Here is a 57,671-nt window from a genome sequence, read left to right on the forward strand (position 1 = left end):
GTGGTTGAGAAATCAGAAATTATCGATGGCAGCAAAGTTGCCGATGGCGATGTCCTGATTGCACTGGGCTCCAGCGGCCCGCACTCTAACGGTTACTCTCTGGTACGTAAGATTATCGAAGTCAGCGGTTGCGACCCACTGACAACAGAGCTTGATGGCAAACCACTTGCCGACCACCTGCTGGCCCCGACCCGTATCTATGTGAAAAACATTCTGGAGCTTATCGAGAATGTGGATGTTCACGCTATCGCGCACCTGACTGGCGGCGGTTTCTGGGAAAACATTCCACGCGTCCTGCCGGATAATACCCAGGCGGTGATCGACGAGTCCTCCTGGCAGTGGCCGTCCGTGTTCAACTGGCTGCAAACAGCGGGTAACGTCAGCGATCACGAGATGTATCGCACCTTCAACTGTGGCGTAGGCATGCTTATCGCATTGCCAGCCAGTGAAGCAGAAAAAGCTATCAGCCTGATGAATGCAAAAGGTGAAAACGCGTGGAAAATCGGTATCATCAAAGCATCTGATTCCGAACAGCGCGTGGTCATTGAATGAAAAACATCGTGGTGCTGATTTCCGGCAACGGTAGCAATTTGCAGGCCATCATTGATGCCTGCGAACAGAAGCGGATCAGTAGCACTATACGCGCTGTTTTCAGTAACAAGGCCGACGCGTTCGGCCTTGAACGTGCGCGTGAAGCGAATATCCCTGCGCACGTGCTGGAGGCCAGTCAGTTCTCAGGCCGTGAGGCATTTGACCGCGAACTGGTGCAAGAGATTGATGCCTATGCTCCCGACGTCGTGGTATTAGCAGGATACATGCGTATTCTGAGTCCGACGTTTGTGGCGCATTACTCCGGTCGTCTGCTTAATATCCACCCTTCCCTGCTTCCTAAATATCCAGGCCTGCACACACACCGTCAGGTGCTGGAAAATGGCGACGAAGTCCACGGTACGTCTGTGCACTTTGTTACCGACGAGTTAGACGGTGGGCCGGTCATTCTGCAAGCTAAAGTCCCGGTTTTCGATGGTGACAACGAAGAGGATGTGACTGCGCGTGTTCAGGCACAAGAACATGCCATCTATCCTTTGGTCGTTGACTGGTTCCTTAGTGGTCGGCTTGAGATGCGCGACAATGCCGCCTGGCTGGACGGCGTTAAGCTGCCACCGCAAGGACATGCTTCAGACGAGTAGTTTATCAAGCCGGCGATAGCCGGCTTTTTAATGCCTGCAAAAGACAAAAACTGTAAAAAATCAGCCTGTTTAGGGCTGATTACCTGTTGTATAGTCGGTTTACTGTCATACTTTTCTGGCACTGTTGGACATATCGTGGAAATGCTCGCCATAATAAGGACGAGACGGATTTACCACGTCCTGTGATTGAACTGGAGTGTGAGCTGTAATGGGTCAGGAAAAGTTATACATCGAGAAAGAGCTAAGCTGGTTAGCATTCAACGAACGTGTGCTTCAGGAAGCGGCTGATAAAAGTAACCCGCTGATTGAGCGTATGCGTTTTTTGGGTATTTATTCCAATAACCTGGATGAATTCTACAAGGTTCGCTTTGCGGAACTGAAGCGGCGAATCATCATCAGCGAAGAGCAGGGCTTAAATTCGCACTCGCGTCATTTGCTTGGAAAAATTCAGGCTCGCGTATTGAAAGCCGATCAGGAATTTGACGGTCTGTACAACGAACTGCTGCTGGAAATGGCACGCAACCAGATCTTCCTGATCAACGAACGCCAACTTTCCGTCAACCAACAAAACTGGCTACGCCACTACTTCAAACAGTATCTGCGTCAGCACATTACCCCTATTCTGATTAACCGCGAAACCGACCTGGTGCAGTTCCTGAAGGATGACTACACCTACCTTGCAGTGGAGATTATTCGCGGCGACACCATTCGCTACGCGCTGCTGGAGATCCCATCCGATAAGGTTCCGCGCTTCGTGAATCTGCCACCAGAAACGCCACGCAGACGCAAACCAATGATTCTGCTGGATAACATTCTGCGCTATTGTCTGGATGACATCTTCAAAGGCTTCTTCGATTACGATGCGTTAAACGCTTATTCCATGAAGATGACCCGTGACGCCGAATATGACCTGGTGCACGAGATGGAAGCCAGTCTGATGGAGCTGATGTCGTCCAGCCTGAAACAGCGTCTGACTGCTGAGCCGGTTCGCTTTGTTTATCAGCGCGATATGCCAGATGCCATGGTGGAAATGCTGCGCGAGAAACTGACGATCTCCCGGTATGATTCCATTGTTCCCGGCGGCCGTTATCATAACTTTAAAGACTTTATTGGTTTCCCAAATGTCGGCAAAGCCAATCTGGTGAATAAACCGCTGCCGCGCCTGCGCCATATCTGGTTTGATAAATTCCGCAATGGGTTCGATGCCATCCGCGAACGCGATGTATTGCTCTATTATCCGTATCATACTTTTGAGCATGTGCTGGAGTTGTTGCGCCAGGCGTCGTTCGATCCGAACGTGTTGGCGATTAAGATCAACATTTACCGTGTAGCAAAAGATTCGCGCATTATCGACGCCATGATCCATGCCGCGCACAACGGCAAGAAAGTCACCGTGGTGGTCGAACTGCAGGCGCGATTTGACGAAGAAGCGAATATCCATTGGGCCAGACGTCTAACGGAAGCTGGCGTACACGTTATCTTCTCTGCCCCTGGATTGAAGATCCACGCCAAACTGTTCCTGGTCTCCCGTAAAGAAGGTGAGGACGTGGTGCGTTATGCCCATATCGGTACAGGTAACTTTAACGAGAAAACGGCACGGATTTACACCGACTACTCGTTACTGACCGCCGATGCTCGTATTACCAATGAAGTTCGCCGGGTCTTCAACTTTATCGAAAATCCATACCGCCCAGTAAGCTTTGACTACCTGCTGGTTTCTCCGCAAAACTCACGTCGTCTGCTGTACGAGATGATCGACAAAGAGATCGCCAATGCGCAAAAAGGCTTATCGTCCGGCATTACGCTGAAGCTTAATAACCTTGTCGATAAAGGTCTGGTGGATCGCCTGTATGCAGCATCCAGCTCAGGCGTACCGGTTAATCTGCTTATCCGCGGCATGTGCTCATTGATCCCGGAACTGGAAGGCATCAGTGATAATATCCGCGTGATCAGCATTGTTGATCGCTATCTGGAACACGACCGGATATATGTTTTCGACAATGCTGGCGATAAGCAGGTTTATCTTTCTTCTGCGGACTGGATGACACGCAATATTGATTACAGAATAGAAGTGGCAACGCCACTGCTTGATCCGCGACTGAAGCAGCAAATTCTCGATATTATCGAGCTCCAGCTAAGCGATACGGTGAAAGCGCGCTATATCGACAAAGAACTGAGTAACCGCTATGTACCGCGTGGCAATCGCCGCAAAGTGCGGTCACAACTGGCGATTTACGACTACATCAAATCACTCGAGCAACCTGATTAACCTATGCCGATAAATGATAATACTCCACGACCGCAGGAGTTCGCTGCGGTTGACCTCGGTTCTAACAGCTTCCACATGGTCATCGCCCGTGAGGTAGATGGGGCGATGCAAATCATCGGCCGTCTGAAACAGCGTGTGCATCTGGCCGATGGTCTTGATGAACGCAGCATGCTTAGCGAAGAAGCGATGGAGCGAGGCCTGAATTGCCTGTCACTTTTTGCTGAACGTCTGCAGGGATTTTCGCCCTCCAGCGTGTGTATTGTCGGAACACATACGCTGCGCCAGGCACTGAATGCGCCTGAGTTTCTCAAACGCGCGGAAAAAGTGATCCCCTACCCGATTGAGATCATCTCAGGTAACGAAGAAGCACGTCTGATTTTTATGGGCGTGGAACATACTCAGCCGGAGAAAGGCCGCAAGCTGGTTATTGATATCGGCGGTGGGTCGACAGAACTGGTCATTGGTGAAGATTTCGAACCTCGCCTGGTCGAGAGCCGCAGAATGGGGTGCGTCAGCTTCGCACAGATGTATTTCCCAGGCGGAACCATCACTCGTGAAAACTTCCAGCGTGCACGTATGGCTGCGGTACAAAAGCTGGAATCCCTTGCCTGGCAGTATCGCATTCAGGGCTGGAACGTCGCACTCGGCGCGTCTGGCAGCATTAAGGCCGCGCATGAAGTGTTGCTGGCGATGGGTGAAAAAGATGGCTTTATTACCCCAGAACGACTGCAAATGCTAACCGAAGAGGTGCTCAAACATAAGAGCTTTGACGCTTTGAGCCTGCCCGGTCTGTCCGATGAACGTAAAGCGGTGTTTGTACCGGGTCTTGCCATCCTCTGCGGCGTATTTGATTCACTGGCGATCCGTGAATTGCGCCTTTCTGATGGGGCACTGCGTGAAGGTGTACTGTATGAAATGGAAGGCCGTTTCCGCCATCAGGATATTCGCAGCCGTACCGCACAAAGTTTGGCAAATCAGTACAATATCGACCGTGAACAGGCCAAACGCGTACTGGAAACAACGACTCACATGTACGAGCAGTGGCAAGAGCAGAATCCTAAGCTCGCGCATCCGCAACTGGAAGCTCTGCTAAAATGGGCAACCATGCTGCACGAAGTCGGGCTGAATATTAACCACAGCGGGATGCATCGCCATTCGGCATATATTCTGCAAAACAGCGACTTACCCGGCTTCAACCAGGAACAGCAAACCATGATGGCGACGCTGGTACGCTATCACCGTAAAGCCATCAAGCTCGATGACCTGCCGCGCTTCACGCTGTTTAAGAAAAAACAGTTCCTGCCGCTGATTCAACTGCTGCGTCTGGGTGTTTTGCTGAATAACCAGCGTCAGGCCACGACGACGCCACCGACGTTAAAACTGAAGACCGATGATCATCACTGGACACTGAGTTTCCCGCATGACTGGTTTAGCCAGAATGCGCTGGTACTGCTGGATCTGGAAAAAGAGCAACAGTACTGGGAAGCCGTCACTGGGTGGCTGTTAAAAATTGAAGAGGAAAGTGCGCCCGACGTCGCGGCGTAACGGCTCAGGCGTCTGTCCGGGACGCCTCTGCCTCAATTAACGTTTCAAGCGCGACTGGTTTTCCAATCAAATAGCCCTGAACATAATCGATACCCAGCGCGTGCACCGCGCTGCGTATCTCTTCATTTTCAACGTATTCAGCCACCACCAGCATTTTCTTCATACGTGCCAAATGACAGATTGAGGCCACTATCTGATAATCCAGGCTGTTATCAACAATGTTGCGGATAAAACTGCCATCTATTTTCAGGATATCGGCATCAACACTTTTCAACCGGGCATAGCTCGCATAGCCCGTACCAAAATCATCAATCGCGATTCGACAACCCATCTGATGCAACTGCTTAAGGATCTCGCTAGCAAGCCCTGAATTACCGAAACTACTGCTTTCTGTGATCTCAAAAATGAGTTGCCAGGCTTCAACACCGTATTGCCGCAACAAGCGGCTGACCTCCAGCGGCAGCTGTGAGCGACAGGCCGTTGAAGGAGAAAGGTTGATGGCGAAACGCTGACCGGGCAAGCTCTCACGGTGCGCAGATAAAAACTGCAACGTATGTTCCAGCACCCATAAATCAATGCGTGACGAAAGACCAAACTCTTGTGCCACTGGCAGGAAATAATCGGGTGAGATCAATTCACCATTTTCACCCGGCATACGCAGCAACACTTCATGATAATGGTCTCCACGAATGCCGCGTATCGGTTGTGCCATCAGGGAAAATGCGTTCTGTTCCAGCACGTATTTTAGGCGATTCATCATCGCTATTTTATCTTTCAGGTTGCGCTGCAAATGAATAGCGCCACGTTGCTGCAAACTTTCCGGCTTATGTGTAGACAGAGAGAGATCCGCAATAACACTTAATTCCCCCAACAGTAAATAGAGGTGAGTTACCGGTGAACGAACACAGCAGTAGCTCACTCCCACCTGAGGCTGAAGTGGCATACCATCCCAGATTAAACGAAACTGCATGATATGCGCATTCAGACCTTCAATGCGCGACGGATGTGATTCACTATTCAGGCGCACAGCAAGATCATGCCCGGTGAGATTAAAAACACCTTCACCCGGCTGAAGCATGTTATTTATCCACGCAGCCAGCTGCTGTTTATATTGGATGCGAAGCAACATGCCATAGTTGCGCCCCAGCACTTCCAGCTCCGGGATACGTAATAAACACAGTGCTGACCACGGATTTTTTGCCAGCACGCGAGAAAGTGCGCGCAAGTTCGGCATGTGTACCACAGGATCAAGAAACGCCAGCTTGCGCGCACGAAAACTGACAGTTCTCTGGCGCGTCGCCAGCATCGCCATGTAGATAACAACAAAAGAAAAAACCAGATAGCTGGATGAGGTGATCGCAAGCTGAATATCATAGCCCTGATATACGGGGATATAGCGATAGTAATAATGAATAGATATGACCAGAACAGGTGTCCAGACCAGCGACATCAACCGATAGCCAAAGCGCATCGATCCCCAGAGCATCACGGGCATCAGCAGCGACAGCGTATAGTTTGTGCTAAAAATTGTACTATCATCATGCATCGGCAACAGCAGTAATACCAATAAGCCGACCAATACCGCGCCCCAGACCAGCAACTCAATTACACCAACATTTTTATCCACCTGCGCAACGCTCTGAGAAATAAGTCCTTTAGCATAACGAGGATGGCGAATTAAGCGGATAAGCACATAGCAGAAGGGGATACCGGTGAGACACCCGACCAATAAGCCTTGATAGTTGATCAAGGTTCGTATGCTCATCGGGTTTTGCCCCATCAGGCTTTGTCTGCTCTCATAAACGCCCAGATACAGGGCAAACTGAAACAGTAGCAAAAAGAGTGTCGCCGGAAAAAAAACCTGCCAAAACAGGCGTTGTGCCATTAGCCGCACATCACCATAGGGAACCATGTTTCGTCTGGGGGCAAACACGCGATACCCACCCCAACTTAGCGTCAGCGGAATAATAAAATGAGCAATAATACCTATCGTTTCGTAAAGATCTAACGAGGGGAAGTAACGTATAAACAGCGCCAGGCTGATGCCCGGAAACGCCGCAATTTCGTAGAATAACGTCAGCGTCAATAACACTGCCAGTGGTGTGTAATAAAGAACAACCCTGTCACTGCCAATTTGAGTGAAGGTATTCGCATAGCTCAGAAGGGGCAAAAGAATCAGCGGTAACACCAGTGGCAGAGCCCACCAGCGATCTTTATTATTGCTCAGGAAAGTCAGAATATTCATAGGTGCTCAGTCGAACCCCGATTATCCAACGGGTAAATATAGACAGGCATCCGACCTGACGTTGTCGTCACTCAAGCCCACAACACGGCCCGGCTAATGGAGGAGAGATTTTAGTTGTCAGGGACTCGCAGCAATTGACTTAAATCAAACTAATTAAATCGAATAATTATTTCTTATTCTTTTTTTCCATCTTTTTCCCATTTTATCAATTAAATAAATAATTAAATCACTTTATATAACATTACTTAATGTATGCATTGACGGAATTTTACACCCCTATAATTGACCCTTTCTTCCCACTGTGCCTTAATAGCCTCATCGCCCGTAATGGGTATGCCCAGGAAAACAACAGTGAGTCAGGCCACTCGTATGCATAAACGACATCGATTTAACACTCGGATGACCCGCATCATACTGCTTATCAGTTTCCTCTTTTTCTTTGGCCGCTTTGTTTATTCTTCGGTTGGAGCCTGGTATCACCACCAGGATAAAATACAGTCTCAGCAATCAAGCTTGTCCACCGATCGCTAACGAACTGGATTATTTTGCAGCATCCGAATGACCCCGGAGATCCCTCTACTGAGGATCTTGTCCTGACGCATCACTATCGCCAGTCGGCGATGTAATACCGGTGTTAAAGAACGCACGCTTAGACCCTCCCGCTCTGCCGCGTGTCCAACAGCCATTCGCGGTACGATGCTGAAACCCAAACCCGCGCGAACCATCCGTTTAATCGCCTCAATACTACCAAGTTGCATAACGGGCGCTATCGACAATCCGCAGGCTTGAAACCAGCTGTCAATCAGTGCGCGAGTTCCACTTCCAGACTCAAACGCAATCAGCGGTTTTGAGTGCAACACTTCAGGTGTCAATGGTTCCGACATTCCCTGACATTCCTGTGAGGAAATCAGGACAAACTCTTCGTCCATTACCGGCATCACGTCCAGCGCCTTTCCGCTTACCGGCATCGTCACCAGCCCCATATCAAGACGACTTTCTTCAATCGCCCGAACTATATCGAGTGTATTTCCAGTCGTCACCCCTACTCTCAGCAACGGGAAATCTTTGCGTAATTGCTGTAACAACGGTGGCAAAAGATGGATGCAGGCCGTGGCTCCCGTACCTAACGTCACCGTACCACTAACCTCGTGGTGGCACTCATGTACTGAACGTAGCGTTTCTGCAACGGCTTGTTCTATACGCTCACCGTGCGTCAGTAATGCCAGCCCAGACTCCGTGGCTTTGATACCACGACCTGTACGTTCGATTAAACGCACCTGAATAAATTGCTCAAGCTGGCGTATTTGCAGGCTGACAGCAGGTTGCGAGATCCCGAGCACATCTGCTGCAGCTGAAAAGCTTCCACGTTGTACCACCAGGCGGAAAGTTGCCAGATGTCCCAGATTCAGTGTCGTCATTCAAAGTTTCTCTTATGCAGGTCATAAGGTTACGGCTCTGCCAGCACAATACCGCGCCCAGTATGCTAAGGACAACTGCATTAACGGAATGAAAAACAATGGAAATACCTGCTATTCCCAGACAACTTCCTCTCACCGCTGGCTGTAATCAGTTGATCAACTGGGGGATCTCTTTTTACATGCCGGGTACATTTGCACAGGCGATTTCGACCGATCGGGCATGGTCATCGACGCAAATCTATCTCGGTTTGACCCTTGCCATGCTGGTCATGGCAGTGGTGTCCCCTTTTGTCGCCAGATTACTGGCTCACTTTGGAGGACAAAATGTTGTAATGAGCGGAACATTGCTGATTGCAGCAAGCTGCGCGATCATGGCGTTTGCCCCCACCCTGCCTGGCTGGTACTGCGCCTGGCTACTCACCGGGATAGGGATGCGCCTGTCGTTGTATGATGCGTTGTTCGCCTCGCTGGTGAATCTGTATGGGCAACAGGCGCGGCAAACCATTTCCCGCGTGACGCTGGCTGGAGGTCTGGCATCCGCGGTCTTTTGGCCGCTAGGAGATGCACTGTTGAAGATAATGAGCTGGCAACATGCGTTGCTGATTTATGCATTATTCGGTGTCCTCAGCGCGGTACTGATTTATCCCCTTCCCAATCAAACACTGGCAATGACGGTAAAGCCGGATACGTCCCATCAGGAAAAGAACCGCCGCAACAGTATCCTCTATGCCGCATTTATCGCACTGATCACTTTTGTCTCTAATGGCACATCCACACACTTACCTGAACTTATCACGAGCACCGGTTTACCCGTTGCGATCGGTATGCTTTGGGGATTCGGTCAGACCGGTGCTCGATTAATGGAAGTGCTGGCAGGTTCCAGACTGACGCCCCTCAAACTGACGCTACTGACAGCCCTGGCCATGCCACTCTGTTTTTTACTGGGCGTGGCTGGAACCACATTTATCTGGCCCATCGTCGGGTTTGTGCTGGGCTACGGCGCAATCAACGGGCTGGTGACGATAGTGAAAGCCACATTGCCTTTGCAGCTTTTCTCAACACAGGATTATGCAAAGCAAACGGGCTTACTGCTGATCCCTGCACAACTGATGGCTGCCGCATCTCCATTTGCCTATGCCTGGCTGAACCGGGAACTGGGGATTGCAGGCGCGCTGTGGGTATCGTGGGGGCTAGCGACAGTGATTGCAGGGCTTGCAGTGGGGATTGTGGTCAGTCAAAAGACAAATAAAAAACCCTCTGAACAAGCAGAGGGTTTTGTTTAGCAATTATGACGGGATCATTCCCACTCAATCGTCGCTGGTGGTTTACCACTGATGTCATACACCACACGGGAAATACCGTTCACCTCATTGATGATACGGTTAGATACGCGGCCTAAGAAGTCATACGGCAGGTGCGCCCAATGTGCGGTCATAAAGTCGATGGTTTCGACCGCGCGCAGGGAAACGACCCAGTCGTATTTGCGGCCATCGCCCATTACGCCTACGGAGCGAACCGGCAGGAACACGGTGAACGCCTGGCTCACTTTGTTGTACAGGTCAGCTTTGTGCAGTTCTTCGATGAAGATAGCGTCCGCGCGACGCAGGAGATCGCAATACTCTTTCTTCACTTCGCCCAGTACACGTACGCCCAGACCAGGCCCCGGGAACGGGTGACGGTAGAGCATATCGTACGGCAGACCCAGTTCCAGACCGATCTTACGCACTTCATCTTTGAACAGCTCACGGAGCGGTTCAACCAGACCCATTTTCATCTCTTTCGGCAGGCCGCCCACGTTGTGGTGAGATTTAATGACGTGTGCTTTACCGGTCGCAGATGCGGCTGATTCGATGACATCAGGGTAGATCGTGCCCTGAGCCAGCCACTTCACATCTTCCAGACGCAGTGCTTGCTCATCGAACACTTCGACGAACACACGGCCAATGATTTTACGTTTTGCTTCCGGGTCGTTTTCGCCAGCCAGCGCATCAAGGAAACGCTTCTCGCCTTCCACGTGAACAATGTTCAGACCGAAGTGGTCGCCAAACATGTCCATAACCTGCTGGGCTTCGTTCAGACGCAGCAGACCGTTGTCCACGAATACGCAGGTCAGGTTTTTGCCAATCGCACGGTGCAGCAGCATTGCCGTCACAGAGGAGTCAACACCACCGGACAGACCAAGGATCACTTTGTCATCACCAACCTGCTGGCGGATACGCTCAACAGCGTCGTCGATGATTTTAGCCGGAGTCCACAGGGCTTCACACTGGCAGATGTCACGCACAAAACGCTCCAGCATGCGCATACCCTGACGGGTGTGAGTCACTTCCGGGTGGAACTGCACGCCGTAGAAACGTTTTTCTTCGTTCGCCATAATCGCGAACGGGCAGCTTTCGGTGCTGGCAACAGTCACGAAGCCGGCTGGAATAGCGGTAACTTTGTCGCCGTGGCTCATCCACACATCCAGCAGCGGTTTGCCTTCTGCGGTCAGTGAGTCCTCAATACCGCGCACCAGCGCGCTATCAGTAACCACTTCAACCTGCGCGTAGCCAAACTCACGCTCGTTAGAACCTTCAACATGGCCGCCCAACTGCATGGCCATGGTCTGCATGCCGTAGCACACACCAAACACCGGAACGCCGGCTTCGAACACATACTGCGGTGCGCGTGGGCTGTTTTCTTCAGTGGTACTTTCCGGACCACCGGAAAGAATGATGCCGCTTGGATTGAATTCGCGAATCTGTGCTTCCGTGACATCCCACGCCCACAGTTCGCAGTAAACGCCCAGTTCACGTACGCGACGCGCAACCAGTTGAGTGTACTGAGAACCAAAGTCGAGGATGAGAATGCGATGTTTATGAATGTTTTCCGTCATTGACGCTAATTCCGAGGCAAGTGAAACAAAAACAGAGCGCCCGATTTACTCGTCGTCTTTCAGGCTGCAGGTGCGTTAGCTGCGTTCATTCACCCCGGCTACATAGTTTCACTATGCTCCAGGGGTCTCATGGACTTGCCGCCTTCCTGCACCCCGAAATCCATAGAGTATCTGGATCGGGCGCGGAAACTTATCAGGAGCCCAGACGGTAGTTCGGGGACTCTTTGGTGATGGTCACATCGTGAACATGACTTTCCTGAATACCCGCACCGCTGATGCGTACAAATTCCGCTTTAGTACGCAGCAGATCGATAGTACCACAGCCGGTCAGACCCATACAGGAGCGCAGGCCGCCCATCTGCTGGTGAATGATCTCTTTCAGGCGACCTTTATAAGCAACGCGACCTTCGATACCTTCTGGTACGAGTTTGTCAGCGGCGTTATCGCTCTGGAAGTAACGGTCAGAAGAGCCTTTGGACATCGCACCCAGAGAACCCATACCACGGTAAGATTTATATGAACGCCCCTGGTAGAGTTCAATTTCACCTGGGGACTCTTCAGTCCCTGCCAGCATGGATCCAACCATGACCGCCGCAGCACCCGCTGCAATGGCTTTGGCAATATCACCAGAGAAACGAATACCCCCATCAGCGATAACCGGAACACCCGTTCCTTCCAGCGCTTCTACGGCATCAGATACTGCAGTGATCTGTGGAACACCCACACCAGTAACGATACGGGTAGTACAGATAGAGCCAGGACCGATACCCACTTTCACTGCGCTACAACCCGCTTCAGCCAGAGCACGAGCCCCTGCGCCGGTTGCAACGTTGCCACCAATGATTTGCAAATCAGGATATTTCGCACGAGTCTCGCGAATACGTTGCAGAACACCTTCGGAATGGCCATGAGAGGAGTCGATCAACAGTACGTCAACGCCTGCAGCAACCAGCGCGTCAACGCGCTCTTCATTGCCAGCACCCGCGCCAACCGCAGCACCTACACGCAGACGGCCATGCTCATCTTTACAGGCGTTAGGTTTACGCTCTGCTTTCTGGAAATCTTTAACGGTTATCATGCCGCGAAGATGGAAGTTGCTATCAACTACCAGCGCTTTTTCTACGCGTTTTTCGTGCATTTTCGCCAACACGACATCGCGGGTTTCGCCTTCACGAACGGTCACAAGACGCTCTTTCGGGGTCATATAAACGCTGACAGGCTGGTTCAGATCGGTCACGAAGCGAACGTCACGACCAGTGATGATACCGACCAGTTCGTTGTCTTCGGTCACAACCGGGTAGCCTGCGAAGCCGTTGCGCTCGGTCAGCGCTTTCACTTCGTGCAGGGTGGTGGTTGGCAGAACAGTCTGTGGGTCGGAAACGATACCGGATTCATGTTTCTTCACGCGGCGAACTTCTTCAGCCTGACGCTCGATAGACATGTTTTTGTGAATAAAGCCAATGCCACCTTCCTGTGCCAGAGCGATAGCCAGGCGCGCTTCAGTCACGGTGTCCATTGCCGCAGAGAGCATAGGAATGTTCAGGCGAATGGTTTTGGTTAACTGCGTGCTGAGATCGGCAGTATTCGGCAGAACGGTGGAATGAGCGGGAACGAGGAGGACGTCGTCAAACGTCAGTGCTTCTTTAGCAATACGTAGCATGGGCAATATCTCTGACCTGGGTGGTTAAATATTGCCGTGGCATTATACAGAGCGTAACCGATTGCATCCACACTTTTTTATAAAAAATGCTTGCGCTCCCCTCTCAGCAGGTTACTATCGACTGAATAACTTGCTGATTTAGAATTTGATCCCGCTCACATGTTATCCTCTCAATCCCCCTCAATTTTTACTGTTAGCCGCCTTAATCAAACGGTTCGTTTACTGCTTGAGCAGGAAATGGGACAGGTCTGGATCAGCGGTGAGATTTCTAATTTCACGCAACCGTCATCCGGTCACTGGTATTTTACGTTGAAAGATGACACCGCCCAGGTACGCTGCGCAATGTTCCGCAACAGCAACCGCCGGGTGACATTCCGCCCTCAGCACGGCCAGCAAGTTCTGGTTCGCGCCAATATCACACTGTATGAGCCGCGCGGTGATTATCAAATCATCGTCGAAAGCATGCAGCCTGCGGGCGAAGGGTTACTGCAGCAAAAATATGAACAGCTAAAAACAAAACTCTCGGAAGAGGGATTGTTCGACCAGCAGTTCAAGAAACCGCTACCCTCTCCAGCCCACTGTGTCGGGGTCATTACCTCGAAAACCGGTGCTGCACTGCATGATATTCTGCACGTTCTCAAACGCCGCGATCCTTCCCTGCCCGTCATTATCTACCCTACCGCCGTTCAGGGTGATGACGCACCAGGTCAGATTGTCCGCGCCATTGAACTGGCTAACTTGCGTCAGGAGTGCGACGTCTTAATCGTCGGGCGTGGCGGCGGTTCACTGGAAGATCTCTGGAGCTTTAACGACGAACGTGTAGTACGTGCCATCTTTGCCAGCCAAATCCCCGTAGTCAGCGCCGTCGGGCATGAAACAGACGTGACCATTGCCGATTTTGTTGCGGATTTACGCGCCCCCACACCATCAGCGGCGGCTGAAGTAGTGAGTCGTAATCAGCTGGAACTGCTGCGACAGATTCAAAACGGGCAACAGCGTCTGGAAATGGCGATGGATTACTATCTTGCGAACCGGACTCGCCGCTTCACGCAGCTCCATCATCGCCTGCAACAGCAGCACCCGCAGCTGCGTCTCGCGCGTCAGCAAACCGTGCTGGAGCGTTTGCGCCAGCGCATGAACTTCGCGCTGGATAACCAGCTTAAACGTGGTATATCGCGCCAGCAGCGCATCACCCAGCGTCTGAACCAGCAAAATCCACAGCCGAAGATTTATCGCGCGCAAGCGCGCATCCGGCAGCTTGAGTATCGTCTTGCGGAGAGTGCGCACGCCCGTCTGAGCAATACCCGCGAACGTTTTGGCAATGCAGTCACCCATCTGGAAGCTGTCAGCCCACTTTCCACACTGGCTCGTGGTTATAGCGTGACGACAGTGACGGACGGCAAGGTGTTGAAACAAACGAAACAGGTGAAGGCTGGCGACGTGCTCACTACCCGCCTGGCCGATGGCTGGATAGAGAGCGAAGTCAAAGGCATTACCGCCGCGAAAAAAACGCGCAAGAAAAAGCCGGATTAAACTGGCTTAAATTCCACGCGCTTTTTAGAGATCAACCCGTGGCCATTCTGGCAAAAATAATCCACCGCACCACACGCTTTTAACACCTGGAGTGGCTGATGACACTCCGGGCAACACGCTTCCAGTTGAATATCCTTATGACAATGCGCGCAGTGCGCCACTCCATTTTGCGGCTCCAGTTCTGCGTGGCAATCGGGGCAAATGACTGACATTGAAACTCCTTATCTTTTCTCTCAACGCTATGTCTATTTTAACACGATACGCTTAATGCGGGCCACGCAGCGTCTGTTGCAATTGCAGCAGTAACGCAACTTCATCCAGCCGACGACGGGTTGTGAGACTGACCTCTTCCGGAGCGCGTGCAAACAGACTTTGCTTACCCAGGATATGTTCAACCAGGCAGTGCTCGTAAATAGCACCCGGAACATGCCATCGATGGACAGCATTACCTTCCGTGCTTTCCAGTACATCCTCGCCCCCTCGACGATCGTAGTTAATGACTCGTCCGTCACGTAAATACATCCGCAAACCTTTTTGCCCGCCAGAGGGACCCGCATATTTGTTGAGCCAGATATCCACCGGAATGCGACTGATCTCTCCCTGGAGATGCGCCTCACCTTCTGCCGTGCTTAAATCCCCTTTCACGATATCTCGCCCCAGCCGATCTTTGGCAGTAACCACCCGTAACGCCATATCATCACTGCCGCCCAGATAACGCACCGTTTCACGCAGCATCGCCAGCACATGCGTACCAACATCCAGAATCACACCATCAGGGTGGAGAAGCGTTCGCGTGTCAGGTTGACCGGTCGCGAAGTTGAGCGCAATGGGCTCTCCTGCCGTGTTAAATCCGCTCGGCTCCTGCAAGAAACCCTCCATTCTGACAATGTCGGAAATGGAACTGACCAATTTCTGTTTCACCGTTTCAATGCGCGCCATCCAGTGATCGAGCGCCAGTACCCGAGGCGCTGCACCAGGCATTGCCAGCAGCATTTTCAGTTTTTCGATTTGGGGAAGTGTGGCAACGATGGGTTTTTCGACCACTATACGCGGAATGGATGAGGCCAGAGCCTGCTCAAGCACCTCAAGGTGGCGCAAAGATGCAGTGGTAATAAACAGAGTATCCAGAGGCTGAGCAAGAAGTTCAGCCAGTGATGCGCAGTGTGTTATACCTTCAGATTGTTTTGTGGGTTGAACATCAAATCCGAGACAATGTAGCGAGTCTCCAAAGTGGTTTCGTAATGCGGGTGAATACGCTGTTTCAACCACTGCCCCAAGACCAACAAAGCCTAACAACATATACCCACCTCGAATGTTTAATTGCCGGGGCATAACGCATGCCCCGGCCAGGTCGAGGTGCTATCAGGCGTTAGTTACCGGTTTCGTCTGCGCATTTTCCAGCATGCGACGCACCGGAACAATGAGGGCGATCAGCACCGCCGCACATATCAGCAGCGCAATCGAACAACGTGCGAAGAGATCTGGCAACATATCAAGCTGGTCAGCTTTCACATGCCCACCAATCAGACCTGCAGCCAGGTTACCGAGAGCACTGGCACAGAACCACAGTCCCATCATCTGACCACGCATTCTTTCCGGAGCCAGCAGCGTCATAGTCGCCAGGCCAATCGGGCTCAGGCACAACTCGCCAAGTGTCAGCATCAAAATACTGCCAACCAGCCAAAACGGCGATACACCCGCTCCGCCATTACTCAGAACGTTCTGCGCTGCCAGCATCATCAGACCAAAGCCTGCAGCTGCGCACAGAATACCAATCACGAATTTCGAAATACTGCTCGGACGGATATTCTTGCTTGCCAGTTTCGGCCACGCCCAGCTAAACACCGGGGCGAGGATAATGATGAACAAGGCATTGATCGACTGGAACCACACGGCCGGGATTTCAAAATCGCCGATCATACGGTTGGTATAGTCGTTAGCAAACAGGTTAAATGACGTTGGCTTTTGCTCAAATGCGGACCAGAAGAATGCCGCAGACACCAGCAGGATAAAACAGACCAACAATCTGGCGCGTTCTTTGCGGTTCAGGCCAGCAAACACAAACAACCAGATAAAGTAGAGAGCAACCGATGCCGCAATGACGTACACCAGCACACTGGCTACCGCGACCGGGTTAATCACAATCACGCCCTGCGCTATCAGTGTAACGATTACCACGACGCCCACCGCCAGTGCCAGCAACCAACTGCCTACACCATTTTTCTTCGCTACCGGGCTGTTCCACGTGGAATCCAGACCGACTTCACTGTCGTAGCGTTGCATGGCCGGAACAGCAAAGACGCGGAAAATCACCAGCGCCACCAGCATCCCGATGCCACCAATACCAAAGCCCCAGTGCCAGCCATGAGTTTTAATCAACCAACCGGAGATCAGAGGTGCGATGAACGACCCCATATTGATGCCCATGTAAAAAAGCGAAAAACCGCCGTCACGACGCGCATCGCCTTTTTTATACAGTGTCCCCACCATAACCGAGATACAGGTCTTAAACAGCCCGGAGCCAAGCACGATAAACATCAGACCAATAAAGAACAGGTTGTCGCCCATCACTGCGGAAAGTGCAATCGATAAATGCCCAAGCGCAATCAGAATTGAACCATACCAGACCGCTTTCTGCTGGCCGAGCCAGTTATCTGCAAGCCAGCCACCCGGCAGTGCCGCCAGATACATCGTCCCGGCGAAGATCCCAACAATCGCCGAAGCGTTTTCGCGTGCCAGCCCCATACCACCGTCATAAACAGTAGCGGCCATGAACAGAATCAGTAACGGACGAATGCCGTAAAACGAGAAACGCTCCCACATTTCGGTGAAGAACAGTGAGCCAAGCGGATAAGGATGGCCAAAGAACGTTCGGCTTTCTTTTTGATTAACAGAGGATTGCATAATTCTCCCGAGAAGGTATGTCGTCGTGCTTGTAAACACCGCAATGCACGCCGACCAGTTATATATCTGGCCGATTTTCTACATGCGGTGAAGAGTTATTTAACTATTTGATAACCTGATGCTAGTTTTGTCTAGTACCAGACCAGAGACTTTAAGATGAAAATTCGACGATTGTCTACTTTCCTAGATTTAAACTTGGCATAAAACGAATAGTGATTGACATCACACAAAGCAACATACGCTATAAATCGACGAAAAAAAACCCGCAGCAAGTGCGGGTTTTCTTATGATTAGCAACGATTATTTGCTTTTCTTGATGTGCTTAATCAAACGCTTACGCTTACGCATCTGGTTTGGCGTCAGAGTGTTACGCTTGTTAGCAAACGGGTTTTCCCCTTCCTTGAACTGAATACGGATAGGCGTACCCATTACATCCAGTGATTTACGGAAGTAGTTCATCAGATAACGTTTGTAGGAATCCGGCAGGTCTTTTACCTGGTTGCCGTGAATCACCACGATTGGCGGGTTATAACCACCAGCATGCGCATATTTCAGCTTCACGCGACGACCACGCACCAATGGCGGCTGATGGTCTTCTGCGGCCATGTTCATGATACGGGTCAGCATCGCGGTGCTCTGGCGACGTGTCGAGCTGTCATAAGCTTCACGCACGGAATCGAACAGGTTGCCGACGCCACTGCCATGAAGTGCAGAGATGAAGTGTACGCGCGCGAAGTCGATAAAACCCAGACGGAAGTCCAGGGTCTCTTTAACCTGCTCTCTCACTTCGTTGCTCAGGCCATCCCATTTGTTGACGACAATAACCAGTGAGCGCCCACTATTCAGGATGAAGCCCAGGAGTGACAGGTCCTGATCGGAGATCCCTTCCCGCGCATCGATAACCAGCAGTACTACGTTGGCATCTTCAATCGCCTGCAACGTTTTAATAACGGAGAATTTTTCCACTACATCGGTGATTTTCCCACGCTTACGCACACCTGCTGTGTCGATAAGCACATACTCGCGCTCGTCACGTTGCATTGGAATGTAGATGCTGTCGCGGGTTGTACCTGGCATGTCGTAAACCACAACACGTTCTTCACCGAGAATACGGTTAGTAAGTGTAGACTTACCTACGTTAGGACGGCCCACAATTGCCAGCTTGATCGGCAGATCCTGTGGGTTGAAATCGTCCTCAGGCTCCTCTTCAGCGCCCTCTTCACCTTCTTCGAATTGCGCCCAGTATTCGGCATCTTCGTCGACGTCTTCCGGCGGATTAACTTCATCAACCCATGGCAGCAAAACGGTTTCCAGCAGGCTGGTCACACCGCGACCATGTGACGCCGCGATAGGATAGATTTCGCCCAGCCCTAAAGACCAGAAGTCAGCGACAGCCTGATCGGCATCAATGCCGTCAGTTTTGTTAGCGACGAGGAACGTCGGCTTTTCACGCGAGCGCAAATGCTTAGCAATGGCAGAATCCGCTGGCATAAGGCCTGCACGGGCATCGACCATAAACAGAACCACGTCTGCTTCTTCGATTGCCAGCAGAGACTGCTCGGCCATACGGGTTTCTACACCGTCCTCTGTGCCATCAATACCACCGGTATCGATACAGATGAACTCACGTCCTTCCACCTCTGCACGACCGTACTTACGGTCACGCGTCAGCCCCGGGAAATCCGCAACCAGCGCATCACGGGTGCGTGTTAATCGGTTAAAAAGAGTGGATTTTCCAACGTTCGGGCGCCCGACAAGCGCGACCACAGGTACCATGTTTGAAGCCTCATAAAATTCAAAATAACGTCGCTTTTGCGACGTTTTTAAAAATGTCAAAACGGCCCCTGAGTTAACAGGAGCCGTTTAGTATACTACAACCGCTGTGTAATTAACGCGTGATCGCGTACAGCGTGCCGTCTTTTGCCTGGATCAACAATTTGCCATCAGCTAAGACAGGGTCCGTCAGGAAGCCTGAGCTATCGACTTTTTGCTGCGCAACGAAGCGACCCGTTTCTGGATCAATCCAGTGCATGTAACCTTCGCTATCACCTACAACCAGACTACCGTTATACAGTACTGGTGCAGTCAGCAGACGATGCAGCAGATCGCTTTGTGTCCACAACGTTACGCCGCCTTCCGTGTTCAGCGCCAGCAAGCGATCGTTCTGATCGACCATATAAATACGGTTGCCATCAACAACAAAATCATTCACTGAACCCAGTTCACGTTTCCACATGATCTGACCACTACGCAAATCCAGCGCAGTCAGGTTTCCATTATATGCCAACGCGTACACCACACCATTGACGATAACCGGCGTCGTGTCTACGTCGCTCAGGCGGTCGATTTCTGTAGAACCTGTCGCCTGGGAAATACGCTGCTGCCAAATCATCTGGCCTTGCTGCATCAACACCGCGCTTACACGGCCGTTGTCACCACCAACAATGGCAGCGCCAAACGCAGTAGCAGGAGCTGATTCACCACGCAGAGACAGTGAAGGCATATCCAGGTTTACTGTCCATTTAATCAGACCGTCAGCTTCATTCAGAGCCTGCAACTGACCGTTGCTGGTATGAATCAGCACCAAACCATCGCTAACTACAGGACGAGACAGGGATTCACCTGCTACGGTGGTTTGCCACGCAATCGAACCATCACTGCTGTTCAACGCATAAACCTGCGCTTTTTCGCTACCCACATACACATGACCACCAGCAACCGTCAGGCCGCCCGACAGCAATGCAGGTTTACGAGAGAACCAACCGTCTTTTTCCGCCAGGTTAACAGACCACACTTCTTTCCCGTCATCGGAATTCACGGCTTTCACTGTCCCTTTGCGGTCAGCCGCATAGACAACGCTGTCAGCAAATGCCGGATGCAGGTTGGAATAGAAATCGCCAATACCATCACCCACAGAAGTGCTCCATGCGGTAGATGGGGTAAACTGATTTTCAACAGTCGGCAGCGGGGACATTTTTACAACATCCTCTTCACCACTGAACAGTGAACAGCCACTCAATAAAGTAACAGAAAGCAGTCCTGGCAGAAGTAATTTACGCAATTGCATCGGGTCCCTCTCAGACGGACAAATTATTTATTTTCATCTGCATCATTTCGCTCAGCGCGGGTGAAGCGTTGCTTTTCACACCCGCTTCCCACGCACTGCGCGCACCCTGCTTGTCGCCCTTGCTCAGCAACGCTTCGCCACGCAGATCGGCAACAATCGCCGCAAAACCTTCACCTTTGACGGTATCGAGGGTTTTCAGTGCATCATCGGCTTTATTTTGCTGAACCTGGATACGTGCCAGACGCAGATTAATCACCGCTTTCAGGTTTTCATCGCTTGCAGCGGAGAGACCCTGAGTAAGCTGAGCAACCGCTTTATCCAGTTCATTTTGAACAACAAACTGTTGAGCGACTTCCAACGCAGCCAGCGCGCCGTAGGTGTTTTTGTTTTCTGCTGCAAACTTCTCTGCAGCGGCCAGCGTTTGCGGCTGATCGGCACGAATAGCGCTGACGGTGTTTTCATAAGACTGCGACGCACCGCGAGCCGAGTCAGCCTGATGATTGTTCCAGTAGCGCCAGCCCATCAGCGCACCTACACCAATAATTACCCCAACAGCCAGGGCTTTGCCGTTTTCAGCAAAGAAGCGCTTGAGCGCATCAACCTGCTCGTTTTCGTTCTCGTAAATTTCCACGCTGTCCTTCTCCTTAGCCCAATAAAGTGCGCAAATGCGCTGCAACGCCATCCTGCGTTACCGTTATTTGCTCACCAGAGCGCAGGTCTTTTACCACCACTTCGCCGTTAGCCACTTCGGACTCACCCAGCACCAGTGCGATACTTGCGCCCCACTTATCAGCACGCGCAAACTGTTTTTTAAAGTTGCCGCCGCCATGGTTGGTCATCAGCTTAATGCCCGGCAGTGCATCACGCACGCGCTCAGCAAGCTGCATAGCTACAGACTGCGTATCCGCGCCTGAAGCGACCAGGTATATATCGACAACAGAATCTGCTTTAAATTCCGGATTAACTGCCTGAACCAGCAAAACAAGTCGTTCAAGACCCATTGCAAAGCCCACTGCCGGGGCCGCACGGCCACCCAATTGCTCAACCAGGCCATCGTAACGACCGCCTGCGCAGACCGTTCCCTGAGAACCCAGGCTCGATGTTACCCACTCGAAAACGGTACGGTTATAGTAGTCCAGACCGCGAACCAGACGCTGGTTTACAGTGTAGGTAATACCCGCCGCTTCAAGCAGTTTGCACAGACCCGCGAAGTGCTCTCGTGACTCTTCATCAAGATAATCACCCAGTGCTGGCGCATCGTTCAACAGTGTTTGAACGTCAGGATTCTTGGAGTCCAGAACGCGCAGTGGGTTTGTGTACATGCGACGCTGGCAATCTTCATCCAGCTTCTCTTTATGCTGTTCCAGGAAAGCTACCAGCGCATCACGGTAGTTTGCACGCGCTTCCAGCGAACCTATAGAGTTCAGTTCTAAAGAAACATGTTCGGAAATACCAAGCGCACGCCACCAGCGAGCGGTCAACATAATCAGCTCAGCATCAATATCTGGCCCTTGCAGACCAAAAACTTCAACGCCCAACTGGTTGAACTGGCGATAACGACCTTTCTGCGGACGTTCGTGGCGGAACATCGGGCCGATATACCAGAGACGCTGCTCCTGATTGTACAGGAGACCATGTTCGATGCCGGCGCGTACGCAGCCCGCCGTACCTTCAGGGCGCAGGGTCAGGCTATCGCCGTTGCGGTCCTCAAAGGTATACATCTCTTTTTCAACTACGTCGGTCACTTCGCCGATCGCACGTTTGAATAACGGGGTCTGCTCTACAATCGGCAAACGGATTTCGCTGTAACCGTAGCTGCCGAGCACCTGTTTCAGTGTGCCTTCAATGCGCTGCCAGATGGCGGTCTCGCCAGGCAGATAATCGTTCATGCCGCGGATGGCTTGAATATTTTTTGCCACGTTTACTCTCTTTCTATACACAAAAAAGAACCCAAAGAATGGGTTCAATCATACATGGGAAGCTCGCGGCTTCCCATCACGTTATTTATCAACCTGCTGAACACTGATGCGCTGTGTCTCATCCAGCATCGTCGCTTTAGCGCGAATACGGGCTTCGAGCTGGTCGATCATGTCGCTATTATCCAGACGATCTTTGCGAACGCCATCTTCATAGAGACCACTTTTCTTGTTACCGCCCGTCACACCGAGGGTTGACACCAGCGCTTCTCCCGGCCCATTCACCACGCATCCAATGATAGAAACGTCCATCGGGGTGATGATATCTTCCAGGCGCTGCTCCAGCGCGTTAACCGTACCGATGACGTCAAATTCCTGACGTGAGCAAGTGGGGCAAGCGATAAAGTTGATCCCACGCGCACGGATACGCAGTGATTTCAGAATATCGAAGCCGACTTTGATCTCTTCGACAGGATCGGCTGCCAGCGATACGCGGAGTGTGTCGCCAATCCCTTCAGAAAGCAGCAATCCCAACCCGATGGCCGACTTAACCGATCCGCTACGCAAACCACCCGCTTCGGTGATCCCGAGATGCAGAGGCTGATCAATCTGTTTCGCCAGCAGACGATAAGATTCAACCGCCAGGAATACATCAGAGGCTTTTACGCTGACTTTAAACTGATCGAAGTTCAGACGATCCAGATGATCCACATGACGCATGGCGGATTCCAGTAACGCTTGCGGCGTTGGCTCACCGTATTTTTCCTGCAGGTCTTTTTCCAAAGAACCCGCATTCACACCAATACGGATAGGAATATTGTTGTCCCGCGCGCAGTCCACGACCATGCGGATACGCTCTTCATTACCGATATTGCCTGGGTTAATACGCAGACAATCTACGCCATATTCGGCAACCTTCAGGGCAATGCGATAGTCGAAATGGATATCCGCAACCAGTGGAACACTCACTTGCTGCTTGATCAATTTGAATGCCTCAGCGGCATCCATTGTCGGCACGGAGACGCGAACTATATCCGCGCCCACACGTTCTAATGCTTTGATTTGGTTGACCGTCGCTTCAACATCTGTTGTACGCGTATTGGTCATTGACTGGACGGCGATAGGAGCCCCATCGCCAATCGGCACATTCCCAACGTAAATTCGTTTCGATTTTCTACGTTGAATCGGAGCCTGATTATGCATGAAAAATCTCCCGCGTTGCCTGTCTGTTACTGTGCTGCTGATTGTTCGGCATTAACGGTAAGACGTGCAACCTGGTTAGTTCTGATAAAACGGCTCAGATCGACAGGTTTGCCCTGATATTGAATCTGCACCGCTGATGGTGCGCCAATCTTAAGCTTATACGGGGCCTGGCCCACCAAATTCAGTGTGCCATCTTTACGCTGCAAGCCACTGAACAATTTTTTACCCGTTGCGTCAGTGACTTCCAGCCAGCAATCAGCAGAGAAATTCATCACCAGTGCATTCGGATTGGCCGCTGCATTCGCAACAGCCGCCTGATCGGTTGGTAAAGGTTGCGCTGAATTGTCAGCCGGAGAGGTCGCAGCAGGTACGTTTGCAGCAGTATCAACATTCGCCTGGGAAGGGGCAACCACCGTATTTTGTGCCTGAGGCTGAACGGCTGGGTTAGCATTTGAGGCTGGCGTTTGCGCAGGATCGGTTGCCTGTGCATCCGTCGTCACTTGCGGTTCATTGGTACTTGCGGTGTTATCCGTGTTTAACGGCACGCTTTGCGCGCCGTCGTTACCCGAATTATTGAGCTCTGCAGAGGATTGATCGGCCATTGTGGTGATCTCTTCCTGCTGTGCCTTATGGTTTTGCCACCACCAGGCGCCCGTTAAGCCAATAACCACAAACAGCACCAGCCACGTAAAGCTCATTAACCAGCCATCACGTTTTTTACGACGTTTACCGAGGGAGAAAGTTTGCATTGGCGCAACTTTGGCCGCTCTGACCGGCGCCTGCTTCTCCATCATTGGCAGCAATTCGTTTTCGGGGATATGCACCAGTTTTGCGTAAGAGCGGATATAACCACGCAGAAATGTTGAAGCCAGATCGGCAGGAGCCTTATCTTCTTCAATATCGCGAACCGTGGAAACTTTCAGACACAAGCGTTCTGCAACAGCTTGTTGGCTGAGTCCGAGTTGTTCACGGGCGTTGCGAAGACGAACGCCAGTGGAAAGTGCTTCATTTTGGTCGTGAGTGGCTTCAGTATTCATTCGCTACTACTACTTACTGGTACGTGTAAATTAGGGTCCAGATGCCGGTGAGTCACAATGCCACCCGCACCGCGAAACTTCTGGTCAGTTAACCTTGAACAGACAGTATAAGACTGTCGGGCCATAGATGACAGCGCAGCCCTGCCCACGAAGCTAAACTGTTGTTACGTCGCTACATACTGCCCGAAAGTCATATGAAACGCACCGTAATTATTAATCAATCATGATGAATATGACTGATTATTCAGTAAGGTTATGCGTCACGGCGCAGATAATGCGCCGTGACTGCATAATAATCAAACAGCTTTCACCGCAATCGTCTCGCCCTGCATGCGTTTACGCAGAGTACGTTTAGTACGATCGATGACATCCCCCGCTAACTGACCGCATGCGGCATCGATATCATCACCACGTGTTTTACGCACGATAGTGGTGAATCCGTACTCCATCAGCACTTTGGAGAAACGGTCAATACGGCTGTTCGAGCTACGGCCATACGGCGCGCCAGGGAACGGGTTCCATGGAATGAGGTTGATCTTGCACGGCGTATCTTTCAGCAACTCAGCTAACTCATGCGCATGCTCAGTACCGTCATTCACATGATCCAGCATGACATATTCAATTGTCACACGGCCCTGGTTAGCATTGGATTTTTCCAGATAGCGACGCACACCCGCCAGGAAGGTTTCGATATTGTACTTCTTGTTGATAGGTACAATTTCGTCACGAATTTCATCGTTCGGCGCATGCAGAGAAATGGCCAGCGCTACATCGATCATATCGCCAAGTTTATCCAGCGCAGGCACAACACCTGAGGTCGAAAGCGTCACGCGACGTTTGGACAGGCCAAAACCGAAATCGTCCAACATGATTTCCATCGCCGGAACCACGTTAGTCAGGTTGAGCAGAGGCTCTCCCATTCCCATCATCACCACATTGGTGATTGGGCGAGTTCCGGTCACTTTTGCCGCACCAACAATTTTCGCCGCGCGCCATACCTGGCCAATAATCTCAGAAACGCGCAGGTTGCGGTTGAAGCCTTGCTGAGCCGTGGAGCAGAACTTACATTCCAGTGCACACCCTACCTGGGATGAAACGCACAACGTTGCGCGATCGTCCTCCGGGATATACACGGTTTCAACGCGCTGATCGCCCACAGCAATCGCCCACTTAATCGTACCATCGGAAGAGCGCTGTTCTTCTACCACTTCCGGGGCCCGAATTTCAGCCACTTCTTTCAGCTTATTACGCAGCACTTTGTTGATGTCAGTCATGTCATCAAAGTCGTCGCTGCAATAGTGGTACATCCATTTCATCACCTGGTCGGCACGAAACGGCTTTTCGCCCATCTCTTTGAAAAACTCGCGCATCTGCTGACGGTTCAGATCCAGCAGGTTGATTTTTCCATTTTTATTAGGAACCGCTGCAATGGCGACTTCGGAGGTGTTAACTAATTCAGACATAATTTTTTCCGGCCTCGTTGTTACACGTTATGGCCCGTGGAGGGTTGAAAAGAAACGCCCCGGTGAGCAGTCTGCTCTTCCGGGGCGTTGCATTGTACAAAGTCTGACGCAGGTATGCCACGTCTGCACGCGGCATTTACGAAATAAAGTGTAAACGAACTCGCTGGATTAACGAGTGCGTGCGCACACTTCGCCTTCGCCGAAGAAGTAAGCGATTTCGCGCGCCGCAGATTCTACAGAGTCGGAACCATGCGTACCGTTCTCAGTGAAGCTGTCAGCATAGTCAGCACGCAGTGTGCCAGCCAGTGCATTAGCCGGGTTGGTCGCACCCAGCAGGTCACGGTGACGCTGTACGGCATTTTCGCTTTCCAGAACAGAAACCACGATCGGACCAGAAGTCATGAACTCGACCAGGCCATCAAAGAAAGGTTTACCGTCGTGTTCAGCATAGAAGCCGCGAGCCTGTTCAACGCTCAGGTGCAGCATTTTCGTGCCAACAATTTTGAACCCTGCTGATTCAAAGCGAGCAAAGATGCTGCCAATAACGTTTTTTGCCACCGCGTTTGGTTTGATGATGGAAAAAGTACGTTCAATAGCCATGATTACCTCTGTGATCTGTTCTGTTGTTTTGCATACCTGAGTATGGTGTGGCGCGGATTATAATGAGCAATAACGCCATTGCCTATGGATTCAGGTAACATTTTTTTAAAATAAGACGAGTTTTAGCAACAGGTCACATCTACAGGTATTTTCCCGCTACTGCAGCGTAAAGTTAATTGTCGCTACCTGCCCCGCCTCATCCAGTACCAGTAACTGATAATCACCAGATTTATCAAGCTGTAAAGTGTAAACACGGCCCTTTACTGCCAAAGGCTCACCATTGAGGAACCACCAGCGATCGCCACTGCTACCGCTAGCCTGGAGCGGTAACGACACGCGCGGCTCGCCAGGAAGACGTTTAATCACCGCGCCATCCCGTATACCTGACAACATCAACGGCGCAGGTGGATCCTGTGACAACGGAGGGCACGAGACTGACGACTCAGGGATCCTGGACGCCCGACGCTCATCTGCTGGCAACCAGGGTTCCAGTGGTAATGGCCACACCTCCAGCCACTTCTCTGTCGCGCCAGGACAATCTGCAGCCACACGTTTACCGTTGTTATCCAGCCAGACAGGGAAACGGATCCCTCTGATACCGTCTTGTTCCGGCAATAATAACGTTGGCGGTTCACTCCCTTCCAGCAGCCAGGTCGAAAGGCGACGGCGGCAGTTTTCATTACCATCCGGCAAAGATTGCCCACCCGGCCAGCAAATAACGCCACGTCCAACGGATGCGGGGCGCGGATCGCGTGGCAGACGTGCATCATCAACCGTTGAACGGGACTGGAGCATATTGTTGACCTGGTTAAGCAGTGGAACTGCACTCGCAAAACCAAACTGGCCTGCGACCGGCGTGCCATCCGGTCGCCCAGTCCAGATCCCGATGAGGTAGCGCGCATTAAGCCCTACAGCCCAGGCATCCCGATATCCATAACTGGTTCCTGTTTTCCAGGCGAGTGGGGCAATCTGCGGCAACGCACCATCGGGTAGTGGCTGTGCTTCATTGGCCAGGATCCGGCGAATAATCCACGCCGCACCGGGAGAAAGCAGAGGACGCTCAAGAAGCGGGTCGCCAGGCTGAACACGTAATCTGGCCGCTTTGCCATGACGTGCAAAAGCACTGTACGCCGCCGTAATATCTGCAAGCCTTGCACCTGCACCGCCCAGAATAAGTGACAAATTAGGCTGGGCCCCCGCAGGCAAGATCAGCGGCAACCCGACATTGTTCAGCATTCCGGCAAAACGTTTCGGCCCGTAAGCTTCCAGAACCTGCACTGCCGGAAGGTTTAGCGAACGCACCAGCGCCTCACTCATACTAACGGGGCCATGAAAGCCGCTGTCGAAATTACCAGGCCGATAATCTCCAGTCCTCCGGGGCACGTCCTGCAATAAAGAAGCAGGATGGATCAGACCGTCATCCAGTGCCATACCATAGATGAAGGGCTTCAGAACCGAACCCGGCGAGCGGACCGCATTGACCATGTCAACATGGCTGAATCGGCTGTTATCGTTGATATCAACCGACCCCACCCAGCCACGTACCTTCATCGTGGTATGATCGACAACAACCATAGCCAAAGAGCTGCGAGCAGGCAGGCGCGATTTCCAGTTCATTGCCAGCTCTTCAAGCTGTCGTTGCAGGGATGCATCCAGCGTCGTAACAATTTTACTGTCACGGCTTTTGCTGAGCATCATGCGCGAAAAAAGTGGCGCCAACTGCGGCATTTGTCGCGGCGCTAACCACACCGGTTCTTCACGTGATTCTTTCACCTGTTTTTCTGACCAGATACCTTGCGTCACCATCCGGTCGAGCACTTTATTTCGTGCAGCCTCAGCGCGGTCCGGCCAGCGATCGGGGCGCAACCGGCTGGGGGCTTGCGGTAATACCGCCAGCAGCGCCGCCTCTGAGTAACTCAGTTGCGACGGCGGTTTCCCCAGATAGGTCCAGCTTGCAGCGCCAACCCCTTGCAACGTCCCACCAAATGGGGCGCGATTGAGATACAGCGTGAGAATATCGCGTTTCGAGAGATGCCATTCCAGTTGCACCGCCCGCCAGAGCTGGCGGATCTTGCCACCAAAAGTACGCGGATGCGGATCCAACAAACGTGCGACCTGCATGGTGAGCGTACTTCCGCCAGAGATCACTTTCCCGGCACTGAGATCCTGCCAGGCGGCACGCAATACGGAGAAAGGATTCACGCCTGGGTGATCCCAGAACCAGCGATCTTCATACTGGATCAAGGCATCAAGATAGCGTGGTGAAACCTCTTCAATGGTCACCGGGTAACGCCAAATCCCCTCGCTGTCGGCAAATCGCCACAACGGCGTCCCCTGTTCATCCACGACCACCCGCGCAGGGTTAACCTCTTTCAGCGGTAATGGCCACAGGCGATCGGCTATAAAGATCAGCCCCCACAGAACGAGAAGCGCTCCCGCAAGCCACAGCCAGCGGGAGCGTAACAGGCGAGCAACCCGCATCTTACGGAACAACAATCAGCGGGCCACTGGCCGCACCCGTAGCCCGCCACTGCGGAACATACATAGATTCCACCATAGGAAGAGGAACATGATATGTCCCCGGCGTTACGGCACGAGCCAGATAAACCAGCGTCACCGGCTGGCCTTCATTGACAGGTACTGCCGCCACAAAGCGATCGTCACGAAACTCCATATGCTGAATATCCGCCTGCTGCATCTGGCTGAGTAAGTTCTGCACTTCACTCCCGCTGTCCTGCAAGCTGGCGCTGCTGCTTGCCAGGTTTTGGTTTTCCAGTTCAAGCCCCGCCGGGAGCAGATCAACCACCAATGCATCCGGTACATTCTGGCTCGCCCTCACCTCAAGCCATACCAGTACCAGTTCGCCGCTTTTCAGCGAAGAGAGAGATTTCGTGCTGCCATCTGTTGCCAGAATATGTCGCTCGACCTGCAAAACATTAGACGATGGCTGAGGGGCATATTCCGGGTAGCCCGTACTGTCAAGACGAACCCACAGCGGCGTCGTCCCGGTATTGGTGATCTGCAATGCACTGAGCTGATCGCCATTCACATTTTGAACCTGTGCCTTATCACTACCAAGCGCGGTATCGGAGATGCTGGTTGTCGCCTGCCATGCTCCGGAAATCGTCTGCAGTGAACGTCCCGCCAGGAACAGAGCATTACTTTCCTGCGTAGAGAGCCAGCGCTGACTGAAAGCCTGCTCAGAGAGGGTATTGAGCAGCATATTTTGCGCATCCGGAAGCAATTTGTACTCTTCCAGCAGAGAGAGCATCAACGCATTGTCGCGAAGCTGGCTGCCGTAATCCGCCATCCAGTTTTTACTGTCGTTACGCGGCGTCTTAATGGCTAAATCCAGCGCCTGCTGGCTTCGTGGTGCATCCCCCATCAGCTTTAACGCCATCCCCATCTGCATCAACGGCAATCCGGAAGCCGCCTGTGCATGGCGCTCCCAAATTTCACGCAGTGCGCCAAGTGGGGCTTTTTGCTGGCGCGCCAGAACCAGGGCCGCATAAGCCTGGACCGCAAACTTACTGGCCTGCGTATCATCACTGTAACGAATAGACATCATGCCCGGGTCTTGCAGGTAGCGTAGCAGACGGTTATTGGCGTTATTCACTGCATCTACAGGCACGCTATACCCTTGCTCACCCGCACGAACCAGGAAATCGGTCACGTATGCGGTCAGCCAGTACTCTTCCGGGCCATTTTTATCCCAGAGGGCGAAACCGCCATCTTCACGCTGCATTTGCAGTAAGCGGGAAATGCCAATATCAATGGCTGCCCGACGTTTCTCATCCGTATCGCCTTTAATACCAAGCGCGGTTAACTGTGCCGCATTGGTATAGAGCGACGGGAAAAGGCCACTGGTGGTTTGCTCCAGACAACCGTACGGATAGGCCTGAAGCTCTCGGATGTAACGCGCCAGGTTCAGCGGCGGCTTGCCGCTGAGCAACAGCTGGCCCTGCAACGTAGCAGGTGAGAATCCGCTGAGATGCTGCGATGGCGCACGCCAGGACTCACCAGGGTTCAGCATTGCGCCTGAATTCACCGTCTGCGCCGTGTAAGCCGGACGAACACCAATTTTCCAGCTCTTCTGTTGCGGCACAAATGTTTCGCCGGGAAGAGTCAACTCGCTCACCTGCGCGTTAATCTCGCCGTCACCATAGCCATCAAGCGCCCGCACCGGGATAAACATCGTACTGCGTGACCCAGGAGCAAGCTGAACCGGCTGAGGCTGAGCACCGGCAAGCGCCAGCTTACCGGATGCGGTTAATGCCACGCTCAGCGTTTGCGGCTGATCCGTCAGGTTTGTCAGATCCAGCGTTAACCTTGAAGTATCGCCACTGGCGAGGAAACGCGGCGTGTTGAGTTCAGTGATGACCGGCGCAGCCACAATCACCTTACTTTCGCTACTACCGAAGTCGGCTTCGGTCCAGGCCTGTGCCATGAGGCGCAATTCGCCGTTGAAATCACCGATTGGCAGGGTAATAGTGCCTTCACCGTTGGCATCAAGCTCCACTGGCTGCGCCTGCTGAGCAATAATCGTGACATGGTTCACCGGTGGTTTACCGCCACGCTTCAGTTCATCGCCATCCCCACCAAAGCGAAGGGCAGCCTTGCGCCCCTGCCCTTCTATAACCTGGCCGTAAATATCATAAATGTCTGCGCCATAGCGTTTTTGCCCGAAGAACGCCTGCCACGGATCTGGCGTGACGTAATCCGTAATATTCAGAACACCGCTGTCTACTGCGGACACCAGGACATTCACTTTCTGCGGCACAGCACCATCTTTAACGCTGGCTTTCACTTTTACCGAAAGCGTCTGATTGGGACGCATTTTCTGTGGATTATCCAGCGCAATATTCAGACGACGATTCTCATCCCCCATAGGTAAATGCAATAAGCCCACCGCGCGTTTTGGTGTAGCTGATTTGGATTTATCTCCAGGGCGAACCACCAGTGTGCTCAGATACAGATCGTGACGTTTCCAGGCTTTATCAACCGGAATAGCCAGATCCAGTCCGTTCGCCGGGACGTCGATCTCCTTCCACCACAGCGGACCATCGCTGGACTCAATCATCGCATAGCCTTTACCCGCAGCAGGCGCGGCAATGTGTAGATTGATGGTGTCACCTGGTTGATACGCAGGTTTATCCATTTTCAGCGTCACGCGATCAGGCCGCGCAGCTCCTGCGCCATCGCTGTTATCCTGCCAGCTGTAACCTGCCCAAAAACGCACGCTGCTGACTGTCTCATCTGGAGCTTTCACTTCCAGGCGGTAGGAACCCCATTCCACCGGGAAGCTCACTTTTCCGGTCTCATCGTCAGTTAAATCGAGTGCCTGTTCGCCTTCGACCAGATCTTTTTGATCAAACTGTGACTGCCACCCATCGCTTTCCGACCAGTTCCAGAAATAGTCCCGGCGCTCACGGATCAGGCGGACCTGCAAACCGGAAACCGCTTTTTTAGCACCGCTGGCATCAGCATAAACAATGTCAAAACTGGCATTGCTGTTTTCATCGACGATAGGCTGATTAACGGTCGTATCCGTGCGGTAATCGTAAACGGCTTTGCTGGCAAACTGCGGGCGAATACCTGGCAGCGTCTGTGCTGGCCAGATGGCTTGTTCCGCACGACGCGTTACCGGACGTCCGCCTGATTCCAGCAAGCTGGCCTGCAAGATAACCTGCAATGGCGAATGTGCCTCTTTCCACTGGCTTTCCGTTGAAATCTGTCCTCGCCCCATGTCATTCAGTGTAAGTTGCACTTCATCGAGGCTACGTGTCAGATTCTCTTCGGCGATATCACCGAACTGAAAGCCTGGCAGCGCACTAACGGCCTCACGTAATGGGCGCAGGAAAAGCTGGCCTTGCAGGCTATTACCATTGGCGGGCGCGCCGTAAAGGTAATATCCCACCACATCAAATTTAACCTCATCTTCCGGAGAAACAGGCATTTTTTGCCCGGACAGGTTCAGCGCCATGCGTTCCGGCATGAAGTCTTCTACGTGGAAATCCCACATCCGCTGCTGGTTGTCGCCCGTATTAGCCCGGACATGCCACATCCCGGTTTGTGCCCCGCTATCCAGCGGATAAGTAAAGCGGTAGAGACCATTTTCTGATTGAACAACCACGGTTCTGGCAACTTGCCCGTCGGGACGCAGAACATCGAGTTTCACCGGCTGCGCGGGAAGCGGCTTACCGTCGCTGTCACGGAGCAAGCCGTTCAGGATCACCGTTTCGCCAGGACGATAAAGATCGCGAGGGCCGAACATAAAGAACTGTTTGCTGTAGCCAGGCGCCCCCGCGATATCAAACTCAGCAAGATCCAGCGCCGGAAGTTTAAGATCGAGCAGCGTTGTCTGACCCTCTTTACGCGCCAGGATCAATGCGGCTTCTTTATCCGTTTCAAGCCTGACATGGCCGTCAGCATCGCTCACACCCTGCGCCAGGGTTTGCCCTTTATCATTGAGCAATGTGACATCGATGCCTGACTGTGCCGCGCCGTTTTCCAGGCCCTGGGTAAAGATATCAAGGCGGTTATGATAACGATGAGCGGACAGACCAATATCACTCAACGTAAACAACGTTGCCGCATTGCTGTAGTTGTAATGTCCGGCTTGATTCATTACGGCGATATAGACACCAGACTGCTGCAATGGCTTGATGTCATTCAAAGGTAATAATAATTTTTCACGTGTATTACGTGCAGGGTTCAGATCAAAACGACCTGTATAGACCAAATCGGCCATCTTCAGCAGATTGTCGGACTCCCAGTTGGTCAGAGAATTGCGGTACTCCCACTGGCTCACAAACGCGGCCAGAGACTCCGGTTTTACGCGGTAGAAATTCACGTCCACATTATTCACGTTGAGGGCCATAACTGGCAGCCCCTCAACCACTTTTCCTGGCAGTAGCGAGCCACGGCTGGCGAAACCGACCGTCGGTTCGACATCCCGGGTGGTAAGTGCTTTTTCGTAGTCGATGCCAAAGGTCGCTTTGTTTAACGCCTGCAAATCGCGTTCGACAGTGACAACCAAATTGCGATTCGGCTCCAGGTGGCGCAGACGCAGCTCTTTCAGATTAGGAGCCAGCTCCCACGCCCCATCCACTTTGCCGCTTTTCTTGTCCACAACATGAACCGTTTTGGCAAAATCCTGATCGGGATTCAGTGGGATGGAAAAGGTCAGCACCAGCGTCGCGGCTCCGTCAAGCTGCACCTCGGAAGCATCCAGCAGAGTCAGCGACTTCCCCTGGCTTTGGGCAGCCAGTTTTGCCAGTTGTTCTCCGTTTGGTTTTGCCGGCGTTTTCGCTTCTGTCGTCGCGGTAGATGCTGCAGAAGAAGCAGCCTGAGGTTTCTCGTCGCTGTTATCACAGCCAGCGAGCGTAAATGTGGTGAGCAGTGCGAGAGAAATCGCAGCTAAACGAAACGGTTTCATCCTTTGTCCCTGGCCCATGGAGCCTGTTGGTCGTCATCCGGATAAGTATTATCCGCAAGTTTCATTAATACAAAAAGTCCCATTTGAGATTTTAGGAATTGGGAAAAAAACAGGGCGTTGCTCGCGAGTTGAACGCGGTTTGCTTGTCGGTGTCAGAAAAAACATCGACAATCCGGTGTAATGGATAATGAAACGGAGGCAACCATGTCCACCTCATATTTTGTCACAGCCGACTGGCTGATTGAGCATCACGACGATCCGGAAGTACAGATCCTTGATGCACGTATGGCTCCCCCAGGACAAGAACATCGCGATGTCCCGGCGGAATACCGTGCCGGGCATCTTCCAGAGGCGGTTTTCTTTGATATTGAGGCCTTGTCCGATCACACCACTGCCCTGCCACATATGATGCCACGGCCGGAAGCTTTTGCCGTGGCGATGCGTGAACTTGGTGTAAGCCGTGATAAGCATCTTGTGGTCTACGACGAGGGTAATCTGTTCTCTGCCCCCCGTGCATGGTGGATGTTAAAAACCTTCGGCGTAGAGAAAGTCTCTATCCTGGCGGGGGGGCTGGCAGGCTGGAAGCGTGATGAGCTACCGTTGCAGCAGGGTGATGTCTCCCTGCCGGAAGGTGGTTTTGACGTTAGTTTCAATGCCGATGCGGTAAAACGCCTGACCGATGTCCTGCTGGCGAGCCACGAACACACGGCCCAGATCGTTGATGCTCGTCCCGCGCCGCGCTTTAAAGCCGAGGCTGATGAACCGCGTCCAGGCCTGAAACGTGGGCATATTCCCGGTGCGCGTAATGTGCCATGGGGCGATCTGGTGTTTGAAGGGGAACTCAAAACCACCGACGAGTTACAGGCAATTTTTGAACGTCAGGGCGTGGATCTGCACCAGCCGATTATTGCCAGTTGCGGTTCTGGCGTGACGGCCGCAGTTGTTGTTCTGGCGCTTGCTACGCTGGGCGTGAACAATGTGACGCTCTATGACGGAGCCTGGAGCGAATGGGGAGCACGCGACGATCTGCCGGTGGAACCGTCTGTGAAGGCCTGACGAAACATCACGTAAAGACAGTATCGGGGTGAACACTCACCCCGATACTCATCAGATAATACGGTTGGTTTTTAAATCTCTCAGGAAACCACCCCAGCGACGTTCATAGAAGGGAGAGATGTGTTCAGTAATGAAATGGCTGATGCCCTTCTCACCTTTAACCACCCGACAAATGTCAATCGGCTCATCGCCCGGGAGTGTATCGGTAGCAACACTTCCCGCCGCCTGAATGATCTCGTCAATATCACCATCCGCTTCAATACCGATCAGTAAAATTGGCTGTTCGTCAGCGCTCTCCTTAATTGAGCACAGAAACGCACGTTTCACCGGTTTAAGGGTTTTGAACAGGGTCGTCAGCGAGTCAATCATCTGCGCAGGCGGCTCGGCCACCTCCGACAACAGCAGCGTTTCACCGCCTTCAATCACCTCTTGCATGCTCAGTGGATCCCCTTCCTCGCCAATCAGGTGGCTGATTTCACGCGGAGTAAACTCTTTCCCGGTCGGCAATTTGGCATTCAGGAATAGGGTTTCGCCCAGCGTCATATCAAACAGGGTGCGCACAGGCATGACAACAAACGCTTGTTCGTCTTCAACGGCTTTCTGCAATGCATCCAGAGAGGTGAAGAACGGGATCACTGATGTGCCGTCGTCTTTTTCCCAGTGCAGCAGATCCAGCGCACTGTCTTCAACAACCTGCTCACCTTCCGCCGCGGCCCCAGGAACCCAAACGGTGGAATCCAGCAAAGTGCGGAAGAATGCCGGGCGGTGGGCAGGCTCCGTCGCCGCCTGTTCCAGCAAGGTTTCTAATTCGTTTTTGGTTTCGGACATAACAATTCCAGATGTTGCATTTTCCCCTCCCCTTGTGGAGAGAGGGGAATGGCAATTACTCAGCGGTCAGCAGGTTCGCAACGGTACGTACGCCGAGACCGGTTGCTCCCGCAGACCACTGCTCAACGGCCGCTTTACGGTAAGTTGCTGAGCAGTCGATATGCAGCCAGCCTTCGTGGTAGTTCTCAACGAAATGAGACAGGAAACCTGCTGCGGTACTCGCACCTGCCGGATAAGCAGCGCTCGCGGTGTTATTCAGTTCGGCAAAGTTTGATGGCAACTGGCTGCGGTGGAACTCAGCCAGCGGCAGACGCCAGAACGGTTCGTTCTCAGCGGCGGCGCTCGCCAGCAGACGGGCAGCCAATTTGTCATCGAAGCTGAACAGCGCGTGGTAATCGTTACCCAATGCCGTTTTTGCCGCACCGGTCAGGGTCGCCATGTCGATAATCAGCTCTGGCTTCTGGGCAGAAGCGTCGATCAGGCCATCAGCCAATACCAGACGACCTTCCGCGTCCGTGTTCATCACTTCGACGTTTTTGCCGTTACGGTAGCGAATAATGTCGCCCAGTTTGAAGGCATTACCGCTCACCATGTTGTCTGCACAGCACAGGTACAGCTTCACGCGCTTGTTCAGACCACGGGTAATCGCGAATGCCAGCGCACCGGTAATCGTTGCAGCACCACCCATATCAGACTTCATGGAATCCATGAACGCGCTCTGCTTCAGGCTGTAACCACCGGTATCAAAGGTGATGCCTTTACCCACCAGACAGGCAAATACAGGCGCCGCTTTGTCGCCTGTTGGGTTGTAGTCCAGTGCCAGCAGCACCGGAGGGCGCTCAGAACCACGGCCCACAGTGTGGATCCCCATGTAGTTCTGTTCACGCAGATCTTCGCCCTTGGTGATGCGATATGACATTTTGTCACCCGCAACGCCGCACAGCAGGTCAACTGCACGCTGCGCCAGTTGCTCAGGGCCAAGTTCCTCAGCCGGCGCATTAATGGTATCGCGAACCCAGTCAATAATTTTCAGGCGGCTTTCCAGCTCTTTCTGACCTGCTTCATCAAGGTCTGCCCACTCAATTTTGCGGGAACCTTTTGGCGCTTTGTAACCTGCCCAGAATGCCCAACTGCGATCGATATCCCAGCCTTCGCCCGCAAGGGTGACATGTTTAATGCCAAGACCGTCGATTTTACGCGCCGCGCGCTGGATCAGACCTGAATCATCTTTGCCGGTCAGGTGCAGGGTAATACCGTCGTTGTTAATGCTGTAGGCCGCCTTCTCACCCCAGCGCGCATCGGCAGGCTGCGTAGAGAGCGTAATCTTCATCGCTTCGGTCATTTTATTTATCCTTATTAGCAAACGGGCCGCCTGAAGGCAGCCCATAGAGTCTCTTTCCACTAAATGATTCGCGTTGCAGGAAGGCGGCAAGCGAGTGAATCCCCAGGAGCAGAGATCACTCTATGACTGGGGTAAACAAGCGCAGCCAACACATCGGCAACGTGAAGCATGACGTGAAAATTATTCTGCTTCATCTAACCAGACTAACAGAATCGCCTCCAGAATTTTTTCATTCGATGCGTTTGGATCATCATCAAAATCGTCTAAATCGCAAATCCACTGATGCATATCGGTGAATCGTACGGTTTTCGGATCGAGATCCGGATTGGCATCAAAAAGTGCCTCGCCGATTTCACGGCTGTCTGTCCATTTCAGTCCCATATCAGTGCTCACGTGCGTGGTTGATGGTGTAGCGTGGGAACTCCACGACCAGATCCTCGTCGGTCACGCTTGCCTGGCAGCTTAAACGACTGTCCGGTTCCAGACCCCATGCTTTATCCAGCATGTCGTCTTCATCTTCAGTGCTCTCCGCGAGAGAGTCAAAACCTTCACGCACGATGCAGTGGCAAGTGGTGCAGGCACAGGATTTTTCACAGGCGTGTTCAATCTCGATACCGTTACGCAAGGCAACATCAAGAATGGTTTCGCCAGTCTCAGCTTCCAGAACTGCGCCATCCGGACAGAGGTCCGCATGAGGCAAAATAACAATCTTTGGCATATTAAACCTCGTCCACGGACTGGCCTTTCAGCGCGACGCGAACAGATTTGTCCATGCGGCGAGCGGCAAAGTCCTGGGTTTGTTTATCAACGTTTTTAATGGCTTCTTCTATTGCATCAGCGTCATCGCCTTCAGCAACCACACGTAAGGTGTCGGCAGCATCGTCAATCACCTGACGCTCAGCGGCGCTTAGCAGCGCGGCATCGGCAGTGAGTGCACCTGTCAGACTTTCCAGCACGCGTGCGGCTTCAACTTTCTGTTCTGCCAGCATACGGGCCTTAACATCCTGATCGGCGTAGCTCATTGAATCCTGAATCATGGTGGCGATTTCGCCATCGGTCAGACCGTAAGAAGGTTTCACCTGGATGGACGACTCAACGCCTGTCGATTTTTCCATCGCCGTCACGCTGAGCAGGCCATCAGCATCAACCTGGAAGGTCACGCGAATATGCGCGCCACCCGCAGGCAATGCCGGAATGCCTCGCAGCGCAAAACGCGCCAGCGAACGGCAGTCCTGCACCAGTTCACGTTCGCCCTGCATCACATGAATGGACATGGCAGTCTGGCCATCTTTAAAGGTGGTGAATTCCTGCGCCCGCGCCACCGGAATCGTGGTGTTACGCGGGATCACTTTCTCCACCAGGCCGCCCATAGTTTCTAAACCGAGGGACAGCGGGATAACGTCCAGCAACAGCATTTCGCTGTCCGGCTTGTTACCTACCAGAATATCCGCCTGAATAGCAGCACCGATAGCAACGACTTTATCCGGATCGATGGAGGTCAGCGGCGTCCGGCCAAAGAATTCGCCGACGCGTTCACGTACCAGAGGTACGCGAGTAGACCCCCCCACCATGACCACTTCCAGCACCTCATCAGCTTCAACACCCGCATCTTTCAATGCGCGGCGGCAGGCCAACAGCGTGCGTTTTACCAGGGAAGTAATTAGGTCATTAAACTGTTCACGGGTGATTTCACCCTGCCAGCCAGCCACGTTAATGGTGACAGACTGCGCATCGCTCAGCGCAATTTTCGCATCAATAGCCGCATCCAGCAGTTCACGCTGCACGCGCGCATCACTGCGATCGGTAATGCCCGCCTGCTGGCGGATGTAATCGGCCAGCAGATGGTCGAAATCATCGCCGCCCAGCGCGGAATCCCCGCCGGTGGCCAGCACCTCAAACACACCACGACTCAGGCGCAGAATGGAGATATCAAAGGTTCCGCCACCCAGATCGTAAACTGCAATCACCCCTTCCTGACCAGAGTCCAGGCCGTAAGCAATTGCAGCCGCAGTCGGTTCGTTCAACAGACGCAATACGTGCAGACCCGCCAGACGCGCCGCGTCTTTCGTACCCTGACGCTGCGCATCGTCAAAATAGGCTGGAACGGTGATAACCACGCCGTCGAGCTCGCCCTGTAGCGTCTCGGTCGCACGCGTCGCCAGCGCTTTGAGGATGTCCGCGGAGACACGAATCGGGTTCAGCAGACCGGCCTCTGTTGCGATCATCGGCAGGCCATTTTCGCTTGCCTGTAACTGATAGGGCAAATGCGGGTAACGGGTTTGAATATCGGCCAGAGAGCGGCCCATCATTCGTTTGACCGAACTGATGGTATTGGCAGGATCGCGCGAAGCATTAGCGCGCGCGTCATAGCCCACCACGTAGCCCTGCTCCTGATAGTGGACTACGGACGGTAACAGGTGACGCCCTTCGGCATCTGCAAGCGTTTCCGCCTGGCTGCTACGCACGGTTGCCACGAGGGAATTGGTTGTGCCTAAGTCGATGCCCACCGCCAGACGACGCTGGTGCGGCGCGGCACTTAAGCCAGGCTCACTAATTTGTAATAAGGCCATAATTGCTTCCGAAATTAAAAATCGAGCAGCTTTTCTTCGAGTTGTTCAGCACTGCTTCGTAGCTTATCGAGAAAACGCAGTTTGCGTACAGTGTCCGCCGCCACGTCCCACGTCTCGTTATTCAATTGTTCAACCATCTGTTGATGGCGAGTATCAAACATGCTTTTGACACGTTTGATGAAACTTTCCAGGCGCGCTTCGTCTTTTGCCTGTTCAATCTCATCCAGCTCTTCGCGCAGTTCCAGTTGTTCCATCAGGAATGCAGTATCACGCACGGTATGCTGTTCACTTGCCAGTTCAAAACCGTGTAGAGAGAGCAGATATTCTGCGCGCGTCAACGGATGACGCAGCGTTTGCCACGCCTGATTGATCGTCGCAGATTGCGAAACTGCCGCCAGTTGCTCTGACGGCGTCCCACTGGCGAACTTATCCGGATGGAACTGACGTTGCAGATCCTGGAAACGTATCGTCAGGGACGGAATATCTATCGGGTACTGGGCGGGTAACCCGAAGAGGGTGAAGTAATCCATAACAATCTCGGGGCTAGCCAGTTAAAACAAACCCCACGCGCAGCGTGTCTGCGGTGGGGTTCTACGGATGACGCACGATTATACGTGGAAGCTTTCGCCGCAACCGCACTCGTCTTTTACGTTCGGGTTCGTAAATTTAAACCCTTCGTTAAGGCCTTCTTTCACGAAGTCCAGTTGAGTGCCGTTGAGAAATTGCAGGCTCTTGCCATCGACCACCACCTTCACGCCTTTGTCTTCAAACACGGTATCGTCTGACGCCGGTTCATCAACAAATTCCAGTACATAAGCCATACCAGAACAGCCGGAGGTACGTACACCCAGTCGCAGGCCAAAGCCTTTACCACGGTTCGCCAGGAAGGCGCTTACTCGCGCGGCAGCGCTGTCGCTAAGGGTAATCGACATACTCAAACCTCAATTATTTTGCTTCACGTTTACTTTTGTAATCCGCAATGGCGGCTTTAATCGCGTCTTCTGCCAGGATCGAGCAGTGAATTTTCACTGGAGGCAGTTCAAGTTCGTCAGCAATATCAGTATTTTTGATTGCCTGAGCTTCATCCAGAGACTTACCTTTCACCCATTCGGTGACCAGGGAGCTGGATGCGATAGCAGAACCGCAGCCGTAAGTCTTGAAACGCGCGTCTTCAATGATACCTTCATTGTTGACTTTAATCTGCAACTTCATCACGTCGCCACATGCTGGTGCACCGACCATGCCACTTCCTACGCTCTCGTCGCTGTTGTCAAAAGAGCCAACGTTACGTGGGTTCTCGTAGTGATCAATTACTTTTTCGCTGTATGCCATGATTGAATTCTCCTTATCTGATACCGATTAGTGATGTGACCATTCAATGCTGTTCAGATCCACGCCCTGCTTGAACATTTCCCACAGTGGAGAAAGGTCACGCAGACGGCCGATGGAGTTACGAACCAGCTTGATGGTGTAGTCAATCTCTTCTTCGGTAGTGAAACGACCTAAAGAGAAACGGATAGAGCTGTGTGCCAGCTCGTCAGTCATACCCAGTGCACGCAGCACATAGGATGGCTCCAGACTTGCAGAGGTACAGGCAGAACCTGAAGACACAGCCAAGTCTTTCAGCGCCATGATCAGCGATTCACCTTCAACATAGTTGAAGCTGACGTTGAGGATGTTTGGAGCGCCCTGCTCGAGATCGCCGTTCAGATAGACTTCTTCCATATCTTTCACGCCGTCCCACAGACGGTTACGCAGAGTGCGCAGACGCGCCATCTCGGTTTCCATCTCTTCTTTCGCAATACGATATGCTTCGCCCATGCCCACGATCTGGTGAACAGGCAGAGTACCAGAACGCATGCCGCGCTCGTGACCACCGCCGTGCATCTGTGCTTCGATGCGGATACGTGGTTTACGACGAACATACAGCGCACCAATGCCTTTCGGGCCGTAGATTTTATGGCCGGAGAAGGACATCAGATCCACTTTCAACTGGCTCAGGTCGATAGGCAGTTTGCCCACGCTCTGGGTTGCATCAACGTGGTAAATGATGCCGCGCGCACGGCACATTTCGCCGATGGTCGCGATATCCTGTACTACGCCGATTTCGTTATTCACGTGCATGATAGAGACCAGAATGGTGTCGTCGCGCATTGCGGCTTCCAGCTCTTTCAGGTCAATGATACCGTTGCTTTGCGGGGCGAGATAGGTGACTTCAAATCCTTCACGCTCCAGCTGGCGGCAGGTATCCAGCACAGCTTTGTGTTCAGTTTTGCTGGTAATGACGTGCTTGCCTTTTTTCTGATAGAAGTTGGCTGCACCTTTGATCGCCAGGTTGTCGGATTCGGTCGCGCCGGAAGTGAAAACAATTTCACGCGGATCGGCGCCCACCAGGTCAGCAATCTGATTACGGGCGATATCAACCGCCTCTTCAGCATGCCAGCCAAAACGGTGTGAACGGGAAGCTGGGTTACCAAAGTTTCCGTCCAGGGTCAGACACTGCATCATTTTCTCGGCAACACGCGGGTCCACCGGCGTGGTTGCGGAGTAATCGAGATAGATCGGTAATTTCATTGCTCTATAAACTCCGTACATCGCTTCAATGCAAGGAATCAGGCTACCGGCTGGATGTACGACCGAGTACACGGGGCGGGTGAACGCCCCGGCCTGATTCTGAAATCTATTATAATTTTTTACCCTAACTGTTTTGCGATGCGGCAATGCCGCAGCGCCCCGAAACAGAACGGGTAAATTATGCGCGCAGTTTCACGTCGATAGCGTCTTGTGCGCGGGTGCTGCGTTGGGAATCATGGCTATGCTGACGACCAGATACATCCAGAACTTCCTGGTTATTCACCAGTTCACCAAGGGTGATGTTGTTCAGGAAGCCGGTCAGACGGTCGCTCAAGTCGCGCCACAGCGCGTGGGTCAGGCACTTATCACCGCCCTGGCAGCCACCTTTGCCCTGACAACGCGTCGCATCAACAGACTCGTCAACAGCACTAATGACTTCACCCACCGCAATGCTGCCAGCGTCTTTACCCAGCAGATAACCGCCGCCTGGGCCACGTACACTGGAAACCAGTCCATTTTTACGCAATCTGGAGAACAGTTGTTCCAGATAAGAAAGGGAAATTCCCTGACGTTCAGAAATATCAGCCAACGGAACCGGGCCCGTTTCAGAGTTGAGCGCAACGTCCAGCATCGCGGTCACGGCATAACGCCCTTTAGATGTCAGTCTCATGTCTTACTTAACCTCAAACTCGCCCCTGCCCGGGGTTTTTTATTGTAAAATGGGGATATTGCATAGCAGGGCCAAGTCTGACATTCCCGACTAAATTGGTCAACTATTTACTTGACTGTTTTAGTCAGGTATTTAACGTTACGTGCCGTTTTGCCTCAGTGTGGCTTGATGCCCTCACCCGCCGGAAGAGGGCAAAAAACGGTGCAATCACTCTTTATTCTTCTGCTCAATCGACGCCAGAATACCGCGCAGGATGTTCAGTTCCTGGCTTTCAGGGCGCGCACGTGTGAACAGACGGCGCAGCTTATTCATGACCTGGCCTGGGTGACCTTCGCGAATAAAACCGGTAGAAAGCAGTGTCTGTTCCAGATGACCGTAGAAGCGTTCAAGGTCGTCAACCAGCGGATATGGCGTTTCTGCCTGCTCCACGCTCTCGCCTTTTTCCTGTGTTGCCAGCCAGGCCATACGCACTTCATAGGCGATCACCTGAACGGCCATCGCCAGATTCAGCGAGCTGTACTCCGGGTTCGCCGCGATGGCAACGTGGTAATGGCATTTCTGTAATTCGTCGTTAGTCAGCCCGACACGCTCACGACCAAACACCAGCGCGACCGGAGCCTGTTCAGCCTCGGAAATGCTCTTCAGGCCACATTCACGCGGGTCCAGCATTGGCCACGGTAACGTACGGGAACGGGCGCTGGTTCCTACCACCAGGCTACATCCGGCAAGCGCTTCATCAAGCGTATCGACGATTTGTGCATTACCAATCACATCACTTGCACCCGCCGCCAGCGCGATCGCCTGAGAGTCGGGTTTCACCAGCGGATTAACCAACCACAAATTGGTTAATCCCATTGTTTTCATTGCGCGGGCGACAGAGCCCATGTTGCCGGTATGCGATGTTTCGACCAGCACGATTCGAATGTTTTGCAGCATAATTTTTCTGTGTCTGAATTCAGTGTCTGAAGAATATTCGGGCATATTATCATAAACGAGAGACATAATCCGAACTCGCTGCTATACTCTGCGCCGATTTTCCCGTTCTTTAACATCCAGTGAGAGAGACCGATGCATCCGATGCTGACCATCGCCGTGCGCGCAGCGCGCAAGGCGGGTAATGTAATTGCCAAACACTACGAAACACCTGACTCCGTAGAAACCAGCCAGAAAGGCAGCAATGATTTCGTGACGAATGTCGATAAAGCCGCAGAAGCGATTATTATCGAAACAATCCGCAAATCTTACCCGCAGCACACCATCATCACCGAAGAAAGCGGTGAACACGAAGGTACAGATCAGGATGTTCAATGGGTTATCGATCCACTGGATGGCACGACCAACTTCGTAAAACGTCTTCCACACTTCTCTGTATCTATCGCAGTACGCATTAAAGGCCGTACTGAAGTTGCTGTGGTTTATGATCCAATGCGTAACGAACTCTTCACCGCGACCCGCGGCCAGGGGGCTCAACTGAATGGTTATCGTCTGCGCGGCAGCAATGCTCGCGATCTGGATGGTACTATTCTGGCGACCGGCTTCCCGTTCAAAGCCAAACAACACGCTACTGCATACATGAATATCCTGGGCAAGCTGTTCACCGAATGTGCTGACTTCCGTCGCACCGGCTCTGCTGCACTGGATCTGGCGTATGTTGCTGCTGGCCGCGTTGACGGTTACTTCGAAATTGGCCTGAAGCCGTGGGATTTCGCTGCTGGCGAACTGATTGCACGCGAAGCTGGCGCGCTGGTGTGCGATTTCACCGGTGGTCACAACTACATGCTGACAGGCAACATCGTGGCGGGTAACCCACGTGTGGTTAAAGCCATGCTGGCAAATATGCGTGATGAACTGAGCGAAGCGCTGAAGCGTTAATTCAGCTCATCGCCCCAGCCTGGTCATCCTCTATGGGAGAAGGCCAGGCTGGACATCAAATCACATACCGTCAAAAGGGCCGCAACCCCCTTCCCACCGGCACTGCACTCATCCACATCGTTACCGCTGCAACCAGTAAAATCACGCCACCCGCCAATGCGAGCGTAGTCCACCCTACCTGTCGCCATAGCACCGGCGTTGTGTTACCACTGAGTTTGACCGCCATCTGACGGAAACTGTGCACCAGCAATGCCAGCGATGAAATCGTTAATGATGTCCCCGCCGCCATCGCCAGCGCCGACAGCATTCCCCAGCCAAATACGCCAATCACCTTACTGAACAGCAGCACCATGATCGCGCCTGAACATGGACGCATTCCCATCGAGAGGATGATCATCGCGCGCGCACGCCAGTCATCGCCATTCTGTAATTGATCCTGCGTCGGCAGATGCTGATGCCCACAGCCACAGTGGGCATCGTGAACATGGTGCGGCGTAAATGTTTTGAATTTTGGTTTTTGCAGTAATACCTGCAATTTTTTCAGCGCTCGCCAGCAAAGAATGAGCCCCAGCATGCCGACCAGCGCATAACTCCCCTTCTCCAGCCAAAAACTGCTCATATGCAACTGACGCGCAGGAAGTTGTAAAAGCGACAGCACAATCACCACCAGCCCAATCGCTACGCAACCCTGAAGCAGTGAAGAGGCCAGCGTCAGGCCAATACTCGATTTCAGCTTCGACGGATGGGTAGCAAGCCAGGTAGTGATCACGATCTTGCCATGCCCCGGTCCCAGAGCATGCAGCACACCGTAAACAAAGCTGAATGCCAGGAGAGCGCCCCCCGCTTTCGTCGGGTTTTCGGCCACCCCTTTCAGCAACCCGCTCATCTGCTGGTTAACCTCTCGCTGCCAGATAATGCTTTTCATCATTACCTGAGGCCAGGCGTGCCATAACCACAGTGAACCACACACGGCAAACAGCAAAAAAAGAGCCAGCGGCCAAAGATGCAGCCACTGGCGAGATTTTCTGACCGGAGAAGAAATCACTGACATTGTAAGGTTACCTGCTGTGCAAACTGTTTCCCCAACTCCATATCCTCCGGCGGCGCGTCTGCTTTATCGAGCGATACGGCAAAGTTAAGCGTTTCCTCGCTGGGTTTTGGAGTGTGTACGGCAATCTTACAATTTTTTTGCAGGGCAGCAGGAAGGTGTGCATCACCGTCTTCGGCGTAACTCATATCAACATAGTAAGTGGGGTCGAACGTCGAAAAGGTGTATTTCTGTCCTGCCAGCAGTTGCGGTTCAGCCAGCGGGAGAATGAACGTTAGTACCGCCTGATGCCCCTCGCGTGACATTCCATACTCTGTCGGGCGATTGAGAAACTTCACTTTCTTCCCGTCATGCCAGAACTCTGTGAAATAGTGCTGACCGAGGACATTGGCCATCACTTCTGCAGCCAGTTTTTTCCAAATCTCATCACCAGGCCTGGCATTTCCTGCATCATAAAGCAGATCAGCAGAGGTAATTTCATCCATCGTCCAGCGCATTTTCAGACCGCTGAGATGTGTTCCATCCGTTACCAGATCCGTTTTCAGGCTGATAAAACTGTGAGGATGTGCGCTAACGGTAAGAGAGAAAACCGCCAAAAATAACGCCAAGGCGCTTTGTTTAACTATTTGCATCACTTCCTCACGTCAAAAATTCTGTGATGTTCGCCAGCATTCCTGAAGGAAAGAGCTCTCGCTGCGCTTTCTTGCGGACATCCTTTAGCTATTCTTACCAGACACTCCTACTGGATACCCGACAGATGATGACGACGCTCGAAATACCATCTGTGCTTTCCAGTTCGCAGCGCCGCTGCCAGGTGCTTTTGATGCTTTACCTGCCCGATGCTGCCGTCACCGCACAAAGCATTATTGCTGCTAATGGGGTGGACGATGCTATCGCACGGCAAGATATAGCCGAGACGCGCGATGAAATCCAGCGCTATCACCGGCTAGACATCGTTTCGCATCATGACGGTAGCTACCGAATTGAAGGCACAGCACTGAATCAACGGTTATGCCTGCTGCACTGGCTGCGCAGGTCACTTCGGCTTTGCCCACATTTTGTGACTCATCAGTTTACGCCCGCGCTTAAAACCGCACTTAAACAGCATGGCATTGCCCGGACGCTGTATGACGATACAAATCTAAGAGCACTGATTAACTTCTGTTCGCGCAAGCTTCAGCGCCAGTTTGAATGCCGGGACATTCAGTTTTTACAGCTTTTTTTGCAATATTGTCTGATTCAGCACCATCTGGGTAAAACGCCGCAGTTTTCCCACATTCAGCGCAACTGGACGCAATCACGGAGCGAGTATTTCACCGCGCAGGAGATCGTTCGTCACTGGAAGCGACGTGTCGCCAGGATACCTCACGTTGATGAACAGCTATTTTTGGCGCTGCTGTTTATGATGCTACGCACTCCCGACCCTGCTATGGATAAACACCAGCAGGATGAACGTCTGCGCCGGACAATTGTCCGGATGATTGCCCGTTTCCGGTCGCAAACCGGTATGCACTTTAGCGATGAACAAGGCCTGACCGATCAGCTTTATATCCATCTTGCTCAGGCGCTTGACCGCTCGCTGTTCGATGTCGGTATTGATAACAGTCTGCCGGAGGAGATCCATCGGCTCTATCCACGACTGCTGCGCACAACGAAAGATGTGCTTTTCGAACTGGAAGCCGAGTTTGGGCTGCATTTCTCTGATGATGAGATGAGCCTGGTTGCTGTTATTTTTGGCGCATGGCTGATGCAGGAAAGTGACTTGCATGAAAAACAGGTGGTGTTGCTGACGGGTGACGATCAGGCCTGCGAAGCACTGATTGAGCAGCAATTACGGGAAATTACGTTGCTGCCGCTCAATATCCGCTATCTGTCGTTAAAGACCTATCAGAAAGAGGGTGCGCCCAGGGAAGCGGCACTGGTTGTCACCCCTTACGCTACGACGTTACCGCTGTTCTCGCCGCCGCTTATTCATGCCGTTGAGGCGCTCAATATGCAGCAGCAAGAACATATCCGGGCCATGCTCGAATCGTAAGTCTTATACGCGCGCGGCCACTTTGGGACGCACTACCATTGCAGGCAGCGCCACCAGAGCCATCACCCAGAATACGCCATGCCCCAGGTGCTGATACAGGAAACCGGCAAAGACTGTCATTATTGCGATACTGCCACCCATGGCCACCGCGGAATAAACCGCCTGAAGTCGAATAACGTCCCCACCCTCACGAGCAGCGATATAGCGCATCGCCGCCAGATGACAAACGGTGAAGGTTCCACAGTGCAGGATTTGCGCCACAATCAGCCACGGCAGCTCTGTGGTCCAGCCCATAATGCCCCAGCGCGCCACACCGCAAATAGCGGAAAGCAATAACAGATCGCGAGCACCAAAACGGCGGAACAGTTTTTTGCTCAGCGCGAAGATAACAACTTCTGCCACCACGCCGAGTGACCATAAATAGCCCACCGCTGAAGCGGAATATCCCGCCCCCTGCCAGTAAATCGCACTGAAGCCATAGTAGGCCGCATGTGCCCCTTGTAGCAGGCAGACACAGGCCAGAAAACGCCAACTCTGCGCCACTAGCGTGCGCCAGGCCGGCCAGCCAGCACTCTCCTGGTGACGACTTTCCCCCTGCGGCATTACCGACGGACGCAGCAGCATGCCCAGTAACATGGAGGCAATCCCGATGCTCAGCAGTGCCAGAATGGCGTGGTAATCGTAGAGACTGACCAGTTTGCCCACCAGCGCGGACCCAATCACAAACGCAATCGATCCCCACAGGCGAACACGGCCATAATCCATGGTTATCTGTTTTTGCCATGTATTTGCCAGGGCATCTGTCAACGGAACCAGGGGAGAGAAGAAAAGGTTAAAACCCACCATCACCACCATCAGCCAGGCAAACTGATGGCTGATCCAAAACCCGGCAAGGAACACCAGCGTCAGGAGCGCCAGAATACGTAAGGATTTAATCAGTAATGAGGGATCGCTAACACGGGGGGCAATAATGAGACTACCGAGAAAACGTGCGATAAGTCCTGCACCGAGCAACAAACCGATGGTCTCAGGCGTCAGCCCAATTCCTTTGAGCCAGACGCTCCAGAAAGGCAGAAAAATACCGTAGCTGAAAAAATAGGTGAAATAGCTGAGCGCCAGCCAGCGTGTGGAATGCAAAGCCATGAATCCCTCCCGATATGGAGGCGATAGTCTGGCGGTAAACAAGTATCAGCGCAAGCCACGAGTAACAACTAAATAACACGTAAATTTAGCAGGGCTTTATCGCCCTGCTGTATTACCCGTGAATGAAAACGCGATGAATGCGTTTTGACCGCAGGAAATAAGGGATCCAGATAAGCGCGCCAACCAGCGGTGAAAGCGCATTACGGATATCTGCAGTATCCAGTCTGGCATCAAAGACCCACGCCGGAATACCTACGAAATAAAGCATGTAAGCCACCCCCATTAAATAGTAGGGAATGATGATTTTGCGGATACCCGCTTTTCTTTTAAAGAAGAACCATCCAGCAGCAAAGGTCAGAACCAGATCAATTAACACAACCGGAATTCCTCCCATGCCAAACAGAGTGATACCACTGCCTTGCTGAAAATAACGGAACACGGCGGAAAAATAGTTCCAGGCGCCAAACGGTGTCGTCAGCAGGTTAATCACTAACCCGGCAGCAGGCAGATAAAGCAGCCCGTTTATTTTCTGTTCATCCTGTTGTTCGCACTCATCACACAACCCAGACTCTTTATTGGCCTCTTTTTGCTGACATTCTATGCACTGCATATTTATCCCTTGCCAAAGAAAAGAGGTGATTTTACACGATAGCGCTATTTTACATCACACCAATGCCTGATTTATGAAGAAAAGCTGAATGGCACGCCTGCAATTTGTGTATTAGCTTTAAGAAAGGTCCCACCTGAAAACGAGCCTGCTATGAACACTCTGCGTTATTTTGATTTCGGCCAGTCCCGTCCTCTGATGTTACTGATTGCCCGTATCGCGATCGTTGTGTTGTTTATTATTTTTGGTTTTCCGAAGCTGACTGGATTTAGTGGTACGGTGCAATATATGACGTCACTGGGCGCACCAATGCCCATGCTGGCCGCCATTATTGCCGTGGTGATGGAAGTTCCCGCCGCCATTCTTATTGTGCTCGGCTTTTTTACTCGCCCGCTGGCGATACTCTTCGTTTTTTATACGCTAGGGACGGCGGTAATTGGCCACCACTACTGGGACATGAGCGGCGATGCGGTTGTGCCAAATATGATCAACTTCTATAAAAATATCAGTATTGCTGGTGCATTCTTGCTGCTGGCGATAACCGGGCCTGGCGCACTCTCCATTGACCGACGTTAACCATAAAAAAAGGCCGCAACCGCGGCCTTTTTTAGTTCAGCAATACTGAATTATGCGTAAACAGGGAAGCGTGCGCAGATATCCAGCACTTTACCTTTAACGCGCTCAATGACCGCTTCGTCATTGATGTTGTCCAGAACGTCACACATCCAGCCTGCCAGCTCTTTCACTTCCGCTTCTTTGAAACCGCGACGCGTCACAGCCGGAGAACCGATACGGATACCGGAGGTCACAAACGGGCTCTTAGGATCGTTAGGCACGCTGTTTTTGTTAACGGTGATGTTGGCACGGCCCAGGGCAGCGTCAGCTTCTTTACCGGTCAGGTTTTTATCAACCAGATCCAGCAGGAACAGGTGGTTCTCAGTACCGCCAGACACCACTTTGTAACCACGATTCAGGAAGACTTCCACCATCGCTTTGGCGTTTTTCGCAACCTGCTGCTGGTAAACCTTGAACTCTGGCTCCATCGCTTCTTTCAGTGCCACTGCTTTACCCGCGATAACGTGCATCAGCGGGCCGCCCTGTGCGCTTGGGAAAACAGCAGAGTTCAGTTTCTTGTACAGCTCTTCGCTACCGCCTTTCGCCAGGATCAGGCCACCGCGTGGACCTGCCAGGGTTTTGTGGGTCGTGGTGGTTACAACGTGAGCATGCGGAACCGGGTTCGGGTATACATCCGCAGCAATCAGGCCTGCAACGTGCGCCATATCCACGAACAGATACGCACCGATGCTGTCTGCGATTTCACGCATTTTTGCCCAATCAACCACGCCAGAGTATGCGGAGAAACCACCGATAATCATCTTCGGTTTGTGGGTTTGAGCCTGCTTCGCCATGTCAGCGTAGTCAATTTTACCGGACTCATCGATACCGTAAGGGATGATGTTGTACAGCTTGCCGGAGAAGTTAACCGGAGAGCCGTGAGTCAGGTGGCCACCTTGCGCCAGGTTCATACCCAGAACGGTATCACCCGGTTGCAGCAGAGCGGTATAAACAGCGAAGTTAGCCTGAGATCCGGAGTGTGGCTGCACGTTAGCGTAATCAGCGCCAAACAGCTCTTTTGCACGGTCAATCGCCAGTTGTTCAACGATATCAACGTATTCGCAACCGCCGTAGTAGCGCTTGCCTGGGTAACCTTCAGCATATTTGTTGGTCAGCTGAGAACCCTGCGCCTGCATGACGCGCGGGCTGGTGTAGTTCTCGGAGGCGATCAGTTCGATGTGCTCTTCCTGACGTACTTTTTCCTGCTCCATAGCCTGCCACAGTTCGGCATCATAATCGGCAATGTTCATTTCACGCTTTAACATCCGCATCTCCTGACTCAGCTAACAATAAAATTTTGACCTGAAAAAGGCAGTCCTGTTGGACAACGCGCAACAGTATAACTGATTAGTTCTGTGATAACAGGTCTTGACAAAGGATTTTACGCAAACGTTTTCCTTCACGCCACGCAAGGGTTTGAGGAATAAAGCTCTCGCCATTTTCAATGGATTTCTTTTCAGGTTTGTGATGCATATTTTTCACGATGCAAAGAACCATTTACAACGCAGGGTTATTTTTTATAAGATGCATTTAAAATACATCATTAAAGTAACACTCAGAAGGAAGCTGCTATGCTCGACGCTCAAACCATCGCAACCGTTAAAGCCACCATTCCCCTGCTGGTCGAAACCGGACCTAAACTTACCGCCCATTTCTACGATCGCATGTTCGCGCATAACCCGGAGCTCAAAGAGATTTTCAACATGAGCAACCAGCGTAATGGCGATCAGCGTGAAGCACTGTTTAACGCCATCGCGGCTTATGCCAGTAACATTGAAAACCTGGCGGCTTTGCTGCCTGCGGTAGAAAAAATCGCGCAGAAACATACCAGTTTCCAGATCCAACCCGAGCAATACAATATCGTTGGCGGCCACCTGCTGGCGACGCTGGACGAGATGTTCAGCCCAGGTCAGGAGGTCCTGGACGCATGGGGTAAAGCCTATGGCGTGCTGGCAAACGTGTTTATCAATCGCGAAGCACAACTCTACAGCGAAAATGCAAACAAAAACGGCGGCTGGGAAGGAACCCGCGCGTTCCGTATCGTCGAGAAAACCCCGCGTAGCGCCCTGATTACCAGCTTTGAATTTGAACCTGTCGATGGTCAGCCGGTTGCCGATTACCAGCCAGGCCAGTATCTGGGGGTCTGGCTGAAACCCGAAGGCTTCCCGCACCAGGAGATCCGCCAGTACTCTCTGACACGTAAACCCAACGGTAAAGGCTATCGCATTGCGGTAAAACGTGAAGAAGGCGGTCAAGTTTCCACCTGGCTGCATAATCATGCGAGTGTCGGAGATGTGGTTCATCTGGCCGCACCAGCGGGCGATTTCTTTATGGCCGTTGAGGCGAATACGCCAGTGACGCTGATTTCTGCGGGTGTCGGTCAAACCCCGATGCTGGCGATGCTGGATACGCTGGCAAAATCTAACCACAGTGCCCAGGTGAACTGGTTCCATGCGGCTGAAAACGGTGACGTTCACGCCTTTGCGGATGAAGTGAATACGATTGCGACAAGTTTGCCACGCTTTAACGCGCACACCTGGTATCGTCAGCCGACAGACGCTGACCGGGCAGCCAAACGTTTCAACAGTGAAGGATTGATGGATTTAGGCCAGCAGGAAGGTGCGTTCAGCGCACCAGATATGCAGTTCTACGTCTGTGGTCCGGTGGCGTTTATGCAGTATGCCGCGAAGCAACTGGTTGGATTGGGTGTGGCGAAAGACAACATTCACTATGAATGTTTTGGACCGCATAAAGTTCTGTAATCGCCTAACGGTGCTTCACTTGCAATGGCCTACAGGGCAATCTTGTAGGCCGGATAAGCGCAGCGCCACACGGCAATCATGTTAAATCGCGGCGTCGTCTTCCTCGCCCGTACGGATACGGATAACACGCGCAACATCAAACACGAAAATTTTGCCGTCGCCGATTTTACCCGTCTGTGCCGTACGAATAATTGTATCCACGCAGGTATCGACAATATCGTCACTCACCACAATTTCAATTTTCACTTTCGGCAGAAAGTCCACCATGTACTCTGCGCCACGGTACAGCTCAGTGTGGCCCTTCTGGCGACCAAAACCTTTCACTTCAGTCACTGTCATCCCGGTAATGCCAACTTCCGCCAGCGCTTCACGTACATCATCCAGTTTGAAAGGTTTAATAATCGCATCAATTTTTTTCATGGTGGGTCCTTAAACTCTTGCCTGTTAACAGCCTCGTAATCGGTTGCTCACAGTATCATATTCATTCGGATTTTGCGGTACTACTCTTTAAAATCGTTCGCTTCCAGCTCATGGCGCGACAGCAGCTTGTAGAACTCGGTACGGTTACGTCCGGCCATACGCGCCGCATGGGTGACGTTACCCTTAGTGATCTGGAGGAGCTTACGCAGATAGTTGAGCTCAAACTGATTACGCGCTTCAACAAAGGTCGGCAACACCGTATTTTCACCTTCCAGCGCCTGCTCCACCAGCGCATCACTGATCACCGGTGAAGATGTCAGCGCCACACACTGCTCAATGACATTTACCAGTTGACGCACATTACCCGGCCAGCTTGCCGTCATCAGACGTTTCATTGCATCCGTTGAAAATGCCCGGACAAACGGCTTGTGACGGTCAGCGGACTGGCGCAGAAGATGGTTCGCCAACAACGGGATATCTTCCGCACGCTCTGCCAGTGCAGGGATTTTCAGGTTCACGACGTTGAGACGATAATAGAGATCTTCACGAAATTCGTTTCGTGCCATCACCTTCGGTAAATCACGATGTGTGGCAGAGATAATGCGCACGTTGATATCAATATCGCGGTTGCTGCCCAAAGGACGGACTTTACGCTCCTGCAAAACACGTAATAATTTTACCTGGAGCGGCGCAGGCATATCACCGATCTCATCAAGGAAAAGCGTACCGCCTTCGGCCGCCTGAAACAGCCCTTCCCTGCTGCTCACTGCACCGGTAAATGCCCCCCGCGCGTGACCAAATAATTCAGATTCCAAAAGCTGCTCTGGCAACGCACCGCAGTTGATCGCAATAAAGGCATTTTTATTGCGCGGGCTGGCGTTGTGAATAGCCTGCGCCAGGATCTCTTTCCCGGTTCCACTCTGGCCGTTAATCAGCACGCTCACATCTGATTGCGCCACCATTCGCGCCTGCTCAAGCAGACGCAGCATGGCCGGGCTTCGAGTGACGATCGATTCTCGCCATGCTTCATCGCTGGAGGGCGCGGCGTGCTCAAGCGCGCTATCGATGGCCTTATAGAGTGCATCTTTGTCTACCGGTTTGGTCAGGAAGCTAAATACGCCCTGCTGCGTCGCGGCAACGGCATCCGGGATCGAACCGTGTGCGGTAAGAATAATCACCGGCATGCCAGGCTGCTGTTTCTGGATCTCAGCAAACAACTGCATGCCATCCATTTCGTCCATCCGCAAATCGCTGATCACGAGATCAATCTTCTCACGGGTAAGCACTTTCAGTCCTTCCTGCCCACTTTCGGCAGTTACCACGCTAAAACCTTCGCTAACCAGGCGCATTCCCAGCAGTTTTAACAAACCAGGGTCATCGTCGACCAGCAGGAGGTGAGCGGGTTTACGGCTTGTCATGGCTTCACATCCTCTTGTTTCTGCGTATCACTATCCTGATCCGGCGTTGTCGATTGTGAATTACTCTTTGACCCATCGGGCAAATAGCTCCCCGCCGGTTTACGTGTCGAGAGCTGTCTTTCAATATCAGTCAGGTTTTCAAGCTTGCGCGTCGTGGTATCAAGTTGAGTGCGTAAGTATTGTTGTTGCTGGCGAAGTGTATCAAGCTCACCGTCGGTAGACTGCTGTAACTTACTGTAGCGGGAGCGTTCTTCGGCCAGTTGCAGTTGTTGCACTTGCCCTTCTCGCCAGAGTTGGTACACCGGGCGAACCTGGGCCGGGATCCGTGAACTGAGCGTGTCCAGTTGCGCGGTATTTGCTCGCCGTTCGACGGGGGTAATTTTAGCGTCGGCCAGTAAAATCGCGCGTTTAAACGTATCCTGCCAGGTATCGTCTCCCCACATAGCCGCTTGTGCGCGAGCGGTGGCGGGCGCAAGACGCTGCGCGCAATCGATCCCACGAAGCCAGTACAGAGGGTTAACATCCACATCATGACCAGATAAATTCCAGAGATCGTCGCAGCGAGTGGTCAGGAAGTCCGCCAGTTGGTTTTCTGGCCATTTATCATCTTGTCTATCACTAATCGCACTCTCAGGGGCATGGGAAACACACCCCGCCAGAAGTAAACCGGACAGGCCCAGACGCCATTTTTTGCTGGAAAACACTGCGCGCACTGCGCGAAAAAAGACGTGTGACATACTCACCAGACATAGATTCATTTCATTGATTTTTCCGGCTCAAGAGGCAGTTCGATACGAAAGCACACATCCGAGCGATCGTCACTCACGATATTGAGCTCGCCTTGCATGCGCCGTATGCAGTCGCGGGCAATACTCAACCCCAGACCACTTCCTTTTACCGCACCTTTTCGCTGATGACTTCCCTGGAAAAAGGGCTCAAAAATCATCGCTTTTTCGTCATCCGGAATCGGCGTGCCCGTATTGGCAACGTCAATAAACACTCGAGAATCATTCATATAACTACGGATATAAATGTTACCGGATTCAGTACCATAGTGCACCGCATTGGAATAAAGATTATCCAGCACACTCATTAAAAGCATCGGCTCGGCAAGGCAGGCTGAGACATTAAGCGCCACGTCAGTATGCATCATTTTAGCTCTTGCCGGCAGACTATGGGCTGAGACCACCATGTCTATCAGAGGCGCAATATCGACCCTTTCAAGGGCCACTGCACCATCGGCCAGTTTACGGTTGTAATCCAGTAATTGCTCAATAAGTTTTTGCAAATTACGGCTGCTGGCATCCAGGATCTCAACAATCTCTTTTTGTTCTGGCGTCAGTGGCCCTGGAACCTCATCAGCCAGCAGCTCCGTCCCTTCCCGCATACTGGCGAGTGGCGTTTTTAATTCGTGTGAGATGTGGCGTAAAAACTGATGACGCTGGGACTCCAGCCATGCCAGACGTTCCGAAAGCCAGATAATACGCTGGCCCACAGAGCGCAATTCCCTCGGGCCTTTAAAGACAACCGTGTCGCCAAGGGAACGGCCTTCCCCCAGGCGGTTGATCATCCGCTGAATGCCTTTTACCGGGCCGATAATCATGCGAGTAAACAACAGAACCAGCGCCAGGCTGACTAAAAAGAGCACCAGCGCCTGCCAGCCAAAGAACTGACCTCGCTCAGCGATCTCCTGCTGCAACTGCTGGCCCCGTGAGAAAATCACTGCTCGCGTCGCCTGGGTCATGTCGGTATTGGCGTTAGCAAACGCTTCAAGACGTGCGGCAGCAGCAGCATCCGGGCCACTGTTTTTACACTGCAACTGGGCCAGATCGTTCAGGTCCTGGCGTAGCGCCTGGTAAAGCTTGTCATCAGGCAGAACGCCCGCATGTGCATCCAGCATTTCGCTGTAGCGTTTACGTTGATTTTGATAGACCTTTTCCAGGGTACGATCGTCCAGCACGCAATACTGGCGATAGCTTCGTTCCATCTCCAGCGCGGCATTGGTCATCGCTTCACTGCGCCGTGCATCAACCAGCGTTGTGCGGTTTGTTAATGCCGCCTGAGCACTGAGTGCATTCAGGCTTTGCCACGCCTGCCATGCCAGAACCAGAAGAGGCAACAGAATCAACAGAAACGCCATCATGACGAGTTGTCGCAGGGAACGAGGAAAAACGGGCCAGCGTTTCAACGCATTACTCTCTTAGTAAGGGGTTCATGAGAGCGTAACTGAGTCTACCCTTCAGATACAACAAAGCCGGGTAAAAACCCGGCTTTGTTGTGAAATGAGGCGGTGCCTAACTCGACGTTTCGCCCTGGCCTGATAAAGCATCGCTATAATCAGTGGTTGG

The 57,671-nt window shown here is 52.4% G+C and carries 49 protein-coding genes (1 of these 49 cut by a window edge); 12 read left to right on the plus strand and 37 right to left on the minus strand.

All coding sequences use genetic code 11. The annotated features are described in order from the left end of the window. The 4 genes from purM to ppx all read left to right on the plus strand — a co-directional run. A protein-coding gene (purM, locus tag HV346_RS16530) for a phosphoribosylformylglycinamidine cyclo-ligase (RefSeq protein ID WP_181620354.1) crosses the window boundary here: on the plus strand, nucleotides 1–552 show its 3' portion. 486 nt of this gene lie to the left of the window's left edge; only the last 552 of its 1,038 coding nucleotides appear in the window; its start codon lies off the left edge, out of view; its stop codon occupies nucleotides 550–552. Continuing rightward, a complete protein-coding gene (purN, locus tag HV346_RS16535) occupies nucleotides 549–1,190 on the plus strand; it encodes a phosphoribosylglycinamide formyltransferase (protein WP_181620355.1) in 642 nt (213 codons plus the stop codon). The genes purM and purN overlap by 4 nt, the downstream gene beginning before the upstream one ends. Nucleotides 1,191–1,398: 208 nt before the next feature. Next, nucleotides 1,399–3,459, plus strand: coding sequence for a polyphosphate kinase 1 (gene ppk1 / locus HV346_RS16540; RefSeq protein ID WP_181620356.1), 2,061 nt, complete (start codon nucleotides 1,399–1,401; stop codon nucleotides 3,457–3,459). 3 nt (nucleotides 3,460–3,462) lie between these two features. After that, nucleotides 3,463–5,004 carry an exopolyphosphatase gene (gene ppx / locus HV346_RS16545; protein WP_181620357.1) on the plus strand — a complete coding sequence of 514 codons (1,542 nt, stop codon included), beginning with the start codon at nucleotides 3,463–3,465 and terminating at the stop codon, nucleotides 5,002–5,004. Between the two features lie 4 nt (nucleotides 5,005–5,008). Here ppx and HV346_RS16550 read toward each other — a convergent pair whose 3' ends face one another. Beyond that, complete coding sequence (locus HV346_RS16550) at nucleotides 5,009–7,249, minus strand: EAL domain-containing protein (RefSeq protein WP_181620358.1); 2,241 nt, start codon at nucleotides 7,247–7,249, stop codon at nucleotides 5,009–5,011. Nucleotides 7,250–7,618: 369 nt separating this feature from the next. Between HV346_RS16550 and HV346_RS23450 the strand changes: the two genes are divergently transcribed. Next, nucleotides 7,619–7,780, plus strand: a complete 162-nt coding sequence (locus HV346_RS23450; RefSeq protein WP_181623815.1) for a YfgG family protein — start codon at nucleotides 7,619–7,621, stop codon at nucleotides 7,778–7,780. On the opposite strand, the gene HV346_RS16560 is transcribed toward HV346_RS23450, so the two are convergent. After that, nucleotides 7,777–8,667 (minus strand): LysR family transcriptional regulator, encoded by an 891-nt coding sequence (locus HV346_RS16560; protein ID WP_181620359.1) that lies wholly within the window; start codon nucleotides 8,665–8,667, stop codon nucleotides 7,777–7,779. The two genes, HV346_RS23450 and HV346_RS16560, sit on opposite strands and share 4 nt — an antisense overlap. Before the next feature lie 98 nt (nucleotides 8,668–8,765). Between HV346_RS16560 and HV346_RS16565 the strand changes: the two genes are divergently transcribed. Next, the gene (locus tag HV346_RS16565; RefSeq protein ID WP_181620360.1) at nucleotides 8,766–9,950 is read left to right on the plus strand and encodes an MFS transporter; all 1,185 of its coding nucleotides are present in this window, start codon (nucleotides 8,766–8,768) and stop codon (nucleotides 9,948–9,950) included. Between the two features lie 14 nt (nucleotides 9,951–9,964). On the opposite strand, the gene guaA is transcribed toward HV346_RS16565, so the two are convergent. After that, nucleotides 9,965–11,542, minus strand: a complete 1,578-nt coding sequence (guaA, locus tag HV346_RS16570) for a glutamine-hydrolyzing GMP synthase (protein WP_181620361.1) — start codon at nucleotides 11,540–11,542, stop codon at nucleotides 9,965–9,967. A 193-nt stretch (nucleotides 11,543–11,735) separates the two neighbouring features. Further along, on the minus strand, nucleotides 11,736–13,202 hold the full coding sequence (guaB, locus tag HV346_RS16575; RefSeq protein WP_181620362.1) for an IMP dehydrogenase: 1,467 nt from the start codon (nucleotides 13,200–13,202) through the stop codon (nucleotides 11,736–11,738). Nucleotides 13,203–13,361: 159 nt separating this feature from the next. Between guaB and xseA the strand changes: the two genes are divergently transcribed. Next, entirely contained in the window at nucleotides 13,362–14,735 is a 1,374-nt protein-coding gene (xseA, locus tag HV346_RS16580) for an exodeoxyribonuclease VII large subunit (protein ID WP_181620363.1), read from the plus strand. On the opposite strand, the gene HV346_RS16585 is transcribed toward xseA, so the two are convergent. From HV346_RS16585 to HV346_RS16645, 13 genes are all read right to left on the minus strand, one after another. Beyond that, entirely contained in the window at nucleotides 14,732–14,947 is a 216-nt protein-coding gene (locus HV346_RS16585; RefSeq protein WP_181620364.1) for a zinc ribbon domain-containing protein, read from the minus strand. The two genes, xseA and HV346_RS16585, sit on opposite strands and share 4 nt — an antisense overlap. A gap of 52 nt (nucleotides 14,948–14,999) precedes the next feature. Further along, nucleotides 15,000–16,034 (minus strand): Gfo/Idh/MocA family oxidoreductase, encoded by a 1,035-nt coding sequence (locus tag HV346_RS16590; RefSeq protein ID WP_181620365.1) that lies wholly within the window; start codon nucleotides 16,032–16,034, stop codon nucleotides 15,000–15,002. Nucleotides 16,035–16,097: 63 nt separating this feature from the next. After that, entirely contained in the window at nucleotides 16,098–17,639 is a 1,542-nt protein-coding gene (locus tag HV346_RS16595; protein WP_181620366.1) for a peptide MFS transporter, read from the minus strand. 300 nt (nucleotides 17,640–17,939) lie between these two features. Then, nucleotides 17,940–19,415: a ribosome biogenesis GTPase Der gene (gene der / locus HV346_RS16600; protein ID WP_181620367.1), complete on the minus strand. Its 1,476-nt coding sequence runs from the start codon at nucleotides 19,413–19,415 to the stop codon at nucleotides 17,940–17,942. 112 nt (nucleotides 19,416–19,527) lie between these two features. Beyond that, nucleotides 19,528–20,706 (minus strand): outer membrane protein assembly factor BamB, encoded by a 1,179-nt coding sequence (gene bamB / locus HV346_RS16605; RefSeq protein ID WP_181620368.1) that lies wholly within the window; start codon nucleotides 20,704–20,706, stop codon nucleotides 19,528–19,530. 10 nt (nucleotides 20,707–20,716) lie between these two features. Then, nucleotides 20,717–21,337 (minus strand): YfgM family protein, encoded by a 621-nt coding sequence (locus HV346_RS16610; RefSeq protein ID WP_181620369.1) that lies wholly within the window; start codon nucleotides 21,335–21,337, stop codon nucleotides 20,717–20,719. 13 nt (nucleotides 21,338–21,350) lie between these two features. Next, nucleotides 21,351–22,625, minus strand: coding sequence for a histidine--tRNA ligase (gene hisS, locus HV346_RS16615; RefSeq protein WP_181620370.1), 1,275 nt, complete (start codon nucleotides 22,623–22,625; stop codon nucleotides 21,351–21,353). A gap of 81 nt (nucleotides 22,626–22,706) precedes the next feature. Beyond that, nucleotides 22,707–23,825 carry a flavodoxin-dependent (E)-4-hydroxy-3-methylbut-2-enyl-diphosphate synthase gene (ispG, locus tag HV346_RS16620; protein WP_181620371.1) on the minus strand — a complete coding sequence of 373 codons (1,119 nt, stop codon included), beginning with the start codon at nucleotides 23,823–23,825 and terminating at the stop codon, nucleotides 22,707–22,709. A 26-nt stretch (nucleotides 23,826–23,851) separates the two neighbouring features. Beyond that, complete coding sequence (gene rodZ / locus HV346_RS16625) at nucleotides 23,852–24,862, minus strand: cytoskeleton protein RodZ (protein WP_181620372.1); 1,011 nt, start codon at nucleotides 24,860–24,862, stop codon at nucleotides 23,852–23,854. 296 nt (nucleotides 24,863–25,158) lie between these two features. Next, a complete protein-coding gene (locus HV346_RS16630) occupies nucleotides 25,159–26,325 on the minus strand; it encodes a bifunctional tRNA (adenosine(37)-C2)-methyltransferase TrmG/ribosomal RNA large subunit methyltransferase RlmN (RefSeq protein WP_181620373.1) in 1,167 nt (388 codons plus the stop codon). 168 nt (nucleotides 26,326–26,493) lie between these two features. Continuing rightward, nucleotides 26,494–26,925 carry a nucleoside-diphosphate kinase gene (gene ndk, locus HV346_RS16635; protein ID WP_181620374.1) on the minus strand — a complete coding sequence of 144 codons (432 nt, stop codon included), beginning with the start codon at nucleotides 26,923–26,925 and terminating at the stop codon, nucleotides 26,494–26,496. A gap of 156 nt (nucleotides 26,926–27,081) precedes the next feature. Continuing rightward, on the minus strand, nucleotides 27,082–29,406 hold the full coding sequence (gene pbpC, locus HV346_RS16640; protein WP_181623816.1) for a peptidoglycan glycosyltransferase PbpC: 2,325 nt from the start codon (nucleotides 29,404–29,406) through the stop codon (nucleotides 27,082–27,084). A 1-nt stretch (nucleotide 29,407) separates the two neighbouring features. Further along, the gene (locus HV346_RS16645; protein ID WP_181620375.1) at nucleotides 29,408–34,363 is read right to left on the minus strand and encodes an alpha-2-macroglobulin; all 4,956 of its coding nucleotides are present in this window, start codon (nucleotides 34,361–34,363) and stop codon (nucleotides 29,408–29,410) included. Nucleotides 34,364–34,567: 204 nt separating this feature from the next. Between HV346_RS16645 and sseA the strand changes: the two genes are divergently transcribed. Further along, complete coding sequence (gene sseA / locus HV346_RS16650) at nucleotides 34,568–35,419, plus strand: 3-mercaptopyruvate sulfurtransferase (protein WP_181620376.1); 852 nt, start codon at nucleotides 34,568–34,570, stop codon at nucleotides 35,417–35,419. A gap of 51 nt (nucleotides 35,420–35,470) precedes the next feature. Here sseA and sseB read toward each other — a convergent pair whose 3' ends face one another. The 11 genes from sseB to trmJ form a co-directional block, all read right to left on the minus strand. Then, entirely contained in the window at nucleotides 35,471–36,247 is a 777-nt protein-coding gene (gene sseB, locus HV346_RS16655; RefSeq protein ID WP_181620377.1) for an enhanced serine sensitivity protein SseB, read from the minus strand. Between the two features lie 55 nt (nucleotides 36,248–36,302). Further along, nucleotides 36,303–37,589 (minus strand): aminopeptidase PepB, encoded by a 1,287-nt coding sequence (pepB, locus tag HV346_RS16660; protein WP_181620378.1) that lies wholly within the window; start codon nucleotides 37,587–37,589, stop codon nucleotides 36,303–36,305. A 180-nt stretch (nucleotides 37,590–37,769) separates the two neighbouring features. Then, nucleotides 37,770–37,970 carry a Fe-S cluster assembly protein IscX gene (iscX, locus tag HV346_RS16665; protein ID WP_181620379.1) on the minus strand — a complete coding sequence of 67 codons (201 nt, stop codon included), beginning with the start codon at nucleotides 37,968–37,970 and terminating at the stop codon, nucleotides 37,770–37,772. 1 nt (nucleotide 37,971) lies between these two features. Continuing rightward, nucleotides 37,972–38,307, minus strand: a complete 336-nt coding sequence (gene fdx / locus HV346_RS16670) for an ISC system 2Fe-2S type ferredoxin (protein ID WP_181620380.1) — start codon at nucleotides 38,305–38,307, stop codon at nucleotides 37,972–37,974. A gap of 1 nt (nucleotide 38,308) precedes the next feature. Then, nucleotides 38,309–40,159, minus strand: coding sequence for a Fe-S protein assembly chaperone HscA (hscA, locus tag HV346_RS16675; RefSeq protein WP_181620381.1), 1,851 nt, complete (start codon nucleotides 40,157–40,159; stop codon nucleotides 38,309–38,311). Between the two features lie 14 nt (nucleotides 40,160–40,173). Beyond that, nucleotides 40,174–40,689, minus strand: coding sequence for a co-chaperone HscB (gene hscB, locus HV346_RS16680; RefSeq protein WP_181620382.1), 516 nt, complete (start codon nucleotides 40,687–40,689; stop codon nucleotides 40,174–40,176). A gap of 78 nt (nucleotides 40,690–40,767) precedes the next feature. Then, on the minus strand, nucleotides 40,768–41,091 hold the full coding sequence (gene iscA / locus HV346_RS16685; RefSeq protein WP_040074497.1) for an iron-sulfur cluster assembly protein IscA: 324 nt from the start codon (nucleotides 41,089–41,091) through the stop codon (nucleotides 40,768–40,770). Between the two features lie 13 nt (nucleotides 41,092–41,104). Continuing rightward, nucleotides 41,105–41,491 carry a Fe-S cluster assembly scaffold IscU gene (gene iscU, locus HV346_RS16690; RefSeq protein WP_005120408.1) on the minus strand — a complete coding sequence of 129 codons (387 nt, stop codon included), beginning with the start codon at nucleotides 41,489–41,491 and terminating at the stop codon, nucleotides 41,105–41,107. Nucleotides 41,492–41,518: 27 nt separating this feature from the next. Next, a complete protein-coding gene (gene iscS / locus HV346_RS16695) occupies nucleotides 41,519–42,733 on the minus strand; it encodes a cysteine desulfurase (RefSeq protein ID WP_181620383.1) in 1,215 nt (404 codons plus the stop codon). A gap of 178 nt (nucleotides 42,734–42,911) precedes the next feature. Beyond that, complete coding sequence (iscR, locus tag HV346_RS16700) at nucleotides 42,912–43,403, minus strand: Fe-S cluster assembly transcriptional regulator IscR (protein ID WP_181620384.1); 492 nt, start codon at nucleotides 43,401–43,403, stop codon at nucleotides 42,912–42,914. Nucleotides 43,404–43,610: 207 nt separating this feature from the next. Further along, the gene (gene trmJ, locus HV346_RS16705) at nucleotides 43,611–44,339 is read right to left on the minus strand and encodes a tRNA (cytosine(32)/uridine(32)-2'-O)-methyltransferase TrmJ (protein ID WP_181620385.1); all 729 of its coding nucleotides are present in this window, start codon (nucleotides 44,337–44,339) and stop codon (nucleotides 43,611–43,613) included. A gap of 132 nt (nucleotides 44,340–44,471) precedes the next feature. On the opposite strand from trmJ, the gene suhB reads away from it, so the two are divergent. Continuing rightward, complete coding sequence (suhB, locus tag HV346_RS16710) at nucleotides 44,472–45,275, plus strand: inositol-1-monophosphatase (protein WP_181620386.1); 804 nt, start codon at nucleotides 44,472–44,474, stop codon at nucleotides 45,273–45,275. A gap of 70 nt (nucleotides 45,276–45,345) precedes the next feature. Here the strand turns inward: suhB and HV346_RS16715 are convergent, their stop codons facing one another. Both HV346_RS16715 and HV346_RS16720 read right to left on the minus strand, forming a co-directional pair. Continuing rightward, nucleotides 45,346–46,326: a nickel/cobalt transporter gene (locus HV346_RS16715; protein WP_181620387.1), complete on the minus strand. Its 981-nt coding sequence runs from the start codon at nucleotides 46,324–46,326 to the stop codon at nucleotides 45,346–45,348. Then, complete coding sequence (locus HV346_RS16720) at nucleotides 46,317–46,955, minus strand: DUF1007 family protein (RefSeq protein ID WP_181620388.1); 639 nt, start codon at nucleotides 46,953–46,955, stop codon at nucleotides 46,317–46,319. The genes HV346_RS16715 and HV346_RS16720 overlap by 10 nt, the downstream gene beginning before the upstream one ends. Before the next feature lie 125 nt (nucleotides 46,956–47,080). Between HV346_RS16720 and csiE the strand changes: the two genes are divergently transcribed. Beyond that, nucleotides 47,081–48,358 (plus strand): stationary phase inducible protein CsiE, encoded by a 1,278-nt coding sequence (gene csiE, locus HV346_RS16725; RefSeq protein ID WP_181620389.1) that lies wholly within the window; start codon nucleotides 47,081–47,083, stop codon nucleotides 48,356–48,358. Nucleotides 48,359–48,361: 3 nt separating this feature from the next. On the opposite strand, the gene HV346_RS16730 is transcribed toward csiE, so the two are convergent. Together HV346_RS16730 and HV346_RS16735 are read right to left on the minus strand one after the other, a co-directional pair. Further along, on the minus strand, nucleotides 48,362–49,501 hold the full coding sequence (locus HV346_RS16730) for a 3-phenylpropionate MFS transporter (RefSeq protein WP_181620390.1): 1,140 nt from the start codon (nucleotides 49,499–49,501) through the stop codon (nucleotides 48,362–48,364). Between the two features lie 112 nt (nucleotides 49,502–49,613). Beyond that, nucleotides 49,614–50,111 carry a DUF2569 domain-containing protein gene (locus HV346_RS16735; protein ID WP_181620391.1) on the minus strand — a complete coding sequence of 166 codons (498 nt, stop codon included), beginning with the start codon at nucleotides 50,109–50,111 and terminating at the stop codon, nucleotides 49,614–49,616. Between the two features lie 150 nt (nucleotides 50,112–50,261). Here HV346_RS16735 and HV346_RS16740 point away from each other — a divergent pair, with 150 nt between their 5' ends. Then, a complete protein-coding gene (locus tag HV346_RS16740) occupies nucleotides 50,262–50,684 on the plus strand; it encodes a DoxX family protein (protein ID WP_181620392.1) in 423 nt (140 codons plus the stop codon). Nucleotides 50,685–50,734: 50 nt separating this feature from the next. Here the strand turns inward: HV346_RS16740 and glyA are convergent, their stop codons facing one another. Continuing rightward, entirely contained in the window at nucleotides 50,735–51,988 is a 1,254-nt protein-coding gene (gene glyA, locus HV346_RS16745) for a serine hydroxymethyltransferase (RefSeq protein ID WP_181620393.1), read from the minus strand. Between the two features lie 306 nt (nucleotides 51,989–52,294). Between glyA and hmpA the strand changes: the two genes are divergently transcribed. Next, nucleotides 52,295–53,485, plus strand: a complete 1,191-nt coding sequence (gene hmpA, locus HV346_RS16750) for an NO-inducible flavohemoprotein (RefSeq protein WP_181620394.1) — start codon at nucleotides 52,295–52,297, stop codon at nucleotides 53,483–53,485. An 81-nt stretch (nucleotides 53,486–53,566) separates the two neighbouring features. Here the strand turns inward: hmpA and glnB are convergent, their stop codons facing one another. The 4 genes from glnB to qseE form a co-directional block, all read right to left on the minus strand. Beyond that, on the minus strand, nucleotides 53,567–53,905 hold the full coding sequence (gene glnB, locus HV346_RS16755) for a nitrogen regulatory protein P-II (RefSeq protein ID WP_003860685.1): 339 nt from the start codon (nucleotides 53,903–53,905) through the stop codon (nucleotides 53,567–53,569). 80 nt (nucleotides 53,906–53,985) lie between these two features. After that, nucleotides 53,986–55,323 (minus strand): two-component system response regulator GlrR, encoded by a 1,338-nt coding sequence (gene glrR / locus HV346_RS16760; RefSeq protein WP_181620395.1) that lies wholly within the window; start codon nucleotides 55,321–55,323, stop codon nucleotides 53,986–53,988. Continuing rightward, entirely contained in the window at nucleotides 55,320–56,081 is a 762-nt protein-coding gene (gene qseG, locus HV346_RS16765; protein WP_181620396.1) for a two-component system QseEF-associated lipoprotein QseG, read from the minus strand. Before qseG ends, glrR begins: the two co-directional genes overlap by 4 nt. After that, a complete protein-coding gene (qseE, locus tag HV346_RS16770) occupies nucleotides 56,078–57,511 on the minus strand; it encodes a two component system sensor histidine kinase QseE/GlrK (RefSeq protein WP_181620397.1) in 1,434 nt (477 codons plus the stop codon). Before qseE ends, qseG begins: the two co-directional genes overlap by 4 nt. Nucleotides 57,512–57,671 lie beyond the last annotated feature (160 nt).

Origin of the sequence: Enterobacter sp. RHBSTW-00994 (assembly GCF_013782625.1) — a bacterium.
Lineage (GTDB): Bacteria > Pseudomonadota > Gammaproteobacteria > Enterobacterales > Enterobacteriaceae > Enterobacter.

Bases quoted from the DNA above. Each gene is read 5' to 3' on its own strand.
- qseG (WP_181620396.1), bottom strand. From the start codon at position 56,081: ATGAATCTATGTCTGGTGAGTATGTCACACGTCTTTTTTCGCGCAGTG.
- ispG (WP_181620371.1), bottom strand. From the start codon at position 23,825: ATGCATAATCAGGCTCCGATTCAACGTAGAAAATCGAAACGAATTTAC.
- suhB (WP_181620386.1), top strand. From the start codon at position 44,472: ATGCATCCGATGCTGACCATCGCCGTGCGCGCAGCGCGCAAGGCGGGT.
- iscU (WP_005120408.1), bottom strand. From the start codon at position 41,491: ATGGCATACAGCGAAAAAGTAATTGATCACTACGAGAACCCACGTAAC.
- der (WP_181620367.1), bottom strand. From the start codon at position 19,415: ATGGTACCTGTGGTCGCGCTTGTCGGGCGCCCGAACGTTGGAAAATCC.
- HV346_RS16645 (WP_181620375.1), bottom strand. From the start codon at position 34,363: ATGAAACCGTTTCGTTTAGCTGCGATTTCTCTCGCACTGCTCACCACA.
- sseA (WP_181620376.1), top strand. From the start codon at position 34,568: ATGTCCACCTCATATTTTGTCACAGCCGACTGGCTGATTGAGCATCAC.
- glyA (WP_181620393.1), bottom strand. From the start codon at position 51,988: ATGTTAAAGCGTGAAATGAACATTGCCGATTATGATGCCGAACTGTGG.
- HV346_RS16590 (WP_181620365.1), bottom strand. From the start codon at position 16,034: ATGTTGTTAGGCTTTGTTGGTCTTGGGGCAGTGGTTGAAACAGCGTAT.
- glrR (WP_181620395.1), bottom strand. From the start codon at position 55,323: ATGACAAGCCGTAAACCCGCTCACCTCCTGCTGGTCGACGATGACCCT.
- HV346_RS16720 (WP_181620388.1), bottom strand. From the start codon at position 46,955: ATGCAAATAGTTAAACAAAGCGCCTTGGCGTTATTTTTGGCGGTTTTC.
- fdx (WP_181620380.1), bottom strand. From the start codon at position 38,307: ATGCCAAAGATTGTTATTTTGCCTCATGCGGACCTCTGTCCGGATGGC.
- pbpC (WP_181623816.1), bottom strand. From the start codon at position 29,406: ATGCGGGTTGCTCGCCTGTTACGCTCCCGCTGGCTGTGGCTTGCGGGA.
- trmJ (WP_181620385.1), bottom strand. From the start codon at position 44,339: ATGCTGCAAAACATTCGAATCGTGCTGGTCGAAACATCGCATACCGGC.
- ppx (WP_181620357.1), top strand. From the start codon at position 3,463: ATGCCGATAAATGATAATACTCCACGACCGCAGGAGTTCGCTGCGGTT.
- hscB (WP_181620382.1), bottom strand. From the start codon at position 40,689: ATGGATTACTTCACCCTCTTCGGGTTACCCGCCCAGTACCCGATAGAT.
- HV346_RS16585 (WP_181620364.1), bottom strand. From the start codon at position 14,947: ATGTCAGTCATTTGCCCCGATTGCCACGCAGAACTGGAGCCGCAAAAT.
- guaB (WP_181620362.1), bottom strand. From the start codon at position 13,202: ATGCTACGTATTGCTAAAGAAGCACTGACGTTTGACGACGTCCTCCTC.
- bamB (WP_181620368.1), bottom strand. From the start codon at position 20,706: ATGCAATTGCGTAAATTACTTCTGCCAGGACTGCTTTCTGTTACTTTA.
- HV346_RS16715 (WP_181620387.1), bottom strand. From the start codon at position 46,326: ATGTCAGTGATTTCTTCTCCGGTCAGAAAATCTCGCCAGTGGCTGCAT.
- HV346_RS16595 (WP_181620366.1), bottom strand. From the start codon at position 17,639: ATGCAATCCTCTGTTAATCAAAAAGAAAGCCGAACGTTCTTTGGCCAT.
- glnB (WP_003860685.1), bottom strand. From the start codon at position 53,905: ATGAAAAAAATTGATGCGATTATTAAACCTTTCAAACTGGATGATGTA.
- guaA (WP_181620361.1), bottom strand. From the start codon at position 11,542: ATGACGGAAAACATTCATAAACATCGCATTCTCATCCTCGACTTTGGT.
- iscS (WP_181620383.1), bottom strand. From the start codon at position 42,733: ATGAAATTACCGATCTATCTCGATTACTCCGCAACCACGCCGGTGGAC.
- HV346_RS16560 (WP_181620359.1), bottom strand. From the start codon at position 8,667: ATGACGACACTGAATCTGGGACATCTGGCAACTTTCCGCCTGGTGGTA.
- ndk (WP_181620374.1), bottom strand. From the start codon at position 26,925: ATGGCTATTGAACGTACTTTTTCCATCATCAAACCAAACGCGGTGGCA.
- sseB (WP_181620377.1), bottom strand. From the start codon at position 36,247: ATGTCCGAAACCAAAAACGAATTAGAAACCTTGCTGGAACAGGCGGCG.
- xseA (WP_181620363.1), top strand. From the start codon at position 13,362: ATGTTATCCTCTCAATCCCCCTCAATTTTTACTGTTAGCCGCCTTAAT.
- HV346_RS23450 (WP_181623815.1), top strand. From the start codon at position 7,619: ATGCATAAACGACATCGATTTAACACTCGGATGACCCGCATCATACTG.
- HV346_RS16730 (WP_181620390.1), bottom strand. From the start codon at position 49,501: ATGGCTTTGCATTCCACACGCTGGCTGGCGCTCAGCTATTTCACCTAT.
- hmpA (WP_181620394.1), top strand. From the start codon at position 52,295: ATGCTCGACGCTCAAACCATCGCAACCGTTAAAGCCACCATTCCCCTG.
- HV346_RS16550 (WP_181620358.1), bottom strand. From the start codon at position 7,249: ATGAATATTCTGACTTTCCTGAGCAATAATAAAGATCGCTGGTGGGCT.
- HV346_RS16630 (WP_181620373.1), bottom strand. From the start codon at position 26,325: ATGTCTGAATTAGTTAACACCTCCGAAGTCGCCATTGCAGCGGTTCCT.
- iscR (WP_181620384.1), bottom strand. From the start codon at position 43,403: ATGAGACTGACATCTAAAGGGCGTTATGCCGTGACCGCGATGCTGGAC.
- HV346_RS16565 (WP_181620360.1), top strand. From the start codon at position 8,766: ATGGAAATACCTGCTATTCCCAGACAACTTCCTCTCACCGCTGGCTGT.
- csiE (WP_181620389.1), top strand. From the start codon at position 47,081: ATGATGACGACGCTCGAAATACCATCTGTGCTTTCCAGTTCGCAGCGC.
- HV346_RS16740 (WP_181620392.1), top strand. From the start codon at position 50,262: ATGAACACTCTGCGTTATTTTGATTTCGGCCAGTCCCGTCCTCTGATG.
- iscA (WP_040074497.1), bottom strand. From the start codon at position 41,091: ATGTCGATTACCCTTAGCGACAGCGCTGCCGCGCGAGTAAGCGCCTTC.
- HV346_RS16735 (WP_181620391.1), bottom strand. From the start codon at position 50,111: ATGCAGTGCATAGAATGTCAGCAAAAAGAGGCCAATAAAGAGTCTGGG.
- rodZ (WP_181620372.1), bottom strand. From the start codon at position 24,862: ATGAATACTGAAGCCACTCACGACCAAAATGAAGCACTTTCCACTGGC.
- iscX (WP_181620379.1), bottom strand. From the start codon at position 37,970: ATGGGACTGAAATGGACAGACAGCCGTGAAATCGGCGAGGCACTTTTT.
- hscA (WP_181620381.1), bottom strand. From the start codon at position 40,159: ATGGCCTTATTACAAATTAGTGAGCCTGGCTTAAGTGCCGCGCCGCAC.
- pepB (WP_181620378.1), bottom strand. From the start codon at position 37,589: ATGACCGAAGCGATGAAGATTACGCTCTCTACGCAGCCTGCCGATGCG.
- purN (WP_181620355.1), top strand. From the start codon at position 549: ATGAAAAACATCGTGGTGCTGATTTCCGGCAACGGTAGCAATTTGCAG.
- ppk1 (WP_181620356.1), top strand. From the start codon at position 1,399: ATGGGTCAGGAAAAGTTATACATCGAGAAAGAGCTAAGCTGGTTAGCA.